The organism is Rummeliibacillus sp. BSL5, assembly GCF_052928305.1.
Genome location: NZ_JAVGCV010000001.1, coordinates 2,013,585 through 2,071,255, shown reverse-complemented (window position 1 = coordinate 2,071,255; position 57,671 = coordinate 2,013,585). Strand labels below are relative to the sequence as shown.

Here is a 57,671-nt window from a genome sequence, read left to right as displayed (position 1 = left end):
TGGAATTGACAGGACCGCTTAAGTTTTCAAAGGATATCGGTAACCTGCACTATGACGTGCCATTCATTTCCCTAAATGAAAAAAGCGGTTTAGGTGTAGATGTAGATGAAAGCATCATCAAAGAGCTCTGCCAATTTTCATGTAGTGTTGATGGAAAGGAAGAGGGCAATGAATAATATTGCAAAAGGAACGATTGGCGGGAATGTGTATCATGCAAGCATTTTAACTGCAGACCATTTGCCAGCAATCATGGTACTGCAAGAAGAAGTAATTGGAGCGTTAACAGATCGTGATTCTCTGCAACCACTAAGCGAAGTAGAGATTATCCACATTTTTAACGGAAATGGCCTCATGATCGGTATTTTTATTGCTGATGAATTAATCGCTTTTCGTGCTGTGCTTTTGCCGGAGGTTGATGAGGAACATTTAGGACTAGACTGTGGTATTCCACAAGAACAGCTTTCACGTGTGCTTTATCAGGAAATTTCTAATGTATCACCTCGTTATCGTGGATTAGGTCTACAAAAGAAAATGGGGTCTATTATTATGGATCAAATTGATTTAAGACTTTACGATTATGTATGTGCAACAGTCAAACCTCTCAATATCCCTAGCTTAAAAGATAAATTCTCGCAGGGATTCCATGTGGCTGGATTGAAGGAAAAGTACGGTGGCAAACTGCGCTACATTTTTTTAAAAAACCTAAAAGAAAATGTTCCCAGCTTTACTCAGGAACAGGAAACGGCGATGACAGATACTTTAGGACAACAGCGGTTAATTAACGCTGGATTTATTGGAACACATATGCTTCAAAGAGACGGTCAGTGGATTGTCGTTTATAGAAAGTAAAAAAAGCAAGCGGAGAAGTATTCTCTGCTTGCTCTTCTATTCTCAGGATGTCCAGGATCCATTGTATTTGTCATCAAGCTCTTCTTCTTTTAACTCAAGTGCTTGTGATTCTGCTGGAATAGGATCAACTGTCTGCATATCTTCATGCAAATCATAGATACTAATGTTCTCGGAATCCAGCATGTCTGGCCGATCTTTATAGGGAAGATCAACAAATATTTTTTTGTTTTCAGGTAACGAATCCTTTTTCATTGCTCACACCTACCTTTTGTAGGTTAGTGTGTGTGCGTTGCATATTATTATGCACCCATGAATGTTTCATAGAGTAGATAAAGGTTTAATAATACGACAATAGCTGCAACGATCCAACCGATAAAAGTAGTGATTTTATGATTTACAAGGCCACCCATTATTTTTTTATCACTAGTGAACTTAATGAGTGGTATTAGTGCGAATGCAATACCAAAGGACAAGATAACCTGGCTCCATACTAAAGCCTTGGTGGCGTTTGCGCCGAACCCAATAATTAATAATGGCGGCAACATCGTAATAAAGCGTCTTAGATAAATTGGTATATGCTTCTTAATAAAGCCTTGCATTACCACGTCTCCAGAGAGTGTACCGACGGAGGAGCTAGCGAGCCCTGCGATTAATAAACCTAAGCCAAATGATATGGCAGCTGTTGGTCCAAGCATGTCATGGAGCGAGTTGAAGGCCACATCCAAGTCTTCAACATTCATTCCTTTAGTATGGAATACGGCCGCTGCAATGATAAGCATGCTCATATTAATTGCCCCGGCAATAATCATAGCGATCACAATATCAATGAATTCAAATTTAAAGATCTTTCGTTTTTGTTCATCATCTTTTCCAACCACGCGATGCTGTGTTAGTGACGAATGCAAATAAATGGCATGCGGCATAACAGTTGCACCTAGTATGCCGGTAGCCAGAAGAATCGAATTAACACCGTCAAACTTAGGAATGAATCCTGCTGCTAACGCTCCTCCACTTGGATGGGCAAGGAATGTTTGAAAGGCAAATGCCAATACAACCATCATGACCATCGCTGAAACACCTGCTTCAAAAGCTCTTACGCCGCGTCGTTGTAATTCAAGGATAGCGAATGAACCTACAGCTGTAATAAGTGCAGCTGGCAACATAGGTATATCAAATAATAAATATAAGCCAAGCGCAGCCCCGATAAATTCTGCTAAGTCAGTAGCCATAATAACAAGCTCAGCTTGAATCCATAACAGTATAGAAGTAGATTTTTTAAATTTTTCCCGTGCGATTTCCGGCAAGTTTTTCCCTGTAGCAATTCCTAATTTAGCTGAGAGAGATTGAATTAAGACAGCCATTAGATTTGAAAAAGCAATGACCCATAAAAGAAGATAGCCATATTCAGATCCTGCGGTAATATTCGTAGCGAAGTTGCCTGGGTCAATATAGGCGACAGCCGCTATAAAAGCAGGCCCTAGAAAAGGCAAAATATTTTTGATGCCATGGGATTTGCCATTTAATACATCATCGGCGGTCGGGAAAGCCATTTTTGTTTTTCTATTTCTCATATTTTTCCCCTTCACTTAAAATTGTTATTGTAGAAATAAAGTTTCCCTAAGGCAAATTTTATAGTGTAAAGTGTACCCTACATTTAATGAAAAGTAAAGCCTGGATTCTTCTCTATTTTAGAAAGATTCCATTTAATGTGTGTAGGCATTTACCTGGATTCATAGAATTTTTTTGAATGGTCACTAAACAATATTCAATTGCCACTTGTGGATTATTATAAACATTGTCATGTTTACCAATAAAAAAGCCCAAAGGAATCATGTTTCCTTTGGGCTTGAGTCTATTACGCTCTTAATTTTGGTTTTTGCTCATGTTTAGCATTTGCGGCCTGTACTAGAATAGTCTCTTTTTTCTTTAATAGCATCGTATAGTAGCTATGCAGTGACATACCAATGATAATGGCGATTATCCCAAACAGCGCAAGCGGGGTGGGGAGCGGAATACCTAAGAGCAAAATTTCTCCAATGATGACGAATATAATCTCTGTTGATTGAGTAGCTTCGACAGCCGCTAGCTTGCCTTGGTCATGATGAACGCGGTCCGTCGCAATAAAAAATAGTACAGTCGCAATGACCCCTGAGCTGATGCCGACAATCAATGACTGAATCAACTGGCTCATAGATGGAAGGCCAACTGTAAATAACGCATAGACGGCCATCACAATCCAAGCGGGCATAGAAGCGATCGTCATTCCCAGCACACGTTGGAACGTATCTAGTCTTCCCTGGCAAAGATCCATCATCTTACGGTTGCCAAGTGGATAAGCAAATGCCGCAACGATAACCGGGAGTATGCTCAACAATAACTGTGATGTAGAGACATTTTGACTACTAGGTATTTGAATTAAAATAATGCCTATCACGATAATGCTTGAGATAAGAAGTGAAGTGACGGGGACCTTTTGACGTATGGGACGCCCGTCAATATAATTCACAAAGAATGGCGCAAGCAGGACCCCTGCTATGATTGTAAACTGCCATGTACCGGACACAAGCCACCCTGGCCCATATGCAGCGGCGAATGTAAGCGGAGCATAAAAAAGAACAAAGCCGACAAAGCTCCAACATAACCATGGTAAGGGCTTTGCTTTCATTTCTTTCGTAAGAACGGGCATGCCTTTGCGAGCAGACACGATGATCAAGAGAAAAGGGAGCATGAAGAAATAGCGCAAAGACGAACTCCACAGAAAACTCCCGCCTTCTAATTCCATCGAATGATTTAATATAAAGGTCACGGCAAAAAATAAAGAAGCCAAAATACCAAGTGCTATTTCTTTCATCTCTCCACCTCTTTTCAATTATGCTTTTTGTTCAAATAATTGGACAATCTCGATAATGACATTTGTTGCTTTGACCATAGTTTCTGCAGATACATATTCAAATTTACCGTGCATATTTTCTCCACCTGCAAAGATATTAGGTGTTGGAAGTCCCATGTATGATAACTGAGAACCATCAGTACCACCACGGACAGGGGAGATTAATGGCTTGATGTCCAAGTTTTTCATTGCTTTCTCTGCGATATCTACAATCTCTTTTACAGGCAAGATTTTTTCTGCCATATTGTAGTATTGATCATTCATTTCTACGGTAATAGCTTCTTCGCCGTATTCTGCTTGGATTTTCTTCTCCGCGTCTTTCATAGAAGCTTTCTTCGTTTCAAATGCTTCGCGGTCATGGTCTCGAATAATATATGAAAGAGTAGTATTTTCTACATCTCCATCAAATCGCATTAAATGAATAAAGCCTTCACGATCCTCTGTTTTTTCAGGAACAGCCTCTTTTGGCATCAATTCTTGGAATTTAATCGCCATAGTAATCGCGTTGACCATTTTATCTTTAGCTGAACCTGGGTGTACACTTGTACCGCGTGTTTTAACTTTGACGCCTGCTGCATTGAAGCTTTCATATTGAAGCTCGCCTAATGGGCCGCCATCCATTGTATAAGCGTAAGTTGCATTGAAGCGTTCTACGTCAAACTTATGCGGGCCACGGCCAATTTCCTCGTCAGGTGTAAAGCCGACACGGATCTTGCCATGTTTGATTTCGGGATGTTGAATGAGGTATTCCATAGCTGTCATGATTTCGACAATACCAGCTTTGTCATCAGCACCAAGTAATGTAGTGCCGTCTGTTGTAATTAATGTTTGGCCAACATAGTTTGATAGCTCAGGTGAATTTTTTGGTGAAAGGACAACCTTTTCATTTAATTGAATATCACCGCCATCATAGTTGTCATGACGTTGCGGATTCACATTCGTACCTGTATAATCTGTCGCTGTGTCCACATGTGCTAAAAATCCAATTGTGGGAATGTCTTTTTCTGTGTTGGCAGGCAATGTAGCAAACAAGTAGCCAAACTCATCCACTGATACTTCTTCCATACCGATTTCCTTTAATTCGCTTTCTAATACACGAAGTAAATCCCACTGTTTTTCAGTAGATGGTGTAGTTGTGCTTTCTTCGTTTGATTGTGTATCAATTTTGGCATAGCGAATCAATCGCTCAATAACTGTTTCTTTCATTGTGTGAATCCTCCTTAAATTTTAAGCATTGCTATAATTCTAACACTTTCTTTAGTTGTGCGAAATATTTTCAGAAAAGAGGAGAGAGAAAATAGTTGAAATAGTTAGCTATACTAACTTTATATAAGCTTAATAGAAGGTTACAATAATTAACAAATAGATTCATGAACATAAGGAGGTGTAAAGTGAAAGATAAGATTATTGCATTATATGGTATACCAGTTGGATTTTTATTATTAGGTTTTTTATTTCTCATAATAGGGGCTAATGGAGAAGGGTTGGCGAGTTTTTTTTCTAGGCCACCTGGTGCGATGGAATGGTCAATTTCTAATAATGCTATCAAAGCTTTTAAATTTGTTCCCACAGTTTTAGGGATTACTTTTTTGACTTTGTTTGTTAGCACCTTTTCAATTTCATTTTATACATGGCAAAAGAATGTGTTGAGGGATATCGATAATGAAACAGAAAAAGGATAGCAAACAGCTATCCCTTGCATTTTTAATTATCAAATTTCGTATGGAGTTAAAACACGTAGTTTTGTGATTTTTTCTTTTAGTAACCTGAATCCTTCGAGGTGAAGTTATCAAAAAATGTATGGTCATCGCGTGACAATGGTTTTTCAGCTGGCCCTTCAATTACTTCGCCGGTATAAGTGAATCTGGAACCATGGCAAGGGCAATCCCATGATCGTTGGCCGTTGTTCCATTCAACCTCGCATCCTAAGTGAGTACAGGTTGTATCTACAATATGCAATTTTCCTTCTGTATCTCTATAAGCGCCTTTTCGTTTGCCGTTGATCGTGATAACGCCGCCTTCATCTTTCTTTATGTCTTCTATCGATTTAGTAGTTATGCCAAATTTCCCTTTCATAAACTGCCCAGCAACATTCACATTTTGAGCTAAGAGGTTTTTTAAGCTTGGATTTGCATAAAACCGTGATGGCGAATATAAGTCCTGATACTTACTTCCTTTATTTACAATGACATCACGGAATAGAAGGGCAGCAGCTGTTCCGTTCGTCATTCCCCACTTTCTAAAACCTGTGGCAATTAATATATTAGGATCATTGCTTGTGAGGTTACCGATATAAGGCAACTTATCTAGTGTTATTAAGTCCTGAGCAGTCCAACGGTAGGCGATACTTTCAAGCCCGAGAGCATGTTCCGTAAAGTCTTCTAATGCTTTGTAGCGCTCTAGTGTGTCTCCGCCTTGACCCGTTTTATGGTCCTCACCAAGAACAAGCACGTATTCCTCGCCGTTAATGGTTGCTGAGCGAAGAGAACGTGATGGCATCTCAGCACTAATATACATACCGCCCGGATACTTGTTCTTTACTTTTGTAGCAAGTACATATGAGCTACTTGCATGCATTCTTGCTGAGTAAAGTCCCATGCCCTCATAAAAAGGGAAGTGGGTGCAAATAAGCACATGTTTAGCTGTAATGCTATGATTCTCGCGGGTTAAAACCTTTGGCTGTTCCTTTGTCTCTATGTTGACAGCTGTTGTATTTTCAAAGATTTTGCCGCCTTTTTCTGTAATGTGTTGTAGAAGATGTGCCAAGTACTTTAATGGATGAAATTGTGCCTGGTCTTTCATTACAATCCCGTTCTGTATATCGATATTAAACGGAATGCTATTCACCAATTCGCCTTTGATGCCAAGCTTTTCATAAGCCTCAGCTTCTTTTTTTACTTTCATTGCATATTCTTCAGTGACCGCATAAACGTAGGCATCCTGTTTAGAGAAATCACAATCAATGTTATGCTCACTTATTGTATTTTCAATGAAATGCAGTGCTTCTGCATTTGCTTCATAATAAAGCTTTGCCTTGTTCTCACCGATATTCCTGATAAATTCATCATAGATTAAACCATGCTGAGCTGAGATTTTTGCAGTTGTATTCCCTGTAGTCCCATTGAGCACATGGTCTGCCTCGATTATAGCAACCTTTAAACCTTCGTTAACTAATAGAAAAGCAGAAGTAAGCCCGGCTATACCACCACCTACAATAACGACATCAACATTAATGTCTTCTTCTAAACGTGGAAATGTGGGCAACTTTACAGAGTCTATCCAATAAGATTGAGGGCTTTCTGGAAGCTTTCCATATTTTTCTGGCATTATTTATCCTCCAATTACTTTTTTTTAAAGAATTCCCGAATTGGAGGGTAATTATACCAATCTAGTTGAACTATTTGATGAAGTTGGAACTCAATCTTCTCAAGCATATAAATTCTTTGAAACTTTCATTCGCTCCAACCGTATTTATAGGATAAGAAAGGATGAGTAATACATGACACTAACTCTTACGATGTCAGCGTTAATCGGTTTGATCGCAATGGTTTTGGTAACGCCGCTTGCAAGCAAGACACCAGAGGGCGATCATAAAACATCGTTTAAATTAAAATTTGGCTTATTTATTTTTATTGTAGGAACATTAATTTCGAGCATTGTCTTCTATGTAACTAAATTAGATCAAAATTGGTCTGTAATATGGCCTGTTATTTTAGTTCTTGCTATCATTGGTCTTTTATTATCCACAGGAATGGAACGTAAAATAAAAGGTTTAATCGCTTTTGCTAGTTTAATTTATTTTGGTTATCTTTTAGCTGCTCCTGTTTTTAACGCCAATCAAAAATTTGAGTCGGCGGATATGGATCACAAAGTGGAAATGAAAGCGTTTGATGACACAAAAACGCCTGCAAGTGTTCCACCAAAATTCGCACGAAATAAGATGAAGAAGGCCTTTAGCCAAGTGCCAAATCCTAGCTATTATGAATTAGGAGAATTGCAGATCCAAAAAGTAGCGGGCGAATATGTTTATATTGCACCCGTTGAGTTTTCTGACTTTTTTAAATGGATGAAGGGGAAGGTTTCGCCAGGGTATCTCATTATGAGTGCAACCGATTCATCTAACAATCCAAAGTTCGTTAAATCTGAAATGGTTTACACAGCTTCTGGCTATTTTAACAATAATGTCGAACGCCACATGAGACTTGCTAATCCAAAAGAAATTTTTTATGGCGATCCACAATTGGAAGTAGACGATGACGGCAAGCCGTATTACATCAGAACGTATGGAAAATTCATTTCTGCGCGTAAGGGCTTTGATCCAAAGGGCATTGTTATGGTAGATGTAAAAACAGGCGCTTCTAAAACGTATACATTAGATAAAATACCTGCCTTTATTGACGGAGCAATCTCTCCAGAAGCGGTAAGTCGACAAAATGAATATTTCGGCAAATATGTGCATGGCTTTTGGAATAGTCTAGTCGGCAAGAAAGATGTGAAATTGCCATCAGATGAAGGGACAGAAGCAAATGTCAGCCCTGTTTTTGATGAGAATGGAACCATGTATTATTTCACTGATTTTAGAAGCCCGAAAAAAGGCGTAGATTCTATGCTTGGCTACTCTTTAACAGACGCTCGCACAGGTCATGCAACGTACTATACAGGCAATAAAGAAGAATCCTATATGGATTCACAGGGTGCTATTCAAATCATTGAGAAAAAATTCATTGAGAAAAAATGGCGTGCTTCTATGCCGATTATCTACAATTTTTACGGTGAAGCTAGCTGGCTTGTACCAGTATTAGATTCCAATGGCTTCCTGCAAAATTACTCGATTGTGTCTGCAGCAAGGCCTGAACTTTCAGTATCTGCAGCAACTCCAAATGAAGCATTAAGGCAATATAAAACAATTATCTCCCGAATTGGCAACAGTTCGTTAAAAGGAACATCTGCAGCAGAAGAAAAAGAAGCTCAAGGAAAAGTAGTCCGCGTTTATAAAGAAAAGAATGGGGATTTCACTACTGTTTCCTTCTTGCTAGATAATAAAGAAAATTATATTGTGAGTTCAGAAGTGGCTCCTCTCGCCGTCTATCTGAAAGAAGGTGACACTGTAAAGCTGAAATATGTGAATTCAAGCGAAGTCTTTTTACCAGTAAAAGAAATGGTTATAGAGGGAATCGAAGAAAAATAATTAAAAAAGCTCTATAAGGTAGACGAAAGCCAAAAACCTTATAGAGCTTTTTTCTATTTCCAAGTAAATCCTTTGGTTGCAAGAAAGTCTTTGATAAATGGACGACGCTGTTCAACTAAGAAATCAGCCATTTGTTTTGTCCAATTCGACATTTTTTGATTCGATGAACGATGTTGGTAGTATTCTTCTAATGTCGCATCATATTCATCAAGTAATGTATCGTATTTTTCTTCATCATAGCTATTTTCATGCAGCACGGCATCCAGTGGAAGTCTTGGTTTTGTTTCATTTCTTTTCGTCGGTTTTCCGATTGTCATGGCGAACATAGGGAAAACGTGTTCAGGCAGATTGAATAATTCGCTGATCTCAGCTGGGTTATTACGCGCACCGCCAATATAACAAATACCGTATCCTTCTGATTCAGCAGCAATAACAAAGTTTTGTGCAAATAGCGCTACGTCGGCTACGCCTGCAAGAAGGTTTTCAGCAGAATCAGCCACAATTTCTACACCTTGCTTTTTGCCGGCAGCCTCCAAACGCTTGAAGTCAACGCAGAATAAGAAAGAAGCACCTGCTGTTTTGAATTGGAACTCATTGTTAGAGAGCTCGCCTAATTTTTTCTTTTTGTCAGCATCAGTTACCCAGATGACACTGTATGCTTGGATGAAATGTGAGGTAGCAGCCATTTGTGCTGTTTCAATTAAATCTCGTACAACCTCTTTTGGTATCTCTTCACCTGTATATTTTCGAACAGATGAATGGCTACGCAATAAATCTTTAACCATCTGTAGAACAACTCCTATTTTGTGGATTTCTTTAATTAACTATAGGAGAAATTGTAGGAAATGACTAGCGAAACGAATCCGCTTGTATGTAATATTTAGAAATATCAAAAAATAGTATTGACTTTTTAAAATGCAATACCTATACTTACAACAACAAGATGGAACAGAATAAATTACCTTTATCAAGAGTGGCGGAGGGAAAGGCCCTGCGATGCCCGGCAACCAGTAAGTTATCTTACATGGTGCTAATTCCTACAGATTCTTTATTGCGGATCTGACAGATAAGGGGAGGAAAATGCTAATGACCCTCTTCTTATGTGAAGAAGGGTTTTTCTTTTGGAAAATCCTTGCCACATGCCTCAGATTTCCATCTCAAACTATATTAGGGGGAATTAGAATGACAGAATTTCGTAAAGAGACTTTAGCAGTACGTGGAGGCCAAACGCCTGATCCTACAACTGGTGCAATTGCAGTGCCGGTATACCGAACTACAGCCTATAGGTTTAATGATACAGAGCATGCAAGGAAATTATTCGCCTTGGAAGAGCCAGGTAACATTTATTCTCGAATCATGAATCCTACTGTTGATGTCTTTGAAAAACGAGTAGCCCTGCTTGAAGGTGGAACAGCAGCGGTTGCTTTATCATCAGGCATGGCGGCCATTTCATTTTCTATTTTAAATATAGCGCGTGCTGGTGATCATATAGTTTCAGCTGCGAGTGTATATGGAGGAACGTACAATTTATTTGCCAATACTTTGCCACGATACGGAATCAATACTACATTTGTAGATGAACGGAAGCTTGAAGATTTTGAAGGTGCAATCCAAAAAAATACAAAAGCGATTTATGTTGAAACGATTGGTAATCCTAGTCTTTCAGTAGCAGATATCGAAAGTATTGCGGATGTTGCCCATCGACACGAAATCCCTCTAATCATCGACAATACATTTGCATCACCGATTGGATGCAATCCTATCGAATATGGTGCTGATATTGTGATTCACTCTGCGACTAAGTGGATTGGCGGGCACGGTACGACAATCGGTGGTGTTGTGGTGGATGCAGGCAAGTTTGATTGGACACGAGGTAAATTCCCTGACTATACAGAAAGAGATGAATCCTATCATGGCATCCGATATGGCATTGATGTGAGTAATGCAGCTTTCACTACACGCCTGCGCGTACAATTGCTGCGCGACTTTGGGCCAACGCTTAGCCCAGATGCTGCCTTCCAGTTATTACAGGGTCTTGAAACACTGCATCTTCGTGTGCCTTATCATAATGAAAATGCTAGAAAGGTAGCTGAATACTTACGTCAGCATCCTCAGGTGGAATGGGTAGGATACAACGGCTTCTCTGATAGCGAATTCGCTCCTCTTGCCAAAAAATATCTAAAGAATGGTTATGGCTCTGTTCTTACATTTGGAATTAAAGGGGGCAGAGATGCTGGACGCGAATTTATCGACAATGTCGAATTGTTCTGCCACGTGGCAAATGTAGGAGATGCCCGCTCATTGATTATTCATCCAGCCTCTACTACTCATCAACAATTAAACAGTGAAGAGTTGAAAAAATCAGGCGTGCCAGAGGAATTAATTCGCTTATCTATTGGGTTAGAAGCAATCGATGATATCATCTCTGCACTAGAAGAAGCATTCACAAAGGTAAGCCCAAAAGTTGCAGCAAAATAATTTGTTAATGAGTTTCACTTCGCCTCAGGGAAATAGCAGCATTTCCTAAGATTTTTAAATAAATAAAGAAAAGAGTGATGGATTGTCTTGTCACTCTTTTCATTTTGAATTGAATGAACACACTGTAAATACATATGTCTTTTATGGGAGGAATTATCTTGTAAACATACTCTGTGTAAGCTAAAATCATCAGTATGTAGATTAATTGATTAAGAGAATGGAGGCGGTTTTTTGAAAAAGGTAAAGGTTGCTATATTAGGTTTCGGTACAGTTGGCCAGGGGGTCTATCGCATATTAACAGAAAAGCGCAGTCAATTGAAACGGATGCTAGGTGTCGACCTAGAAGTAGCAAAAATCCTCGTAAGCAATCCGAATAAGCCACGTCCTCACGCTGCTAAAGAGTTGCTGACAAATCAAATAGAGGAAATCCTGGATATTCCGAATCTTGATGTTGTTTTCGAAGCAATTGTAGGAGAGGAACCTGCATATCAATACCTTGACCGCCTTATTGAAAAGGGATGCAACGTTATCACCGCTAATAAAGTGATGTTTTCTAAGCATGGTAAATCACTTCAGGAAAAAGCAGCGAAACAGGGAGTGCAGGTAGGTTTTGATGCAACAGTTGCAGGCGGCGTTCCTGTTATAAAAACGATGCAAAATCTGCTTCGTGTCAATGAGGTCCAGCGCATTCAAGGTATATTAAATGGAACATCCAATTACATATTGACCCAAATGCGTGCCAGAGGAATGGCATTTGAGGAAGCTTTAGAAGATGCACAGAAATTAGGCTACGCTGAAGCAGATCCTTATAACGATATATCAGGCCAAGATGCTTTTCGAAAACTAATGATCCTCAGTGAACTAGCATTTAAAGAGCAGCCAGATTGGAAGGATGTAAAAGTACAAGGTATTAATGAAATCACATCCCAACAAGTAAAAGAAGCAACTGAAAAAGGCATGCGCTACCGACATATTGCACTAGTCCAAAAAAATTATAAAACAGGCGAGGTGCATGCGACAGTTAGACCTGAGCTCATAGATCAGAGTCACCCTCTCTATTCAATTGAGGAAGTAAACAACGCTGTTGCCATTGAGGCGGATCTGCTAGGCACCGTAACACTTGTAGGGCCAGGAGCGGGAATGCTTCCGACTGCGAGCGTGATGGTGGAAGATTATGGAGATATGCTAACAAAGACTAAAACTGCTATTTCAATTTAACTCAATTAAAAGATATTTATCATAATATTGGTTTAAAAAGAAAGGATAGATGAACAGGAGTGTGGACCTGTATACATCTATCCTTTTACATTATATAACTTCTCTTCTTAGTCTTTTGGGTTGAAGAGTAGAATGCTATTTATAGCTATACACTACATACTTTTATCGTCTACTTAATCGGCATATCTTCCCATGAATAATCTGGTATTGTCGCAATCCATAACGTATCTTTCATGATATCCACATCCCAAACGATGAGATCTCTCGTATCAAAGACTTTTTTAGATTTTTGTTCATCTCTTGTATTGATGGAATAAATAGCTTCATCTCTATGTGTGCTGCCGAACAACTTCTCTCCTTTTTTAATAAATCTAACCAGCACTTCATCAACTTGGACATTTCTCCAATTTCCCTTACCTTTCTGTCGGAGATTTCGAGTCCAAATTCCGCCTTGTGTTGTAACAAATAGCCTATTATTAATCACTTTCATATCCATAGGTTCATCATTACAATGTGGTATGGTTATTAATTTCCATTGATTTTTTGTGTATTGCAAAATACTTCCTTCATCTGATAACATTACCAAATCACCGTTATTTGAGATTTGTAGCACATTAAATGGTTTAGGTACTACAGTTTGTTCCCAAGTCTCTCCTTGATTGATTGTATAGTAAACCTTACCTTTTGAAGTCAAAGCTATCTGGTTGTTAGCAGAAAAATCAATTTTCTCTATAGGGTACTCTAATGAAAGGATTTTAGTACCCCTACTTTTCGATGTAATACCTGCCCATATTTCTTTTTCTGTGGCTACGTATAATCGATCTTTCATATCAAACCAAGCATGTGCTACATAACCATTAAATTGCAGTTCTATCCATGTTTTACCATTGTTATGGCTCAATTCAATAAAGGGTTGCTTGGTTGTGCTAAACTGCGTTGGCTTTTTGTCGCCCCATATCACCAATTGTTTGTTCCCTGCAACAACACCCATAATAGCCATTCCTTTATTTGACAGAACTTCATTCCCAATATGTTTGGATAGTAATCCACCGCCGAAAGGTAATTTATGAATTGCACTGACTATATCTCCAGTTTTGGTATTGAATGAAATTCGAGTAAAACGGTTATCTCGATCATTTCCAACCACTGTTAAAATAGGTTCACCCTCGATACTATCAAGTGTAAAATGATATCCTGTCGCCCAATCCTTCCCTTGTTTTAATCCGTATTTATCCTTAGCCAATTGTAGAGCTTCAAAGCTATCTAACCTAATATCATCAAAAGGAATTGTTGGGCCTTGGGTTTGTTTACTCGGTCTAAAGAAGGTAATTTTCTTTTTTGAGATACCAACTATTACATAATCTTCTGTACCTGGTACCACAAAGGTCGTAAACCAATTAAAGCGTTTTCCTGTATCTCCTCTCGAACCTCCCATTGTTTCATCCACACTGTTTGCTGTTGTAAGTGTTGCATTTACATTCCATTCTTTCGCTCTCTGATATCCAATGTTAATCGCTTCTTTTAATGTAATTTCAAGATCTGAAGCGATTACTTCACGATCTTTCAAATTGACAATAACTAAAAAAACTAACAAACAAGTAACTATTTTTATGAACTTCAAAATTACCACCATCCTAAAATAATGTGCCTTGTTAGGTTGGGGTAAATCGATTGTTATATCCTTAGTATGTTCAATAAAAAAATACCTTTTTATTCAAAGTACCTTCTTGTCACACTCCTACCTGGATTAATATGTAGTTTAAGAGCAATTGTGTTAATACAATCGCGCCAATTAAGTAAACAAGAATTAATTTCTATCCCAAATTCTTTCTACGTTTCTTAAAACTTTTCCGTCAAAAGTCAATTTATATATATCTGGCATATCAAGATTCTGCCAAAAAGAAAAATTATACTGTCTGTCAAAGAAATTCATGATTAGCACCATGATATTTCCATGTGTTCCTATCACTACATTTTTACCTTTATAGTTGTCTAATATTTTAAATGTAGATTCAATACCCCTTTCTTGAGCCACAACGTTAGACTCTCCACCTTCCCATGAAAAGTTGTAGTCTTCCCAGACTTTTGCTATTGCAAAAGCAAAATCATTGAAGGGACTGCAGTTAAAGTCCGTTCTTTAAAACCTTCTATAATTCCTATATCTGTATGTATGTATTCTGCTATGTCCTCTACGGTTTGAACCGCTCTTTTATAAGGACTTGAAAAAACGAAATCAATACCCTCTGTTTTTAATAATCTTGTAACCAGTGGGGCATCAGAAAATCCCTTTTCTGATAATGGTCTATTTAATTCATCAGGTGTATAGGTAGAATGTGTATGCCTAACAAAATATAAATTAGTCATTGTATCAGCTCCTGACAGTAATGATCCTATTGTAGCATTGGAGAATTTAGGAGGAGTGATAAACAAAAAAGTACACCACTAATTTTTAAATGGCGTACTTTTATTATTATCATTAATTTTACAAAGTAGTCCTCATTGTCATTAATCCTCATCCTTAATATCAATATCCTCTGGAATAGGTGTGTTTTTCCATATTTCGATTTCTTCTTTTATTCTATCCAATTGTTCAAAATAACGTTCAAATTGGTCGCTATTAACGAGGAATTGCTGGCCATCATGTACAGCGCGTATCCTTCCTTCTAAGACATAGCGCATCACTTGATGTTCGGGCATAGAGAGATCCTGTGCTGTATCTGCCACACTTTTGTACATCAAAAGAACCCCCTTTTTGCTTCATTATACTAGTAGATGTAGGGTTGCTCAACTGCTGGTTTGTTAGCTACAATATAAGACCGAGAGGCTAATGGTTTCTCTCTAACTTTTTGCTAAGAAAAATTCTAGCAAAGATGAAGCATATTTTATAGAATGAGGTTTATTTTTTGAAGAATAATAAAAGGCTTCTATGGGCAGCTTTAGTGATATTAGCGATGATTGGTGTTTTATTAATTGCATTTTATGAATTAGCTCCAAAAAAAGAGATGAAAGAAGCGCCCCTAAAAAATGAAAAACCAAAGACTTTGAAAATAGTAGAAAGTGGTGGAGACGATTTCTTACAGACGCAAGGGCAAAAAGTGAGGGAAAAAGATAGAGCGACGCTTGAGTTAATTCAACATTACAATATAAGGAAAGAGTATAATGTTGGCGAGGTGCATATCTTTGTTAAGGAAGTTAAGCTGATAAAAATGACAGATATAGTAGATGAAGAGAAACAATATTTAAATAATTATAATAATAAGTCGATAGAGGATTTACTTGAAGAAAAAAACAAATACAAAGATGCAGATTGGAATGAATTAAATGAGGCTGTTCAAAAATCCGGGTGGAAGATTAAAGACCGTGCATATTACATAGAAATTATCTATAAAGTGACTAATCAATATCCTGAGGTAGTGCAGTTCTTTAGCTTCCTAGATGTTCAATTTGATGGAGAAAGTTTTTACGTTCCAAGAAGAAACTTTATCTTTAGTAATGATACCTTTGTTGGCGAAAGTAGCGCATCAAGAGTCGACTATCGTAAAGGTGAAAAAAGAGAGGGAAGAATAGGCTTATTGCTGAAAAAGCGTCCTAAACAAATGGGTGACATTCAGTTCTCTACAGACGATGTACGTAATGGCGTTACGCACGAATTGATAAGATCAGGAAAAAACTTTGATATTCCTTTAAAGTAGTAACTCTATTTCCAGAGATGTATCATACTCCATTTTAGAATCAAGTAGAGTGGGCAAGTTACAAAAACAAACTATTATCACTTAGGAATGAAGTGATAATAGTTTGTTTTTTGGTGTTTATTATTGGTGATGTTAGAAAGTTCTCTTCGATAGGGTTGTGAAATCCTGTAAAATAGGAGTAAATCTTAAGAATTTCTTCATTTTTAGGCTCACTTCTTTTTAAGATTTGGCCTGTAAAATGAACTATATAGAAAACAGTGAAATGAGGTGCATGAAGTGGCATCCTATACAATATTAGTCACAGATGATGACCAAGATATTCGTGATGGCATTGAAATCTACTTAAAAAACGAAGGTTACCATGTATTAAAAGCAGCGAATGGGTTAGAGGCATTAGAGAAATTAATGGAAAATGAAGTCCATTTAATCATATTGGATATTATGATGCCAGAAATGGACGGGATACAGGCAACTTTTAAAATACGAGAAGAACAAAATATCCCGATTATTATGCTTAGCGCTAAAGCTGAGGATGGAGATAAGATTCACGGACTATCAGTTGGCGCGGATGATTATGTGACAAAGCCCTTTCACCCATTAGAATTAATGGCTCGCGTTAAATCGCAATTGCGTCGCTACGTAAAACTTGGGACCTATCAAGAACAGCAAGGGAAAGTAGTATTAGGCGGGTTAGCATTAGATGCAGAAGCAAAGGAATTGTCGCTGGACGGCGAGCCTATAAAACTGACAAAGATTGAATATAACATCGTAGAACTCTTAATCACCAATGCAGGTCGTGTATTTTCAATAGAAGAAATTTACGAGCGTGTTTGGAAAGAAGCGGCTTACAATGCGGATAATATTGTTGCAGTTCATATAAGAAAAATACGTGAAAAAATAGAAGTAGATCCAAAGAATCCAAAGTACTTAAAGGTGGTGTGGGGAATTGGCTACAAAATGGAAAGAGCATAGCGCAATGATTTGGTCAATCATCGCTTTGTTGCTTGCATTCGCTAGTCTTTTATATTGCTTATCATTTATTTTGCACTTTATTGATTTTAGTTTTGCCAAAGCCCTAGCTCAGCTAACACGTACAATTGGAGGAAACGCATGAAACGAAATAAATATATTGCCCAGTTGTCTCTAATTTCTATTGTATTGATTGGGCTATATTCTTTTTTAGAATATGGCCACCAATACTTTCTGAAAAACTTTTTTGAATCTGATACTTTCCAATCAGATTATGACGATTTTACACACCAATTAGGCTCGCTTGTATTAAATCCAGCAGATGGAGATGAGGCGAAGAAAAAAATCAAGGTCTCTTCTAGTGAAATAGAGGATTATCGGAATTATTATGGAAGCTTAGGAGAGCAAATAGCCAATATTAAAGACCAGTATAGAGATAGGATCCAAGAAGCAAAAGATGCCAAGGCTACTACTGTCGAAGAGGCACTAATCAAAGAGCGAGAGAAAAAAATAAAAGATATCACAAAGAACTTTGAAGACGATCAATATGTACGCGACAAGATTATAAAAATTAAAGAAAAAGATATTGATCAGTATATAAGCGACAGAGAGAATAACAAAGAGTACTTTTTCAACTATTTCTCTTATTACTCATATAACCTCACTGATCTAGAGACGGGCCAGTCATTTGTGAAGGGCAATGTGAAGGGAGATACAGCCTATACAAAGCAGTATAATCGTACCGATGATACCCTAGATTTATCATTATCTTCTGATGATATCGTGTATGAAGGAAGTGATGGAATCTCTTATGATGTGTCAAATTTATTGGAGCAGAAGACACACCGATATACAGGAAGTATCTCTATTTCAGAAAAATTATTTACACAATCAAGCTACTATGAGGAATATAAAAACTTTCAATTCCACAAACGACTTCTTTATTTTATTTGGTTAGTTAGTATATTCTCTATAATTGCCTTATTTTTATTACGTCCGTTTCAATTAGAGATACAGAAGGGCCGCGCATTTTACCAGTGGATACGTAAATGGCCTATTGATATAAGAGGGATATTTATTGCATTAAATTTATTTGCTACTCTCTTTGCCGTTATTTTATTATCGGAACACTTAGTATTCACTCGTATATATGGAACTTTCTTTAATAAAGCGATGTTTGTTTTCACTTTTATATTTGAATTTGCTTTATTGTTTGTTTTAGTACATTTTATCATTAGGCAATCGATGATGTTGATGAAAGACTTGGATACAGGGGAGAAGCGTGCGAAAGCTATTAAAGAATCTATCCTTCTTCATGTAATAAAGGATATTCAACATTTATTTTTATCTAGAAGCATTGGTCTACAATCTATCGCATTGCTAATTACTGTTTTTTTAGCAGGCGTAGGCATAGTCATTGTATCGGATGGTAGTGGAGGGGCATTTTTACTTTACATGTTTTTATTTATGTTTGTAGCAACTCCAGCAACATTAGTATTTCTGCGTCGCATGGGTTATTTAAATCGAATGATGAAACAGACAGAGGATATGGCGAAGGGGCGATTAAGCGGTGATATTCCCGTTCGAGGCAAATCACCTTTTGCCCAGCATGCAGCAAATTTGAACGCCTTACGTGAAGGTGTCCGTTCTTCTATTACAGAGCAAGCGAAAAGTGAGCGGTTAAAAACTGAACTTATTACCAATGTCAGCCATGATTTAAGAACACCATTAACATCCATTATTACGTACACTGATTTATTGAAGAATCCTGCATTGACAGAGGATGAGCGTAATAGCTATATAGCGATATTAGATAAAAAATCACAACGCTTAAAAACATTGATTGAAGATCTATTTGAGGTGTCTAAGATGGCGACCGGTAATATTGAACTGCACAAACAGCGAGTTGATTTAAATCAACTAGTCAAGCAAGCAGTGGGCGAACATGAGGAAGAAATTGAAAAAGCAAATATGTCGTTCCGTGTGCAATTGTCAGAGGAGCCATTATTCGCATATGTAGATGGCCAAAAGTGGTGGCGCGTGTTAGATAACCTGTTGATCAATGCATTAAAGTATACAATGGAAGGAACACGTGTCTATATCACATTAGAAAAAGTGAATGATAAAGCGCAGTTTGTTATCAAAAATATTACGAAATATGAGTTTGGCGACCAAAATGTCGAGGAGCTCTATGAACGTTTTAAAAGAGCTGATACCGCTCGCCATACAGAAGGGTCAGGCCTTGGCCTTGCTATTGCTCAATCTATCGTCGATCTCCACCAAGGCAGCATGGAAATCACAATCGATGGCGATTTATTTAAAGTGGTTGTTTCTGTGCCATTAGAGCGATTATATTGAAAAAATATAAATAGGTTCCAGAATTCTATGATGAATTCTGGGCTTTTTTTAATTCCATCAAAAAACTAGTAGCAAAAAACAATATAATATAGGAAAATGATATTAATAATAATCTATTTACTGGTAAATATATAAAAAGATAGAAGTGAGTGATATACATTGATAATAATAGGAATCATCTTTATTTGTTTTTTGCTTTCTATCCAATATGTTCGATATATTGGTTATGAAAAAAGTGAATATAAACAACTGACAGGCACATCATTCGGAAAAACCTTTTTTAACAAGGGACTATATGGGGAATATTTAATTGTAAAAGAGTTGCAAAAGTTGCCGGGCAAGCATAAAACGCTAGTCAATCTTTATATTCCTAAGACAAATGGAGATACAACGGAAATCGACGTTATATTCATACATGAAAGTATGATTTATGTGATTGAATCTAAAAATTATAGCGGATGGATTTATGGTAGAGAACGCGATTATAAATGGACTCAGGTTTTTCAAAATAAAAAGAAGTATAAGTTTTACAATCCTATCAAGCAAAATCGATCACATATACAACATTTGCAGCGTTTACTTTCAAGTGTAGATGAGAAGTTTTTTTATTCTCTGATTGTTTTTAGCAACCGTTGCACTCTGAAATCAATTGATATTGAATCAGAGTGTATAGAAGTTATCAATCGTAATAGGTTGCATGTGGTGAAGAAGATTAACGCTCTTCATAGGCCTGATGCAATACCAGTTAATCTTATCTACAATAAATTGTTGCCTTATACAAATGTAGAAGAACAAGTGAAAGAGAAACATATTAATGATCTTCGCAAGAAGCACTCATCTTAAACGAAAAAATGAAAGAGCTAGAGTACAAATCACACTGAACTCTAGCTCTTTTATACAAGCAACTATTTATCTTGAGATTCTGGACCTACAATAATAGGTGAGGTGTCGGTAGGAACCTCTTCTTCTTCTGTAATAATCTTTTTATCCGCAAACATGTTAGACTGCAATCGAATAAATTGATAAATATGTGTGACGATTACTTTTAGTACTGCATAGCCTGGTACCGCCAAAATAATCCCAGGCAAACCAAATAGATTTCCAGCAGTCAAAATAACGAAAATAACCGTTATAGGATGGACTCGCAGAGATTTGCCCATGATTTGTGGAGAAATTAGTTTTCCTTCAAGCAATTGAACGATGACCCAAACGATGGCTAATTTCAACAGCATAGATGGCGAATGAATCAGCGCAAGAATAATGGCTGGCGTGATAGCAATAATAGGTCCTAGATACGGCACTACATTCGTTACCATCGCAATGATTGCTAGCGTTAAGGCATAATCTAAGCCGATAATAAGGTAGCCAATTAAAAGCAATGTGCCAATACATAAGGATACGAAGATTTGACCACGTATATATGAGCTTAACGCATGGTTCATTTCGCTTAAGATTCGCTTGGTTTCTGAACGTGATTGATCTGGCAAAAACTGTAGAATATATGTTGGCAGATTATCACCGTCTTTCAATAAATAGAAAAGAATAAAAGGAAGCACTGCCACAGCCATGATCACTTCTGTAATGGTTCCTACAACTGAAAATATACCATGTGAAAAATCTGCTGCATTATTGCTGAGATAGCCTGACACACTTTGCGATATTCGATCAATATCAGCATTTAGAGGTTGCATCCATTTTTCGACAAAATCATTATGTGCCAATTGTAAAACTGTATGTTGTACCTCTTTTGTGAGAGTTGGAATATTCATGATGAGACTTTGAATTTGTTCTTTTAAGATGGGCAAAACAGAGGAAATAATGACCGTAAGTATGCCTATAATCAATACGTATAATAATAAAATGGATATAGTCCGCTTCACCCCAGCTCGTTCGGAGAAATCAATCAACGGATTGAATAAATAGAAGCAAATTCCTGCCAGTATGATCGGCAAAAAGATAGTTCTAATAAAGATAGCGAAAGGGATTAGAACAAATCCGATTTTGGATAGCGCTAGAACAGTTAGACTGAAGATGAAGACAATAAGTGTATAGACAACAAACTTGCTGTTTAAAATTTTCCTTTTAAAGATAGTTCCTTTTGAATCTTTAATCTGCATTATACTCACCCACCCCTGGTCATTCTTTAGAATGTATCCAACAAATGCTGCTTATTTTTGAACCTTGCTTAAAAAATAGCGTCTTGCTAGTTAGATAACTATTCTTTACCCTTTATAAGACCGTTTCTAACTAAATTGCTTGCTCATACTGTAATTAAGTAACCCAATTGTAAAGATACTATGGATAAACGCCTCTAATTTGCCGTAATTAACCAAAAATATATATAATTACTGGTAAGGGGGAGGAGAGTTATGATTAGCCGGCTTCTGTTCAACTTGCAATTACACGCGGGTAAGTTTAGATTACTAGGCTATGCGGTCTTGCTAGATGCATTGCTAGGGATAGGGGATATTACTGTTTATTTAGCTTTACCGGAATTATTTATAGGGATCCTGTTGACTAGTATTTTAATGGTTGTTGTTAGGAGATACGCGCCTATTTTCTATAAAGTAATTTTAAAAAGACGGGCTTTGTTAACTACTGTACTAACTGTATATTCTTGCATTATTTTTATGCATTACTTTATTTGGATTGCGCCATATTAAAATAAGTAAAAGCCTGATTTCCTTAGTAAGGTAAGAAATTGGGCTTGTTCTACTTCGTTATTTGATGGAAATATATTTACATACAGTTTAAAAAGGTGAGGAAAGGAGCGTTCTATGGGAGTCAGCAAAATAGTCAAAGGTCTTTTATTGGTTGTCATTTATAATTTGATTGTCTATTACCTTGGATGGAATGTGTACCACTTTTTATCAACCGTCTTTCACTCTCATTTTAGCCTTATATTTTCCATTATTTGGCTTTATATCGCATATAGTATTATCATCAGCAATTTCAATGAAAAGTTTCGTCTAACTAAAGTGGTGAGCGCCTACTGGATGGTGTTGGTCGAATATGGGCTTCTCTTGTTCCCGCTCGCTGATTTAGCCCTATGGCTCATTCCCTCGCTAACAGTTTTATGGGTAGGAGTAGCTGTTATTGGCATATTCGCTTTGATCATAGGAATTGGCTCATATATGGCTTATTCACCGGTCGTTCGGAGAAAAGAGATAAACATTAAAAAAATTCATCCTGAAAGTAAAGATTTTCGTATGGTCATTGCTTCGGATTTTCATCTAGGCATCTTGTCTAACAAAAAGCTTTTACAAAAATTTGTGAATATGTCGAATGAGACAAAGCCTGACGTCGTATTATTAGTGGGGGATATTGTAGACGATCACCCGTATTGGTTTAAGGCATATCACATGGATGAGGTCATGAAAAAGTTAACTTCTACATATGGTGTATACGGAGTTCTAGGCAATCACGAATATTACGGTCGCCAAATTCCTATATTTGTAGAAGAAATGAAAAAATCTTCTGTAACCATCTTACAAGATGAAACAATATGTATAGCCAATGCGTTTTATTTAACAGGAAGGGAAGATAAGACGAATACTAATCGCAAGTCTTTAAAAGAATTAGCTGAGCATGTTGATCAGCAATATCCGTGGATAGTCATGGACCATACGCCATCAGATTTGCGCACACCTACAGAACTTGGTGTCGATATCCATCTCTCAGGCCATACTCATCTCGGGCAAATGTGGCCCAATCAGTGGATAACGAAAAAAACATTTGAGTTGGACTATGGTTATTTATTAAAAAATACAACGCACTATCTCGTATCATCTGGTTTTGGATTTTGGGGGCCACCGATTCGAACTAATAGCCGGAGTGAAATGTGGATTGTAGACGTGAAGTTGACGGATTAATGTAACGGAATTATAAAATAGCTATCATTCCCGATGTGTTATGATTAATTTTGCTGGCAATAGCCAAATGAAGCATCAAATAAAAGATAAGGAGTTATTATGGAAATAATTGAATTATTAAAATCCATCATATTAGGTTTTGTGGAAGGCATGACTGAATTCGCCCCTGTATCTTCTACTGGCCATATGATTATCGTCGATGATATGTGGTTGAAAACGCAAGAGTTTCTTGGCGAGTCATCGGCCAATACATTCAAAATTGTGATTCAGCTGGGTTCTATCCTAGCAGTGGTTGTGGTGATGTGGAAGCGGATGTTAAGCCTTGTTGGTTTATATCATATCAAAGGACAAAGACCTCATCATCATTTCAATTTGTTGCATGTCATCGTGGGTATTATCCCTGCTGGTATACTAGGTGTTCTGTTAGAAGACTTTATTGACAAGCACTTATTTGGGATTAAAACTGTTATTTTCAGTCTGTTTTTCGGAGCGTTATTTATGATTGCGGCGGACAAATGGGGACCAAAAAGACCAAAAGTGCACTCGCTTGATGATTTATCATATGGGCAAGCATTTAAAGTGGGGCTTATTCAATGTTTATCCCTGTGGCCAGGTTTTTCACGGTCAGGCGCAACGATTTCCGGCGGTGTTATGCTAGGGCTAGATCATCGTACGGCATCCGACTTTACGTTTATTATGGCGGTTCCTATTATGGCGGGTGCCAGTCTTGTATCCCTGCTGAAACATTGGGATGAAATTAATTTCGGCGACATGAATTTCTATATCGTTGGATTTATCAGCGCATTTGTGTTCGCTCTTATTTCTATTAAGTTTTTCTTGAAGCTTATTTCGAAAGTGAAATTAGTTCCGTTTGCCATCTATCGTATTATTCTAGCGATTATACTTGCAATTATCGTATATATGTAGAAAAAGAGATGTCGGTTTTCGACATCTTTTTTTAATTGTGTGAAATATATTATTTAAGTGAAAGAGTGCCAAATAAACTTGTCTTGTGCTATAATAAAAAACAGTAAAAACACAATATATCTTTATTGTGTTGGTGATATAACACAATATATAGTATGAAAGCCACATTTTTATCTTTTCTGCAGTTAGACGGTTAAAGCTAGCTGCAATGGGGAAATTGCACATAAACAACAGGTGAATTTTCTTTCTGTAGACACAAGATGTAGCTTTTCAGCACTAATTATACAACCTAGATTATGTCGTTTTGTGTCTCATTTCGTAGGCTTCGGAATCAATAAATTTATTCCCTTATAAGCCTTGCGATTGTTCAGCCATTGGGTTAAAACAATCGCTTTTTTAACGAAAGAGCCAAAACGATTATCTTTTGGGATAGATTTTGTAAAAAGGAGACAAAAATATGCTAATTCGTTTGGATGAAAAAGAAAAAGTAATGCAGCAACTAGAAGATGAGTTTGGAAAAGAGGATTTAGAGCTGCTTAGACGGAAGCATGAACGTTTAGAAGATAAGCATCCTGAATATACGCTTGTTGAGTGGACACGTGCTTTAGCGCTTGAAGCATTAAGCCTGTTAGATGAATTAGAACCTTATTGGACATTTGTCGCAGCACGGTTGTTGCTAGCAGAAATTTACGAAGAATATGCAGCACTTCGCCATGTTCAACCTACAGAGGTCTATCAAGCTTTTCCAAAACAGGTCCAAGAATTAGTAGAAAAAGGGTTATATGACCCGGCACTAGCAGAAGCATATACACCTGAAGAATTACAACAGCTAGCGGCAGCGATGGAACCGGAGCGCGATAAGTTATTTACATATATCGGCCTCAAAACATTGATGGACCGCTATGTGACTCGTGAACACGACAATACGCCAATCGAATTACCACAAGAGCGTTGGATGGTCATTGCGATGACATTGATGCAAAACGAAAGTGATAATCGACTAGATAAAGTAAAAGAAGCTTATTGGGCAATGAGCAATCTTTATATGACAACAGCTACTCCGACCCTTTCGAATGCTGGGAAAACGCATGGCCAGCTTTCTAGCTGCTTTATCGACACAGTAGATGACAGTTTACAAGGCATTTACGATTCCAATACAGATGTTGCAACATTATCTAAATTTGGCGGCGGCATCGGCGTTTATATGGGTAAAGTGCGCAGCCGTGGTTCATCTATTCGTGGATTTAAAGGCGCATCAAGCGGTGTAATCCCATGGATCAAACAACTAAATAATACAGCTGTATCAGTTGATCAATTAGGGCAACGCCAAGGGGCAATCGCTGTTTACTTAGATGTTTGGCATAAAGATATTTTCCCATTCCTTGATTTGAAATTGAACAATGGTGATGAGCGTATGCGCGCACATGATATCTTTACAGGGGTTTGTCTCCCAGATATTTTCATGGAAGCAGTAGAAAATCGTGAAGAATGGCATTTATTTGATCCGCATGAAGTACGTACAGTTATGGGCTTCAACTTAGAGGACTACTATGATGAAACAAGAGGACAAGGCTCTTTCAGAGATAAATATTTAGCTTGCGTAGAAAACCCTGAATTATCTTCTGAAGTCGTACCTGCTATTGATATCATGAAACGGATTATGCGTTCACAGCTTGAAACAGGCGTACCATTCATGTTCTACAGAGATGAAGTAAACCGCATGAATGCAAACAAACATACAGGTATGATTTACTCAAGTAACCTATGTACTGAAATTGCACAAAACATGAGTGCAACTGAGTTTGAAACTATTACAGTTGAAGATGACTTAATTGTCACTCGCCGCAAACCTGGTGATTTTGTTGTGTGTAATTTATCATCTATCAATCTTGGTAGAGCAGTACCGGCGAATGTGCTAGAACGTTTAATCGGTATTCAAGTGCGTATGCTTGATAATGTAATTGAGTTGAATAATATCCCTGTTAAACAAGCTGAAATCACAAATTCACGCTATCGCGGTATTGGCCTTGGTACATTCGGATGGCACCACTTGCTTGCATTAAAAGGCATCACATGGGAATCAGATGAAGCAGTTACTTACGCGGACGAGCTATATGATCAAATCGCTTACTTAACTATTAAAGCATCGTCTGAGCTAGCGAAAGAAAAAGGATCATACCCACTATTTGAAGGCTCAGATTGGCAAACAGGTGAATACTTCACAAACCATGGCTATGACGGCAAAGAAAAATGGGAACTATTGCGTCAACAAGTTGCAGAACAAGGAATGCGCAACGGCTATGTAATGGCAGTAGCTCCTAACTCAACGACTTCTATTATTGCCGGCAGTACAGCAAGTATCGACCCAGTGTTCCAGAAGAGCTATTCTGAAGAGAAAAAAGATTATAAAATCCCAGTTACAGTACCGGATTTGAATGAAAAAACAACTTGGTACTATAAATCTGCTTACTTTATCGATCAAAATTGGACGATTAAACAAAATGCAGCGCGCTCTCGTCATATTGACCAAGGTATATCCTTAAATTTATATGTACAAAATACCGTCAAAGCGAAAGAATTGCTTGCCCTTCATTTAAATGCATGGAATAGCGGCATTAAAACAACTTATTATGTACGTTCTACTTCAGTTGAATTATTAGAATGTGAGTCTTGTGAAAGCTAAAAAGGAGAGGGATTTAATATGACAACAGTCAATAAACGAGTACTTATGGACAAAGAAGCACCCAATCGTTCGACGAAAATTGTCAACGGCCGTTCATCTAACATTTTGAATTGGGATGATGTACGCTTTAGCTGGGCTTATCCTAAATACAAAAAAATGCTCGGTAATTTCTGGACGCCTTTTGAAATTAATATGAGCAATGACATCAAACAATTTTCTCAACTAACAGCAGATGAACAAGAATCATTCAAAAAAATTATCGGTTTGCTAGCATTACTAGATAGTATCCAAACAGATTATGCCGGCAAAGTAGCTGATTATTTAACAGATTCAAGCCTTAATGCCTTGATGATTATTCTGGCACAGCAAGAAGTCATCCATAATCATTCATACTCTTATATTCTTTCCAGTCTTGTATCAAAAGATGAACAAGATCGCATTTTCGACTTTTGGCGCACTGAGCCAATCCTAGAGAAACGTAATGACTTCGTGATTAAAGGCTATCGCCAATTTTCTGAGGAGCCAACTATCGAAAATATGCTTGATTCCGTTGTTTATGATGTGATTTTAGAAGGCCTGTTCTTCTATTCAGGATTCTCGTTCTTCTATCATCTTGCACGCAACCAAAAAATGGTAGCAACAAGTACAATGATCAATTATATTAATCGTGATGAACAGCTTCATGTCGATCTCTTTGTAAAGATTTATAAAGAATTGTTGGAAGAATACCCTGAGTACAACACACCAGAGCGTGAAAAACATGTGCAAGCAATCTTTAAAGAAGCAGCACAGTTAGAAATTGAATGGGCACACGAAATTATCGGTGACAAGATCGAAGGGCTAGAGGTAGAAGATGTGGAAGATTACGTGTACTTCTATACTAATGTCCGCTGCAACCAATTAGGCTATGAACGTCCATTTGAAGGTTACCGCAAAAACCCAATGAAATGGATTAAAGCTTATGAGGATGTAGATCTTGGCAAGACAGATTTCTTTGAACAACGTTCACGTCAATATACAAAAGTTAATGTCCAAGACAATGGCTTTGATGAACTTTAATAAATAACTTTATAAATACCAAACGAGTACATCACTTACAAAAGTGATGTACTTTTTGTTTGCAGTTTTAACTGAAAATTGATAAATATCCTTTGCTTTTTAGTAAACCCTTGCTGGATTGCATGAGCTGAAAGCCTAGTAAGAAAAAAGTGATGAGGGGATTAAAGCTTAATAGGACAGATTAGTTGATTAGTATAAAAGTGAAAACTAAAATTAACTTTGTAATTAATTATCAAAGATTTCACAACAGGGAATAAGGGGAGAATATTCATGATAAAAGGTATTTTTGAAACACATATAAATGTGAGTGATTATAAAAAATCTGCGGAGTTTTACGAAAAACTGTTAAATATTATTCCATTATATGAAGATGCGGAACGAAAACTAAAGTTTTATTGGGTGGGACAACCTGGAGAGGCTATGCTAGGTATACGAGAGAACTATCCAAGTTCCTTAGTTCAAAGACAGCATTTTGCTTTCAGAGTAGATTTAAATGATATTTCTTCAGCAAAAGATTATTTGTCCTCTTTGGACATTGATACAACAAACTTTTTTGGAGAGAGTGCTGATAATTTATTAGTATTTCCTTTTATGCCTGCTGTATCTATCTACTTTGAAGACCCAGATGGTCACTCGATTGAATTTATTGCTATGCTAGATGACCAGCCAAAACCTGAATTAGAGATTATGCCATGGAAAGAATGGGAAACGTTGTGTGGTAGAGAGTGATTAAATAAAATAACTACAGTTGTCCAACCTTTAAGGCAATAAAAGGATAGATGAATCAGCTATAACCATGCTGTTCATCTATCCTCTTTTATATATACGAAAAACATCAAAATTGATCTAAGTAAAAGTTCAGGCAAAAAGTCCATCCTGCCACAATAAAAGACCCAACGGCTAATACAAAAAAGAAAGTTCCAATAAGGCTTGTTTCTGACTCTTTTTTATCATTCATTGCGATCTTCCTCTCTGGCCGATTTTCTCTATTGTCAGAGTGCCCATTTAGGCATTAATGCATTCATAGAGATGAGAAAATATCGAGCGGGAGGACAAGAAAAAAACTCCTTTTATTCCCCCTAAAAAAGATGGAATAAAAAGAGTTATGGTTCGTTTATAACTTAACCGGCGTGAAACAGAGAGCTAGTCATCACTAAACAAGTTAAATACGCCGCCGATGCCGCGTTCACCAACCTGTGAACCCCCAACTGTTTGAGGAGCAGCAGCAAATACACGACTGGCTAAGCGACTAAATGGCAATGATTGGATCCAAACAGTGCCAGGTCCCTGTAGTGTTGCAAAGAATAGACCTTCTCCGCCAAATAGAGCTGTTTTAACGCCGCCTACAGCTTCAATGCTATAATCAACACTGCTTGTCATCGCAACCAAGCATCCTGTATCTACTCGTAGTCTTTCACCAGCTTGAAGATCTTTGCGGATAATCGTTCCGCCGGCATGGACAAATGCCATTCCGTCACCTTCTAGCTTTTGCATGATAAAACCCTCGCCCCCAAAGAAGCCTGTGCCTAGTTTGCGTTGAAATTCAATGCCAATGGACACACCTTTTGCAGCAGCTAAGAATGCATCTTTTTGGCAGATGATTTTGCCATCGTAAATGCTTAAATCCATTGGTATGATTTTGCCGGGATAAGGAGCAGCAAATGAAACATGGCGTTTTCCCATATCTTCATTTGTGAAGGTCGTGATAAATAAGCTTTCTCCAGTAATCAAGCGTTTGCCGGCACCCATCAATTTGCCCATTAAGCCGCCGCCACCTCTACTTGAACCATCACCAAAAACAGTTTCCATCCGAATGCCGTCTTCCATCATCATAAGTGCGCCTGCTTCAGCCACCACTGTTTCATTTGGATCTAATTCCACTTCAACAAATTGCATATCATCGCCATATAATTTGTAATCAATTTCATGATTATTCATAATCAAACCCTCCGAATCGTATAATCTATAACAAGTTACGTATGAGAGAATAAAAAAGTTCCGCAATATAATATTTTGAATAATAAAAATATTATACAAAGGATTTCCTCTTCTTATGTAGAATAGTAGAGCAAGAGGGTTGCAGATCGATCATACAACAAGGGGGAATAATGATGAGTATTCAATTAGAGCACTATATCGGAGGAAGATTTCTAGCAACAGAGGAAGAAAAATGGACAAGTGTGTTAAACCCAGCTAATGGAGAATTACTGGCTGAGGTACCGCTAGCAACAGAAGTAACTGTAAATGAAGCAGTGGCGCAAGCAAAGCAGGCGCAGCAAGAATGGGCATTAGTGCCTGCACCGAAACGAGCGCAATATTTATATGCGATCGGCATGAAAATGCAGGAAAAGAAAGAACACCTCGCGACTGTTCTCACCAAAGAAATGGGAAAAGTGATTGAAGAGGGACGAGGCGAAGTACAAGAAGGCATTGATATGGCTTTCTATATGGCTGGGGAAGGCAGAAGATTATTCGGTGAAACTACCCCATCTGAACTTTCGAATAAATTCGCCATGAGCGTTCGAGCACCAATTGGTGTTGTCGGCTTAATCACACCTTGGAATTTCCCTGTAGCCATTGCGACGTGGAAGAGCTTCCCTGCAATTGTGGCAGGCAATACATTTGTATGGAAGCCAGCAACTGAAACGCCAATGATGGCTTATGAAATGGCCAAAATCTTTGATGAGGTAGGCCTACCAAAAGGTGTCGCCAATATTGTTTTCGGTTCTGGCGGCGAAGTAGGAACAGCGCTGATTGAGCATCCAGATGTCAAAGTCATCTCGTTTACAGGGTCCACCGAAACAGGCAGGAAAGTCGCTAGCCTTGGCGGACAGCATCTAAAAAAAGTATCCCTTGAAATGGGTGGGAAAAATGCGGTCATTGTCATGGATGATGCTGATTTAGATCTAGCAGTAGATGGGATTTTGTGGAGTGCATTTGGAACTGCAGGTCAACGTTGCACCGCATGTAGCCGTGTTATCGTGCATAAAGATGTAAAGGAAGAATTAGAGCAGCGTTTGCTTGAGGCGATGAAACAGCTGTCAATCGGGGATGGATTAGATGAATCGGTCAAAGTTGGCCCTGTCATCAATCAAAAAGCTCTGGAAAAAATCCATTATTATGTGGAAGAAGGACAGAAAGAAGGAGCAAGGTTGCTTGCCGGAGGACGTATTTTAACAGAACAACCTTATAGCCAAGGTCATTTTTATGCTCCGACTCTTTTCACTGATGTTGCACCGGATGCTCGCATTGCACAGGAAGAAATTTTTGGTCCTGTTGTTTCGCTAATTGCCGTAGCTGATTTAGAAGAAGCAATCCAAGTAAATAATAGCGTTCAGTATGGATTGTCTAGCTCGATCTTCACACAAGACATCAACAGTGCATTCAAAGCTCAGCGCGACTTGGATACTGGTATTGTCTATGTCAATGCAGGGACGACAGGAGCTGAAATCCATCTGCCGTTCGGTGGCACGAAAGGAACGGGCAATGGCCATAGAGATTCTGGTGTAGCTGCATTAGATGTGTATACCGAATGGAAGAGTGTCTACATTGATTACAGTGGTAAGCTGCAACGCGCACAAATTGATACAGAATAGATAGGAGGAAACAGGATGAAAATTGCCGTTTTGGGTGCTGGTTTAATGGGGAAAGAAGTAGCTCGTGATTTAGTGAGAAATCCAAATATAGAAAAAGTCTTTTTAGCGGATTTAAACAAAGAACAAGCGAAGCAATTTGCCGATACATTGCAGTCAGAGAAAGTAGAAGTATTACAGCTTGATGCAACAAATGATGAGCAATTGAAGTTGGTTATGTCAAAAGCGAATGTAGTCATTAATGCACTTTTCTACACGTTTAATGAGCGTGTTGCAAAGACTGCCATTGAAGTGGGTGTCCATTGTGTAGATCTTGGCGGCCATATTGGCGGAGCGACAGACCAGATTTTAAAATTAAACAGTGAAGCCCAAGCAAAGGGTGTTACGCTAATTCCTGATTTGGGTGTAGCACCAGGCATGATTAATATCCTGTCCGGTTTTGGTGCCTCTAAACTAGATCACGTGAAATCAATCAAAATCTATGTTGGCGGCATACCTGTAGAGAAAGAACCACCATTAGAGTATAATGTGGTATTTTCACTAGAAGGCGTGTTTGATCACTATACAGATCCATCTCATGTTGTGCGCAATGGCGTTTTGCAAGAGATTCCATCTCTATCCGAAGTGGAGCCTTTCTATTTTAAAGGATTCAATGGCTTAGAGGCATTCCATACATCTGGCGGCTTATCAACATTGCCGGAGTCATATCCGGATATTCAAACATTAGAATATAAGACTGTGCGTTATACAGGCCATGCCGAAAAATTCAAGTTACTCGTTGATTTAGGCCTTACAAATAAAGAAACGGAAGTAACAGTGAACGGGCAGAAGGTCAAGGCAAGGGATGTTTTACGCGAGGTACTGGAAAGTAAGATTGGTCTTGGCGATAAGCAAGATGCTGTATTATTGCGTGTGATTGTTAGCGGTGAAAGCAATGAAGAAGCTGTTTCCTATGAATATGAAATGGTAACATACAGAGACCAGGTGAATAACGAAACGGCTATGGCTCAAGCAACCGCGAATACTATTGCGGTAGTTGCCCAACTAGTTGGCGATGGCACAATTGATAAAAGAGGAGTCTACCCGCCAGAAAAAGTGGTTCCAGGTGAAGCGTATATTAAAGAAATGGAGCATCGAGGAGTAAAGATTACCGAAATCAAACATCGTTCAACAAATATTGTAAAGGGCTAATACGAATGGGTCTAATCCTGAGGGAAGCCTGAAACGAAATACAAATGAATAAGATGAGTAAAATAATAAAGACCGAACAAATGTGAAAGTAAGTTGTAAATTTCACATAGTGTTCGGTTTTTTATTAGCTTCTACACTCTTCATATTTAACTAGTTATCTACCATTCTAAGAATGCAATTCGGGTACCGTCACAAATGTATAGCCTCTTTTCTCAAGGTACGTTAAGACAGCATCTAGTCCCTGTGCAGTGGATAGATGTATATCGTGCATCAACACGATGGCACCAGGGTAGACATCCTTTTTCACTTGAGATAAAAGTTTTTTTGAATTAAGGTATTTCCAATCCAGCGTGTCTACTGTCCATAAAACAATAGGTTGGGATGATTGTGCTTGAATTCGTTTATTATAAGCCCCATAAGGCGGTCTTAAAGCAAAAGGCATACAACCAGTAGCTTTTTTTATCTCTGCATTCGTTTGATTGATTTGACGTTTAACTTTTTTAATCGGCAATGTTCTAAGATCAGGGTGAGAATAAGAATGGCTGCCAATTTCATGGCCATCTGCGTACACTTTTTTGGCTACATTCGGATACTTATGGACTTGTTGTCCTAGCATAAAGAATGTGGCCTTAGCGTGATGCTTTCTTAATATGCGCAATATTTTAGGTGTTACCGTATTGCTAGGCCCGTCATCAAATGTCAACGCAATTTTCTTTGCTGGTTGTTTCTTCTTAAAAGGCGGAGCGAGAATAGCGTTGGTGGTAGATGATAAAGGGATAACATATTTTTTTATGCCCGTTATATTCTTAGAGAGCTCGCCTGGATTATAATAAATAATAAATGCGTTTTTTGTTAGAGCAAATTCTTGATAATTACCCCATATAGGCCGTGTGATATTTGCTACAGAAGCAGCATCGTGATGCTGCTTTATCAGACAATCGGACATGATTTCGCCTTTAACAGTCCTAGATAAAACGCCAAGATTTTGCTTTGTTTGAATAATATCTTGCAATAAGACGACTTTTTTGTTTTTATAATCATACATAAATGTTTTTACACACTTCCTCTTTTTGTTGAGAGTTTGTGTTAAAACAAATGAATAATAGTTCTTTTTATAGATAATCATTTTAGTAGATATCGTTAATTTGCTCTTTTTCCCTTTAGTATCTGTTGTCATCTGGTTTATTAAATAATCGTCTCGCATTTTATCAACAGAGTCGGTAACATTTTGATTAAATGCTTTATTAGGCGTTTTAGGAAACTGAATTGTGTAGGCCACATCTTTATCGGCTGCTTTTGCTTTTTCAGTTACCAAATAAATGCCCTCATGTTTTGTTTGTTTTTGCGTTGTGTTGGATACTATGTTTAGTTTATCTTTAGGATTGCTAGCAGGAGCTCCATGCTTCTGGTTAATCAGTGTTTTAGATACAAAAAATATAAGTGCCAAGATTGCAATACCCATCAAAATAAGTATAGAAAGGTAATACTTTTTTGGGTGATCGTTAGTAGTCACTCCCGTACTTCCTCCTTAGGTGTGATAGTTTTATTCTACCCTATTCGACAGGAAAAGTGAGCAGAAAAATGTTAAATCTAACATTTTTGTTTAAAAAAGATAATTGAAGTATGAGGTGAAAGGTATTGATCGAAATAGCACAGGAAGAATTAGCTATTGATTGTTTTTTGCTAGCTGGACGTTTGTTAATCCAAAGCGGGGCTGAAACGTATCGAGCAGAAGATACGATGCTAAGAATGGCCAGTTCCCAAGGATTCACAGACGCTCAAAGCTTTGTCACACCAACGGGTATCATTTTTTCAGCGGGTCACAAAAGGCCCACTCGAATTGCACAGATTGCAAGCCGTACAACGGACTTAGAGAAAATTGCAGTAGTCAATGCCATCTCAAGGAGATTGACCTCCGGTGCCCTTACTGTTGGGGACGCGTATGAAGAACTTTTACGTTTAGAGAGGACAAATTTATTCTTCCCTGTTTGGGTGCAGCTGATAGCAGCAGCAACATCTAGCGGATGTTTTTTAATTTTATTCAATGGTAAGTGGGTTGATGTGCCATCAGCTATGGCAATCGGTGCATTTGGCTATTTAATTTATTTGGCTATGCATTCTTTAACAAGAGTGAAGTTCTTTGCAGAGTTTACAGCATCCTTGTTTATCGGCGTAGCAGCCATGCTTGTGTTAAAAGCAGGATTAGGAGCACAGCTTGATAAGATTATTATCGGCTCGGTCATGCCGCTAGTTCCAGGGTTAGCTATTACCAATGCGGTGCGTGATCTAATGGCAGGTCATTTTGTTTCTGGCGTAGCAAAAGGGATGGAAGCACTTTTGACCGCCTTTGCCATCGGAGCCGGCATAGCGCTCACATTGTCATTTTAGGAGATGTTTTGAATGGATTGGGTATATCAAGGAGTGCTAAGTTTTATAGGGACAGCTAGCTTTGGCGTTATTTTTAATGCGCCTAAGAAAACGCTGTTTCACTGTGGGCTTGTCGGCATGTGCGGGTGGTTAATTTATTATGCATTTATGCAAAAGGGTGTCGATGCTGTGTTTGCTTCTTTTGCGGGTGCTTTCTTAATCGCGATTGCTGCCCATTTGTTGTCACGTCGATTTAAAACACCTATGATTGTATTTAGTGTTGCGGGAATTATTCCTCTTGTGCCAGGGGGTCTTGCTTATAATGCTATGCGCTCGATTGTTGAAAATGATTACGTCGAGAGCACGCAATATGGAGCGAAAGTGTTTATTATTGCTGGCGCTATTGTTATGGGGCTCGTATTCGCAGAAGTATTAATGCAGCTAGTGTTCAGAGCCATTCGGAAAAGGAAGGCTAGGATGATTAAAGCAGGTTAATTCCGCATATCTGTTTGTTCTTTAGCTATCACTCATATTTCACATATAATAAAACAGCAATTGAGCCCATTTGAAATGGTCCAATTGCTGTTATTTTTTTAAAACAACTTTTCAATGTCATCTGCATCCATTGGATAACCGACCAAGTAGCCTTGAATCGCATCACAACCATATTCTGCAAGAAGCTCTTTTTGTTCTTCTGTCTCAACACCTTCGGCTAAGACACCCATATGAATGGATTTGCCGAATTGTATCATGCCGTTGACAAGCTTTTGCGTTTTTGGCTGATAAGGCATGGATGATATAAAGGTTTGGTCTATCTTAAATTGAGAGAGCGGCAACATCTGCATGTAGCGGAACGAGGCGTAACCTGTGCCAAAGTCATCAAGAACAAAACGAACACCATCATTATGCAGCTGCTTCATTTGTTTAATAATAGATTTTTCTGCTTCCGCTTCCAATGCAAACTTTTCGGTAATCTCTATTTGCAACAATTCTGCAGGGCAATTTGTGCGTTCTAATATGCTACTTATCTGTTTGGCCATATTTTTATCTCGAAATTCGCGCACAGATAAATTAATGCTGGCCTTAATGTTTAGACCAGATTCTTTCCATTGTGCAGCTTGCATACACACTTGCTCCAACATAAAGGTGCCAATATTATTAATCAACCCTGTCTCTTCCGCGATAGGGATTAGAACATCTGGCGCTACTGTGCCTATTTCTTTATCATCCCAGCGCACAAAAGCTTCCACGGCTATGATTTCTCCTGTATTTAAATCCAGTTGCGGTTGATAAGAAACTTTTAAATCTTGTTGGTTAAGCGCAACGAGCAGCCTTTTCTCGATAATGGACTTCGTATATAAAGCCTTATGATCTGCTGTTGAAAGGCTGCCAATCTGTGCGCCCCCTTCCGCTTGTATTTTCTTTAATGCAGTATAGGATGCTTTCATTAAATGAGAAAATGAAATTTGGTCATTTGGATACTTTGAAATACCGCCGCTAATTGAAATAGGGAATGCCCCATGATTGATATAAATCGGATGCTGTTCTAAATAAGACAGGAACCCTTGAATGAACCATTCACCAAGCGGTGTTAGGACGACAAACTCATCCATACTGACACGTGCAATGACACTGTCTTGAAAATATTTTTTTAAACGTTGAGTAAATTCTTGCAGGGCAATACGGTCTGCTTGGTCATTATAAATTTCTTTCAAAGAGTAGAACTTGTCGATGCTAAAATAAACGAGACTAAAATGATTTCTTTCTTCTATCATCGACTCAACTACTTGCTCAAGACGATTGCGGTTCATTAATCCAGTCTCTTGATCAATATAAGCAAATTTCTCTAGACGTTCCTGTAATTGTTTTTTGTCTGAAATATTATTTTCTAACAAAATATAATGTGATGGGCCTTTTGCATTTTTTAGTGGGATTGCGGTTAAGTCGACCCAATAATGCTGTCCATCCTTTGTAATTTTTTCTGCCTCTCCATGCCACTGATTTCCCATTTCTAGTGTCTTCCAGATATTATTGGCGAATTCTGTTGTTTTTGAATCAGAAGGGAAAAGCTGCCAAAATGATTTACCGAGAATTCTTTTTGGTGTCCATTTGCTTTGCTTTAAAAATAAAGGGTTCGCATAAGTAATCAACCCTTCCTGATCAAGTGCTGCCAACATAAAGGTCGAATCTAAATATTCATGAATGTTAGATATTTCATTGAGCACAAAATCAACGGCTTCTTCTTCGACTAATAAGAATTGGCAATGCACAAAGCTTTCGTCGTTAATCGACAATGTATTAAGAATAAGAGAGATTTGGATAGGGTCTCCCTTTTTCTTTTGCAATAATATGTTATTTAGTTGTATAGGGACTTCTGACTGAAGGATATTTAGCCATCTGTCTTTAAATGTATTGGTATAATCTTTTACTATAAATGGAGGTGGATTGCCTTCCAGCTCTATTTCTGTATAGCCAAACGCTATCTCAGCTCCACGATTCCAAGAGACGATATTTCCTTTTGAATTTAAGATCATCATAGGGCAGGGCGTCTGACGAGTAAGTGGATGTACAGTAGGGTTTACATGCTGGGTTTCTCTCATAAATTATATTTCTCCTTGGAATTTCTATATTTTCTATTATAGTAAATTGAAAGGTATAAGTCATTAGTAACAGGGTATTTAGAGATAAGTATTTTTTTTGTGCCTTCGCATAGGAGAATTAAAATATATATCCCGAAATGTAAGACATTTGGTTTTACTTAAAGGTAAGTGGTTGGTTATAAGGGGGTATAAAAAAGAGTTATGAATAGGTATATTTAACTTACTTATTATACATATATTATTAATAAATTGCTTATTGTGTCGCTTTAAAATGTAAAATCAATTTTATTTCGTAAATCGAACAGTTATGTGATAATAAATAAAAACTCTAGAAAAGAAGGGAGGAGATTAATAGTGAAAACTATTATTGGCTTCATTAAAGCTTATAAAGTGCCGGCTAGCATCGCGCTTTTATTGATGCTCATTGAATTAATGGTTGAGTTGGCACAGCCACTGCTTATTCGGAAAATTATTGATGAAGGAATTGTTGAGAGCGATATACATACCATTTGGTTTTGGGGCACCATTATGCTATTGCTTGCGTTACTTGCCTTTTTTGCTGGGATTATTAATTCCTTTTTCTCGGGGTATGCCGCACAGAATCTTGCATTTGATTTGCGTACAGCTTTGTTCCGTAAAGTTCAATCCTTTAGCATGACAACGTTTTTACGGTTCCCGACTGCTAGCCTTATCACTCGGATGACGAATGATGTCACACAAGTACAGCAAGTATTTTTTATGAGCTTGCGTGTTATGTTGCGGACTCCTTTGGTCGTTATTGGTAGTTTAATTATGGCTTTTTATATCAATCCATCGCTTGCTCTGTATCTTGTTGTAGGTGTACCTTTTTTGCTGATATTCATGTATCTTATGGTGAAAAAAAGCATCAAGCAATTCTCAGCGGTACAAAAGCGTGTAGACAGGATTAATACAATGATTCAAGAAAACCTTCAGGCGATTCGTTTAATTAAAGCCTATTTTAGAGGGAAATATGAAGGGTCACGTTTTGAAAAAGCAGCATTTCTTTTAAAACATGATACATCAAAGGCTTTGCGTTTGATGGAGTATATCCAACCCATTTTATTAATCGTTATGAATATCGCATTACTGGCGGTTTTATGGTTTGGAGCAGGGAAAGTGAGTACTGGACATGCAAAGATTGGTGACTTGGCGGCGATTGTCAATTATACCATGCGCCTAACAGGTTCCTTTTCGATGTTTTCGTTCATTATTATGCTCTTTTCAAGAGCAAAGGCTTCTGCTGATCGCATGGAAGAAATCCTCTTGGCTGAAGACATGCCAAAAGAAAAAATACCATATAACGATGTATTAAAAGAAGATAAGGACGACGTTATTGAATTCAAAAATGTATCTTTCCATTACCCAGGCACAACAACATATGCCTTACAAAATATTTCTTTCACATGCAGAAAGGGCGAAAAAATTGCCATCATGGGTGCAACAGGTTCTGGAAAATCGACTATTTTTCAATTGCTTCTAAAATTCTATGATTGTTCAGAAGGTGAAATCTTTGTGAATGGTCGTAATATTACTGATTGGAAGGCAGAAGAGCTACGTCAATACCTAGGATACGTACCACAGCAATCTTTGTTGTTCACAGGAACAATTGCTGAAAATATGAGGTGGGGCGCAACAACGGCTACGCAGGAAGATATAGAGAAAGCTGCTGTTCAAGCCCAAATCCATACGTCCGTCACACGTTTCCCAAACAAATATCAAACAAGAGTGGGACAAAAAGGCGTCAATCTTTCGGGTGGACAGAAACAGCGTTTATCCATCGCTAGAGCCATTTTACGGAAGTCTCCTATTCTTTTATTCGATGATAGTACAAGTGCTCTCGATGTAAAGACGGAAGCAGCATTATGGGAAGAACTCGACACCATGTCTGCTACGATGCTTGTCATTACTCAAAAAATCCAAACAGCGAAAGGTGCGAATCGTATTCTACTGCTAGACAATGGGGCGGTAGCTGCCTTCGGTACACATCAAGAATTGCTGGGCAGCTCAACGCTCTATAGCAAAATCGTCAGGTCTCAAGCAGAGGGGGAGAAATATAATGATTAAAAATTGGTTTCGGTCCTATATGTATGAGCCTGTTTTAACAAAAGAAGAAATTCAATCCTCCAAAAAGAAAAAAGGTTCAAAAGCGGCCAATTGGCGTAGGACACTAGGCGGCATTTGGAAGCTAGTGGATGAACAGCGCGGGTTGCTGATCTTCGTGCTACTCATGGTCATCGTTAGCTCGATTCTATCGTTGCTCGGCCCCTACTTGATTGGAAAAATCATAGATGATTATCTTGTAGAAAAGAGATACGGCGGACTCAAATCCATCATTGGCATTCTTGTCGCTGTATACGTTGGCTTGTCCCTGTCTCTGTTTTTCCAAAATTATTGGATGATTGGCATCGCCCAACAAACAGTGTATCGCATGCGTACAGGTCTTTTTTCAAAGCTCCAAAGACTGCCAATTTCGTTTTTCGACCAACGGCAGCATGGAGATTTAATGAGCCGGATGACCAATGACATAGATAATATTAGTTCAACGCTTAACAGCACCTTTATTCAAGTATTCTCGAGTACATTGATATTGATAGGTACTGTGGTTGTCATGGTTTCGATGAGCCCGCTCTTAACGCTCCTTACAATGGTGATTATTCCTATCATGTTTGTTTCCACCCGTTTCATTACACGGCGCACGGGTAGACTCTTTAAAAGGCAGCAAGAGGCACTCGGTATGCTGAATGGAATGATCGAAGAAACGATTTCAGGTCAACGTATCGTAAAAGCCTTCTCTCAGGAGGAGCGTGTGATTGAAGACTTTGCAGAAAAATCCAGTGAATTGCGGCGTATTGGCTACTGGGCAAATGTGTATTCTGGAGCGATTCCAAAAGTGATGAATTTCCTGAATAACGCAAGCTTTGCGATCGTGGCTGGCGCCGGTGGTATTCTTGCTTATAATGGATATGTTTCGATTGGTACAATTGTCGTTTTTGCGGAATATGCACGCCAATTTACAAGGCCGTTAAATGATTTAGCCAACCAATTTAACAATATTTTATCTGCGATTGCCGGAGCAGAACGAGTTTTCGTCATTTTGGATGAAGAAGATGAGCAAGATGAAGCAAAGCAACAGCCGTATAAAAAGATTAAGGGGGATGTTCGTTTTAAAGATGTCTCTTTTAAATATAATGCAGAAGAAGAAGCGTACACATTATCGCATATCAATTTTCATGTGAAAGAGGGTCAGACAGCGGCGCTTGTTGGTGCTACCGGGGCAGGGAAGACAACGATTATGCAGCTTCTTGCCCGCTTTTATGACGCTCAAGAAGGCAACATTCTGATAGATGGAGCCCCTATCTCTTCCTTTGCAAGAGAAACGATACGAAGCCAGATGGCATTTGTCCTGCAGGAGCCATTCTTGTTCCAAGCAACCATTATGGAAAACATTCGGTATGGCAATTTGGATGCAACAGATGAGGAGGTAATAGAAGCGGCAAAAAGAGCAAATGCCCATCATTTTATCATGTCTTTACCAGATGGATATAACACAGAATTAGCAATGGATGGCGGCGAAATCAGCCAAGGCCAAAAACAATTGCTTTCAATTGCTAGAGCCCTTGTAGCAGGACCTTCTATACTATTGCTAGATGAGGCAACAAGCAGCATTGATACGGTTACAGAATTAGAAATACAAGAAGCGCTCGAACGGTTGATGGAAGGACGCACAAGTTTCGTCATTGCCCATCGATTAAATACGGTGAAGAAAGCAGATGTTATATTTGTAATGGAGCAAGGACAATTAGTAGAGTCAGGCAGCAGGCAAGAATTAATTCAGAAAAAAGGCATATTTTATCAGATGCTGCAAAACAATAATGAATAGGGGACAAGGAAACTTATGGATATATATGTAATGAGGGCAACTTATCCCGTAGATGATGAGACAATTCAAGAGGTCAAAGATTTACTAGAAGCATCTCAGGAATTAAATAAAGATCTGTCGGTATTAATGAAAGAGGATCTTTGGAAAAACGCTGAATGCAAAGGGTTTATGATACTGGCATATAATGAACAGGACCAATTGCTCGGCGTCTTATGCGCAAGCGATATGTTTGGCTTCAACACATATGAATGGTCAATAGCAGTTCATCCGCAATTCCGGCGAATCGGAATTGGAACAGCCATTTTCCAAGCATTCGCTAATGCCCTTCTTGAAAGAGGTGCGATGGGCGATATGGCAGTTGCTTATCATGAAGAAGCGAGTGCTTTATTTTTAGAAAAACTGGGTTATGACTTTAGTTCGGCAGAAGCAACGCTACAGGCATTGCCCCAATATCATCCAGAAAATTGGAATAGAACGATCCGGCCATATAAAGAAGATGACAAGAATAAGGTCATAGCACTTATGCAAGAGGGCTTTTCAGATTTACCTGAAGAGACGGAAGAGCTGATCTACTATAATACAAATACAGAAGGCCGAATGCTATACATGGTAGATGAGTTGGATGAGAGCGTTGCGACTGTGACGCTGGCAGAAGAAAGAGAAAGTCTTTGGATTACTGCATTTGTAGTCGGAGAAGAACATCAAAAAAGAGGGATAGGCTCTGAAGTCTTGCAATGGGTAAGACATATTGCTTCTGAAAAAGGGATGGGATCTGTCCTTTTAGATGTAGAAGTAGAAAATCAAAACGCACTACGCATTTATCAGAACAATGATTTTACTATCATCCAGCAGATTGATTATTTTGTGAAAAACAATAAGTAAGATAAAATATATTATAAATGTTCTGTAAATTTTAGGTTAAAATTAACACTAAAAAGGGTTAAATGGGATATACTTTAGGTAAGAGTCTTCATAAGATGGACTATCACATGCTTTTAGGGGGTTTTTGGTATGAGGCTACCTGCATTGCGTAAAGCGGAAGGCGGACACAAAAATTTATTAAGCCATGTACTTGGCAAAGTATTGCATTTTAGACCAGTTAAAACTCGCTTAAAAAAGAGCTATTATCCTATTCCTAATCGAAAGTAAACCTGCAAAAAGAAAGCTTGTGAATGAATTAAGGCTACATCTGTATACTCAGATGTAGCCTTATTTTTTAACTTAAGGAACGCTCATTTAACTAAATTAGGCAACTTATTAAATGCAATCTATAGATTAGTCTTCTAATAGTAGATCTTTCTTTTTAGGAGCAACCAAATGTAACTCATGCATAGCGCGTGTAAGTGCCACATATAAAAGCTTACGATCAAGTGCTGTATCATAAAAGGCTTCGTCAATCGCAGCAATGATAACGGCATCGAACTCTAGTCCCTTTGATAAATAACTTGGGACAATAAGTAGCGCATCTGGGTCGATGGCTGATGACTCATCTAGTGTCTGAATATGTAGGCCTTCTTTTGAAAGTACCTTCGCTGCTTTCTTGGCATCCTCCGCCGTTTTGCAAATCAATGCAATGGAGCGATGACCATTACCTCTGATTTCTTCATACAATTTTGCTAGTTGTTTAGGCTCCCATTTATCCATTGGATGGAAAGCGGGCTCTTCTCCATGCCGCACAACAGGTTCAACGAGGGGAAGGTCCTCGTCCATTTGCTGAAGCACTTCGTTGGCAACATTCATAATTTCAATAGTTGTTCGATAGCTCTTTTGCAATGTCTTATAGCTTGCGCGAGGGAAAAGTTCGCGTACAGGGTCCCATTCCGTGAGAGATCGGTAACTGTGAATTCCTTGTGCAAGATCACCGACCATTGTAAACATGTCAGTCTCTAAGCCTTCTTTTAAAGCAGCTAGCTGGAACAAGCTATAATCCTGTACTTCGTCAATGAAGACAACTTTCATTTTCCATTCATCTTTAACGCCTTTAATTCTGGCGTGTAAATAGTACAGCGCAGCAAGGTCTTCCAATGTCCAAGCTTCCTTTTCATGTGCTTTTAAGAATTCCTCCTGCATTTCCTTTGTAAAGCTTGAAGCTAATTCCTGCAGAAGTACTGGGTCTGTTAAAAATGTACGGTAAAGTACTTTAATCTTGTATTTATCAAAGCGTTTCATATAACGAGAAACAACAGTCTTTGCTTCTTTCTCGACCTGAGGCAGTCGCTCATCACGCTCATCAATCCATTTGGTGACAACTTCTTTACGCTTCGCATCATCGCGGATGCCAAAGATGGATCGATCTAATATATCATCGTAGCGTTTTTTTAATGTGTAAATCAGCTGTTTTTTCTTTTGGCGTATATGGTTTTGTAAAACAGAACGAATTTTTGCGAGTCTCTTTTCTATGGGCATATATTGATAGTCTTCTAAAAAAAGTCTGCGTAGGTGTGATGCTTTCATCATGCGGAATTTTTCAATATAAATATCCTCAAATTGGTCTGCTATTTGCCATTCAAGTTTCTTAATATAACGATCCATTATTTCAAGATATTGCATCGTGCCTTTCATTCTTGTAATCCAGCTGTATTCCTCTACACTTTGGATGGCATTCTCCAACTGTTCATTAGCGTTTTGAATTTTAACCTTGATGTTTGTGGCCTTTTGAACATACTCTGCAAAGGTCGTTTGACAAATTTGTCCTACACCAAGCTCTGGCAGTACATCCGCTATATAGTCTATAAATAGACGGTTTGGCGCCAAAATCATTAAATTCTGTGGTTTAAAATGTTCGCCCATTGTATATAAGAAATAAGAAATACGGTGAAGGGCTATCGTAGTTTTTCCACTACCCGCTGCGCCTTGGACAAGAATAGGCTGCTTTAAATGTGCCCGTATGATTTCATTCTGCTCCGCTTGGATGGTCGACACGATTTCTGTTAAGCGTACATCTGCTTTTCCAGCAAGCGCATCCTGTAACAGTTCATCGTTTGTTGTCAGATCAATATCGCGGACATCCAGCAGCTTGCCATTTTCAATTTTGTACTGGCGCTTTGAAAAGAGATGGCCTTTCAATTCTTCATCATTTACCATGTAGGTAAGGTCACCTAAACGTCCATCATAATAAACATTGGCAACAGGTGATCGCCAATCTACAATAATCGGTTCTTGTGAATCTCGGTCAAAGAGAGAGGTCTTACCGATATATAGCTTCTCTGCCGGCTCATTTTCCTTTTGAAAATGAATTCGCGCAAAATAGGGTTTTTGTTTTATCGCTTCGAGTCCTTCTTTTTGGTTTTTCGCCATATCAAAGAACCTCGTATTGGTTAATATATTTTGGTAGCTAAGACTGGAATCGAGATATTCCAAATCGGACATTGCAGAGCGAAGATTTGCTTGGGCAGCTTCAAGCTCACTTTCTGATTCATTTAGTAGCTTCTGCATATAATATTTCGTATAAGAAAGATGTTGTTCTTCTTCGTTGAAATCCGGATGTTTTGCCAAAATAAGGACCCCCTTTTTGCTTAAATAGGTACTGATTATTATATAAGAAAATAACTTTGAGAGAAAAATAATGATATACGGAGGTAAAACAATTGGATATTTTTGCGCATCGTGGCGCTTCGCGCTATTTCCCGGAAAATACCCTTCTAGCTTTTAAAGAAGCAGCGAAGATCCCAATATACGGTGTCGAATTAGATGTTCATCGGACAAAAGATGGCGTGCTAGTCGTACATCACGATGAAAAGATTAATCGAACTTCCAATGGGAAGGGATTTATTCATGAAATGGATTTTGCAGAGCTTCGTAGCTATGACTTTGGTTCATGGAAAGGGGAACAGTTCGCAGGCCAACAAATACCCACTCTCCATGAAGTATTAGACATTTTTCGTGTAACTCATCATATGATAAATATTGAGTTGAAAACAGATGTTTATAGCTACCCCGGTTTAGAAGAAGATGTCCTGCAAACCGTGTTAGAACACGACATGGCGGAGAGAATCATTTATTCATCATTTGATCATGAAATTCTTGAAAAATTGCTTGAAAAAGCAATACCTAATGAGGTAGGCCTTCTATTTTCAAAGGTTTTAATCAACTTAAGTGAATATGGGCAGATGGCAGGGAGTAGTACTCTACATGTTTCTTTGATAGCAGCCAAACGCAATGCAGTGAAAAAGGCGATTGAACTAGGCAATCGCGTTAGAGTTTATACAGTCAACCGAATAGCTGATTATGATTTATTAGAGGATCTAGGTGTTGATGCTATTTTTACCGATGAGCCTGAGAAAATGTACCGCCATGCCTACGAAAAAAAATACCAAACGAAAAAAGAGAGTTCTTACGAGTAAGAGCCCACTCTTTCCGATTACCATTTGGCAATATGTTCTTCTACTGTTCCAAGCATTTGCTGGATCTTCATGCAACGACCATTTTCAAGCCGAATTTGACCGTTATAATAACCGACCATGTGGTGAAGTGAAGATGTCACTAACTTCAAGTCTTTGCTATCTTCCCTTTCAAAAAAAGGTGTAAATGAAAGCTGTACGTCATCAGTAAAACGCGTATGAATTTGCCATGGCTCCATGTAATCTGATTTATTGTAATGGAAGATGACATCCTCATGTATTTTATGCAATTTGCCATCAAGGAAAAATGCGTTTTCTGTCATACCTGTGCCATCTGTCCACAAGCCGCCCAGATTTAATCCGATACGATGTCCTCTGCATTTTTGGGAGGCCATTGCACGGTTCCATGCTGTATTTCGAGGCCATACCCCACGCCCGAAATCTAAGACAGCAAAACAATCTTCTTCATTAAACGTATAACTCTTGCTGTCCAACTTTACATAGCCATTGACAGGAAGTGAGAGGTGTTTAGCTGTTAGATGGAATGTTTGGCGATTCCAAGGCACTACGACGTTTAATGATTCATCCTCTACCTGATGTTTTATAACTAAATCTGCATGCAAAAGGTCACCTTCAAAATTGGGAATCGTTACCGTCATATGCGTTTCGCCATTCGAAAACAATAATTGAAGTTTTAATTCTTCATTATTCAAATGTACTGTTTCTAGCACGCGCTCAGGCATTTTCAGTTTTTTTCCAAGCGGAATGGTCACGATCTTTTCGCAAAAACGCTGTGTTTCATATTCTAAAAAACGAACAGAACAAATCACAGCGTAATCTAAGTGAATAATGGAGGTAGCGAATAAGATGTCATCACCAAATATGTACCAATTATTCCACTTCTTCTTACGCATAAAATGACCCTTCAGATTGCCTAGAATAATAGGTTTTTTGGCATAACCAATCGCCGCAGGGTTGAGGTTGCCTTTTTGATCGCATAGGAGTGTTGCATCCACAATTTCTTTTTCTGCATGCTGAGTCAATTCAAACATCCTTTCAAACGTAAAATCAAGAGTAATAGAAAGCTTACGAGAGTTCTCAAGTAGTAAAGGACAATAAAAACAAGTTGTTTCCAGTATACCAAAAAAGTGTGAGTATCGTCGCCTCTCAAGAAATCATAGAGAGTTTGGATTCATAAAGTTAAATAGGAGGTATATTATATGTATAACAGGCAAGCAGCTGTCGATTATGCAAATACTTGGTGGAATCGTCGGAATCCTGCATTCCCACAATTTAATGATGATTGTTCCAATTTTATTTCTCAATGTTTGTTTGCAGGAGGAGCCCCTATGACAGGTGCTCCTAATCGAGCAAAGGGCTGGTGGGTAAAGAAAGGCAATTGGAGCTATAGCTGGAGTACAGCCAATGCGCTACGTTCTTATGTGGCTTCCTCAAAAAAAGGACTTCAAGGTAAGAGGGTAGATAGTGCCAGTGATTTGAAACTAGGGGATCTCATTTTCATCGATTTTGAAGGCGATGGTGTTATCAACCACTCATTGATTGTAACCAGCATTGTTAATGGCGTGCCTTATGTAAATGCTCATTCTTCGGACAGCTATCATCGACTCTGGACTTATGAGGATTCCAGTGCATACACACCAAACATTAAATACTATTTTTATCAAATTTCAGTCGAATAATCTAGTAGTTGAGCCGTTTCAATATATGCTAGTTTGTGGTAAGTTAAAAAGGAATAATATACATACAAGTATATTAAATTAGAAAAATATACTTAATTGCAATAGAGGAGTGATTATGATGACAGAACAGTCTTTATCGGTTAAGGAAGCAATCCGCAATCGTCGTTCCATAAAACTATTCAATGGCCAGCCGGTAGATCAAGAAGATTTAATGAATATTATTGATACAGCTGTTTGGGCCCCTAACCATGGCAATCGCCAACCATGGCGTTTGGTAGTTTCAATTGGTACAGCTATGGATTCCTTGATGAGTGTGATTCGTGACTTTGCAGTGCCGAATTGGAAGGAACTGACGGAAGAAGAAATCAATAAAAAGATGCTTAAGTTTACAACTCCAGGCGCATATGCTTTTGTGATTGTTCCACAAGATGTACGCCAAAAAGAACGCTATGAAGATTTTGCAGCAGCAAGCGGCTTTATTCAAAATATGCAATTGCTTGCTTGGGATTTAGGTATCGGCGCTTGTTGGAAGACGCCTAATTGGTTAGACAATCCTAAATTCCGAGAAGCATTAGGTGTTAAACCGGAAGAACGGATCATCAGCATGCTCCAATTTGGTTATTTTGATGATATTCCAAAAGAAAAGCCGCGTAAATCGGCTGAAGAAATTGTCACATTTTTTAAATAGAAAAAACCAACGTCTCTCTAGAGAGATGTTGGTTTTTATTTTGAATTATTTTTCTATATTCGCTATCTCTTCAAAATAGTCACTTACTACACGAAGCCCTTTATCAAAGTTATCCAAATGGAAATGTTCATTTGGTGCATGGAAGTTTTCCGTAGACAAGCCGAATCCCATCATAATGACGGGTGTATTTAATATTTCGTCGAATGCCGCAACAATCGGAATCGAACCACCTGCACGTATATACGCAGTTTTGGCATCATACTGTGTTTCATATGAACGGCCAGCTGCTTGAATATATGGATGTTCGAGCGGTGTAATAAATGGTTTACCTTTATCAAATTCTGTAATAGTAGTGTCAACACCTGCAGGCTTGTGTTTTTCAATATGCGCACGTAGCTGTTTAACTATTTCATATGGATCTTGGTCTGGTACTAAACGGCATGTAATCTTCGCACCTGCTGTTGCGGGGATGACTGTTTTAATACCTTCGCCAGAGAATCCACCATATACACCGTTTATTTCTAATGTTGGGCGTGCCCATGTCCGTTCTAGGTAAGTAAAGTCCGTTTCACCAAACAATTCTTTCACGCCAGCTTCCTTCTTCGCGCCTTCTGCATCAAAGTCTAATGCAGCGTAAGCGGCTTTTTCTTCATCTGTAATCGGACGCACCTTATCATAAAAGCCATCGACTTGAATAGTCCCATGTTTGTCATGGAATGATGCAAGAAGTTCCACTAATGCATGAATGGAATTTTGTATGCCACCACCGTAGATGCCGGAATGCAGGTCACCACTTGCTGAGCGCACATCAATTTGGACACCTGTCAATCCACGAAGTGCATAGCAAACCGCTGGACGGCCAGGCGCATAAAGAGCAGTATCTGAGATTAAGACTAAATCAGCGGCCAGCTTCTCTTTATTCGATTCTACAAAGTCTGGGAGATGAACACTTCCGATTTCTTCTTCTCCTTCTATCAGGAATTTCACATTTACAGGAAGCTCGCCTTGTTTCTTTAGAAAGGCTTCGATCACTTTTACATGCATGAATACTTGGCCTTTGTCATCGCTTGAACCGCGGGCATATAGTTTATTCTCGCGGACCTCAGCTTTGAATGGATCACTTTCCCATAATTCTAAAGGATCAACTGGCTGTACATCGTAATGGCCATAAACAAGGATCGTTGGTTTTCCTTCCGCATGTAGCCAATCACCAGTTACAACAGGATGGCCGGCTGTTTCATTAATAGTAATATGCTCTAGCCCAGCTTCTTTCATTAAGTTTCCTAGATAACTAGCACAATCTTTCATATCATTTTTGTGCTCTGATAGAGAACTAATGCTAGGGATTGACAAAAATTGCTTTAACTCCTCAAGGTGTTGTTCGCGATGCTCTGCAAAATAACTATCTAGAACATTTTCTTTTTTCACATGGATCACCCTTTTCTGAATATTCAATACCATGACAATTATAGCATATAAGTGCTTTTATCTAATGAATCAGAAAATGATTGCAACTAAATAATGGTATATTGGGTAATATAAATGTACGAGGATATATAATGGGAGGAATTGTATTGGATTTTTTAGGCTTAATTATTTGTTTGCTTATTTCCTTTTTCTTTTCAGGAAGTGAAACGGCTCTAACAGCGATCAATAAAATAAAAGTCCAGTTGCGTGCGAATCAAGGGGATCGCATGTCTCAAAAATTAAACTTTTTAATTTCACAACCTGATCGAATGATTACGACCATTTTAATTATTAATAATACAGTAAATATTTTAATGCCGACATTGCTGACAATCATTGCTCTAAGGCATGGATGGCAAATATCTGTTGCGACGACTGTCCTAACTATCATCATTATCATTTTCGGCGAGGTCTTGCCGAAAACGATTGCAGTCACTTTTGCGGATCGCCTAGCATATGTGGTAGCGCCTTTTATTGCGCTGTGTGTGAAAATCCTTAGACCGATCACTTGGATTGTGCAAGGCTTTACCAATATGTTCATACGTATTCTCTCTAATGGTGCTGTAACAGAGGCTACATTGACGAAGGAAGAATTTCGTGGAATGGTTGATTTTGCCTCTACTGAAGGCGCATTTGACGAGATTGAATCAGTGCGTTTAAAAGAAGTACTGGATTTTCCTGATAAAGCGGTATCAGATGTATTAGGTACACACCGGACTGATGTTATCGGCTTACCAGTTGAAGCGAAGTTTGAAGAAGTAAGGGACATCTTATTAGAGTATTCCTTTACGCGCTATCCCGTTTATGAAGATAGCATGGATCAGATTGTCGGGTTGTTTTATGCTCAGAAATTTGTGGAGTGGTCTTTAGACCCTAAGCGAAAACTCATGGATTTTATCGACTCCGATCCATTATATGTAGTGTCAACTGTAAGTATTGAGAAGGTTTTTACGCTCATGCTTACTAAAAAGAAACATATGGCAATAGTATTGGATGAATATGGAGGCACATTAGGAATTATTACGAATGAGGATTTAATAGAAGAAATGATTGGATTAGAAATAGAGGATGAATCTGACCAGGAAGAAGAATCTCTCGTTTATAAAATGACCGAAGATGTGCTCATATGTAATGGCCGGTTGGAAATTGAAGAAGCTAATCTCCTTTTTGATGTGGATATCCCGCAAGACCATGAGACAGTAGGTGGGTTTGTTTTGGAATTAAGCTTGCATATTCCAGGACCAGGCGAAGCGTTTAACTATCAGGACCTGCATATTGTGGTCAATGAAGTGGAGGATAATCGGATTACAAAACTCACGATTACGAAAAAGCAGGAGGAATAGTAAAAACGAGTCTCAATTGCACACTAGATCCTGTATTACAAAAAATTTGCCCAAACCTTACACGTTTGTAATGTAAGTGAAAGTTAATCCGATAGAGTGAAAGCTTTGTATTTGCGAAAATATAAATAACAAAGCAACACCAACGGAGGAAATAAAAATGAACACTTTAGAAAATGTCTATGAAGAATATAATCGTTATATATATCATTTATGTTTAAAACTAACTCGCAATAAAGCAGAAGCAGAAGACTTGATGCAAGAAGTTTGGGTGAAAGTAGTACGTTATGAATCATATATGGCTGAAGTGGAACATGTAAAAGCTTGGCTTACAACCATCGCCATGAATACATTCCGCGACCGCTATCGCAAGAATGTACGTCGTAGCAAATATATGATGAGTCAACCTGAAACATTAGACGTACCTGTTTTAGATTTGGTTCCCAATAATGAGCCTTCTACTGAAAAAGTTGTGGAGCAAGGTGTTATCTCTCAAATTGTCCAAGAAAAGATTGATCAATTGGATACGATTTACCGCAACACACTTTTATATTTTTATGTTAACCAGTACTCATTGGTTGAAATCGCAGGATTAATGAAAGTATCCATTGGTACAGTGAAATCACGTCTTTTCCGTGCTAAACAACGTCTAAAAGAAATCTTAATGTCAGATGAATCATCAGCTGAAGCCATCTTGCCAGCATAAAGCTTAAAAAACACCCGATCAAACAAAAGTTGATCGGGTGTTTTATTATCCTAATAAGCATTTGGCGAAGATTTTGCGTAAAGAATGAATTTCTTCTTCTGTGAGCATACCAAACATGCGATCAACAATCGCAGTAATATGATTATGGGCTGTTTCTAAAAGCTGGTGTCCTGTTTCAGTAATCTCAAGCTGAGACGCACGGCGGTCTGTAGTATTTTGCGTTTTAATAATATAGCCTGCTTTGATCAGCTTTGTAGTGAGGACAGTCACACCGCCTGAAGTAACGTGAAGTTTTTCAGCAAGGGTAGATGGACGCAGAGGACCCTCTGCGTCCAGCAAGTCTAATATAAAAATATGGCTCTTAGACAAGCCTATTGAATTTTGGCTATTCCATTCATTCGCCCATTTTCTTTCTAAAGAAGATACAATTTCAAAAAGGGAAGTAATGCTCTCTCTTCTTTTTTCATTCATTATTTTCATCTCCGACATATAGCATTAAATTTCATATGATAAGCGTTGCATTTCATATAGCTCGTATGCACGCACTTTACGTGGGATAAAGCGACGGATGTCCATTTCGTTATAGCCGACTTGAAGCCTTTTTTCATCTATCAGTATAGGGCTGCGCAACATTTTGGGATGGTCTTTTACAATATCATATAGCTCTTGAATCGACAATTGTTCTACATCGCATCGCAGATTTTTAAAATCCTTTGAATTTTTTGAGATGATTTCATCAGTTCCATCTTCTGTCATGCTTAAAATCCGTTTGAACTCAGGAAGTGTTAGTGTCTCAGATGTGATACGTTTTTCAGTATAAGGAATTTCATTTTCCTTCAACCATTTGAGTGCCTTTTTCGATGATGTACAGCTAGTTTGCGTATAAATTGTCACAGTCATAGCATTTCCCGCTTTCTCATTTTTATTATATATATATCTTATCAGTAAGATATATATAAGTCAATGAGATTTGGCAAAAGAATAGGAAAAATTGCGAAAAAATGAGCAAATTCATAAAGTGTTCATAAATTGTATAGGTAACCATTGAAAGGGGAGTTAGAGAAGGATAAGCAAGATGAGTACTGGATGGTTTCTGATTTATTCAACATACCTAATGGGTCTTTCAGAAACAAAATAGGATATATTTGTATATTATTTTTGGAATAATTAATGTATGATAATTCTAACAAATTTCTTTGGAGGAGACAAAAAATCATGATTTCATATACAACCACATGTATTATTTGCAAACAGGATTTTGAGTTAATCGAAGGCACAAAGAAATATAAAGAACGTAAGAAAGATCGAGATAAAAAATTTTGGTGCGACGAATGTGAAGGTAAAATCAACACACAGGCTCGAAAAGGGTTTTTAGAAAGATATTGAAGTACCTATTAAAGCACCTCTTTAGTTTGTTGAGAAGGTGCTTTAAATTAGGCTCAACCAATTAAAAAGGCAAGAGTAACAGGAAATTTGTGAGAAATTGGTTTATTCATGACGATGGATACACAGATAGTCGCTATGGAATTGAAAATCATATCAAAGGCAAAACAAAGGAATTTAAAATATTCTTCAAGCGCAAATTTTTTCAAAGTTTCTTTTATTCGCCGAAAGTTTCATGAGGTTTCACGTATATTAAAACCTTCCATTGCACCTTTAAATATATTATTTGTTGTCAATTTCTCGCCTCCTCTTCTCTTTTCTCCTCTTCCTTTGAATAGCCTCTAACTTTTTGACAATATAAAGTACATAAGTAAATAAAATATCACTTAAGGTTATAAATATTGTTATTAATATTATCCCCAATAAGTTAACTTGGATATTATGCGAAACAGTTGTGAAAACTGCCACGTATAATAAATCCAATACAAAAACTACGATATTTTTGGTGGTTTGGTTATATATATTAGCTTTCATTAAAAATTTTTCAGAGATTATTTGAGCTATTCCAAGTACAACTAAGGCTAATAAAATGAATTTCACTACCAATAATATATTAGAATATATGTTATCTTTCAGAATGGTAACACCGGGAGTATATAACAAAATATAATAAAAGCTTACTAGAATTAATAGTGGTACTGTAAGTGCAAATGCAATTATTATTATCATGCAAATAGTGACTACTATCCCTGTTAGTATTTTATTTTCCTTTTTTGTTTTTTTAGACATTTTATGAAAACTCCTGTATTGCTGTAATCATGTAATTATAACAAAAATTAACACTAAAACCCCGTTCTAAATGAACGGGGTTATGTATAATTGGAGCCTAATATTATTTGGTATGTGTGACTTATTTGACAACACTCATAATAAAACCGTCATAACCTTTGCTACCAACCGTTTGTATAGCAGTGGACTCTAAGCTAGGATTATTTTCCAACAAATCAACGAATTCTCGTACTCCCTGAACCCGTTCATCAGTGCTTTCTACATCAACAACTAAGCCATCTCGTACGACATTATCTGCAATAATGAGCGCCCCTGGATTTGCTAATTCCAAAGCCCACTTCAAGTATTGTGGATTGTTTTGTTTATCGGCATCGATAAAAAATAAATCAAACAAGAGGCCATCTGCTTTTAATTTTGGTAATGTATCGAGAGCTTCTCCTACCAACACTTCTACTTTTTGTTCACATTGTGCATTGCGAATATTTTCTTTTGCTACTTTCGAAAAGTCAGGGTCAACTTCAAGGGTATACACTTTACCGTGCTCAGGAAGCGCGCGTGCGAACCAGATACTGCTATAACCACCGAGTGTACCAATCTCTAATACATTTTTAACTGCTTTTATTTTTGTTAATAAATATAGAAATTTCCCCTGTGCAGGTGACACATCAATTTCTGGAATATCTGCTTCTTTATTTTTTAATAACACTTGTTCAAGAGTTGAATCTGATGGCAGTAATTTATTGCCAAAGTATTCATCTACCTTATTCCATACTTCACTTCTTTCCATATGATCATCCCCATTTGCAAATTTTTCGTCCTAAAATAGTATAACGTTATTCATATTATACAGATATTAGTATAACACAAATGATATTTAATATTAAAAAGTATAACTTATATAAATTGCCATACAGTTATTTAATTAATAACAACCAAAAACAAAAAGACCACCCCTATATTAAGAGGTGGTCTTTTTCTTATTTATTCAAATTAGTATGGTCATACTATTGGTGTCCTTGCGCAAACCATTCGGCTACGTTCCACACTTTTGTTACTAAGCCCTCATAGAATTCAGGTTCATGGCTGACAAGCACGATAGTACCTTTGTATTCTTTCATAGCACGTTTCAATTCTTCTTTTGCAACTACATCTAAGTGGTTAGTTGGTTCGTCAAACAGCATCCAGTTACTTTCTTCCATCATCAGTTTACATAAGCGGACTTTCGCTTGTTCTCCACCACTTAGTTGGTTGAGCGGACGAGAGATGTGCTCGCTTTTAAGTCCTGTTTTTGCAAGCAATGCACGTACTGTTGCTTGTTCTAATGAAGGGTAAGTATTCCAAACATCATCAATCGGTGTAAGAGACCCAGCTTTTACTTCTTGTTCGAAATAAGAAGGGAAGATGAAATCGCCAAGTTCCACTTTACCGCCAAGTGCTGGTATTTTGCCTAGCATGGTTTTTAATAATGTAGACTTACCGATACCATTCATACCTACTAACGCAATTTTTTCGCCACGCTCTACCTGGAAAGTAAGAGGTGGAAGTAGGGGCTTGTCCTTATCATAACCGATCAATAAGTTTTCAGCCTCTACTACATAGCGGCTAGAGCTGCGTGATTCCTTGAAGAAGAACTCAGGTTTTGACGCAGTTTCAGGACGATCGATTCTCTCCATGCGATCCAATTGCTTTTGGCGTGATTTCGCACGGCCGGTTGTAGAAAAACGCGCTTTGTTTTTTGCGATAAATGTTTCTTGTTTTTTAATGAATTCCTGCTGTTTTTCATATGCATCAATATGTTGGCGTTTATTGATTTCTGCAAGCTCTAGGAATTTTTCATAAGTGGCAGTATAGCGTGTCAGTTTCGAGAACTCCAAATGGAAGATGACATCCACAATGCCGTTCATAAATTCTGTATCATGCGAAATTAATAAGAATGCATGTGGATAGTTTTTCAGGTAATTGCTTAGCCACGTAATATGTTCTTCATCTAAATAGTTGGTAGGCTCATCTAGAAGCAATACCTTTGGTTTTTCAAGCAACAGCTTTGCAAGCAATAATTTAGTACGTTGACCACCTGAAAGGGCAGTAACGTCACGTTCTAAGCCAATTGCATCAAGACCAAGACCGCGAGCTACTTCTTCAATCTTCATATCTAATGTATAAAAATCGCCTGCATCTAATGCATCTTGAATAGTAGCCATTTGTTCTAAAAGTTCTTCTAGCTCTTCTGGAGTTGCTTCAGCCATTTTAGCGGCAATCTCATTCATTTCTTCTTCCTTTTTGTATAGTGGAAGGAATGCATCGCGTAATGTGTCACGCATTGTTTTGCCTGGTGTTAATACTGCGTGTTGGTCTAAGTATCCGTAATGTGTGTTTGGCAGCCATTCGACACGTCCTGTATCGTGAATTAGCTCACCTGTTAGTATGCTCATTAATGTGGATTTGCCGACACCATTTGCACCGACAAGGCCTACGTGTTCACCTTCTACAAGGCGGAAAGAAACATCCTTGAAAAGGGTGCGGTCGCCAAATGTATGTCCTAGTTTATCTACTGTTAAGATCATGGTTTATAATTTCCTCCGTTTATGTTGTATATCTATTGAAATGTGGAATCAGCACAGCAAAAAACGCCCAATGCAGGCGCTTTATGCTTCATAAGATTCCAATTTTTTGTTTAGTTCTGCAAGCTGCTGCTCCATATCTGCGAGACGTTGTTCAGCTTTTTCAACCATTTGTGGATATCCTGTAGCTTCAAGCTTTTCAATGTCACCTTGTTGGCGGATATAGTCGCTTTTCAGTTCGGCTATTGTATATAATAGTTCTTCTTTTGTCGCCATATGAAAGCCCCTTTTGCATAAAGTAGTTCTTCTTTTTATTGTATCATATCGCTTGTTTTTTTGGCTTGTTCTTCTGATAAAAAGCCAGGGGAATTTGATGGATCATTTCCAAAGCTTTTAATAAAGGATTGGATATATTGGTTGTTGCGACCTACATCATGGCTCAATTGTTTGCGGATAGCATGTTCACGTCTGCCTTCATGTAAAAGAAACTCCATTACTGCATTTTGCAGGAGGGATTGCTTAATTTTCTTTCCGAGCCCCAAGTTAATAAATCCATTGGCTTCTGTCGGGAAAATATGCTGCATCTCTAGCTCGTCATAGCATACCACAATGCAGGGGATGCCCACTGTCGCTACTTTATATGGCGTGTACTTTGCTCCACAAATCACAATGTCCGCCTCACCTAATAATTCGTATAGTGCATGATCCTTGTGGATAACTTTTATGTTTTTACGACTTAAGGCCATTAGTTTTAATTCATCCACAGCATGGCTGTAGTTGGATTGGACAACGACCGATATTCTAATCGGGATTTGTAGTTGGAGCAAATGCCGTAGCACACGATAGCTTGTATTGTCTGGAT

General features: G+C 38.1%; 52 protein-coding genes, 2 pseudogenes and 1 riboswitch (2 of these 55 cut by a window edge). Of the genes and pseudogenes, 31 read left to right on the top strand and 23 right to left on the bottom strand.

Annotated features, from left to right (window positions below; all coding sequences use genetic code 11):
- Positions 1 to 176 (top strand): annotated as a pseudogene (locus RCJ93_RS10255) (mandelate racemase/muconate lactonizing enzyme family protein) (it extends 954 nt beyond the left edge of the window).
- Complete coding sequence (locus tag RCJ93_RS10250; protein ID WP_446738928.1) at positions 169 to 849, top strand: GNAT family N-acetyltransferase; 681 nt, start codon at positions 169 to 171, stop codon at positions 847 to 849. The pseudogene RCJ93_RS10255 and the gene RCJ93_RS10250 overlap by 8 nt, the downstream one beginning before the upstream one ends.
- A 42-nt stretch (positions 850 to 891) precedes the next feature.
- Here RCJ93_RS10250 and RCJ93_RS10245 read toward each other — a convergent pair whose 3' ends face one another.
- The 4 genes from RCJ93_RS10245 to pepT form a co-directional block, all read right to left on the bottom strand.
- The gene (locus tag RCJ93_RS10245; RefSeq protein WP_066791465.1) at positions 892 to 1,101 is read right to left on the bottom strand and encodes a hypothetical protein; all 210 of its coding nucleotides are present in this window, start codon (positions 1,099 to 1,101) and stop codon (positions 892 to 894) included.
- A 47-nt stretch (positions 1,102 to 1,148) separates the two neighbouring features.
- Complete coding sequence (locus RCJ93_RS10240; protein ID WP_244946675.1) at positions 1,149 to 2,399, bottom strand: Nramp family divalent metal transporter; 1,251 nt, start codon at positions 2,397 to 2,399, stop codon at positions 1,149 to 1,151.
- A gap of 305 nt (positions 2,400 to 2,704) precedes the next feature.
- Positions 2,705 to 3,700 carry a DMT family transporter gene (locus RCJ93_RS10235; protein ID WP_446738927.1) on the bottom strand — a complete coding sequence of 332 codons (996 nt, stop codon included), beginning with the start codon at positions 3,698 to 3,700 and terminating at the stop codon, positions 2,705 to 2,707.
- 18 nt (positions 3,701 to 3,718) lie between these two features.
- Entirely contained in the window at positions 3,719 to 4,945 is a 1,227-nt protein-coding gene (pepT, locus tag RCJ93_RS10230; protein ID WP_446738926.1) for a peptidase T, read from the bottom strand.
- 185 nt (positions 4,946 to 5,130) lie between these two features.
- Between pepT and RCJ93_RS10225 the strand changes: the two genes are divergently transcribed.
- On the top strand, positions 5,131 to 5,421 hold the full coding sequence (locus RCJ93_RS10225; RefSeq protein ID WP_150283355.1) for a hypothetical protein: 291 nt from the start codon (positions 5,131 to 5,133) through the stop codon (positions 5,419 to 5,421).
- A gap of 76 nt (positions 5,422 to 5,497) precedes the next feature.
- Here RCJ93_RS10225 and RCJ93_RS10220 read toward each other — a convergent pair whose 3' ends face one another.
- Positions 5,498 to 7,066 (bottom strand): FAD-dependent oxidoreductase, encoded by a 1,569-nt coding sequence (locus RCJ93_RS10220; RefSeq protein ID WP_446738925.1) that lies wholly within the window; start codon positions 7,064 to 7,066, stop codon positions 5,498 to 5,500.
- Between the two features lie 172 nt (positions 7,067 to 7,238).
- On the opposite strand from RCJ93_RS10220, the gene RCJ93_RS10215 reads away from it, so the two are divergent.
- Positions 7,239 to 8,927, top strand: coding sequence for a hypothetical protein (locus RCJ93_RS10215; RefSeq protein WP_446738924.1), 1,689 nt, complete (start codon positions 7,239 to 7,241; stop codon positions 8,925 to 8,927).
- A gap of 53 nt (positions 8,928 to 8,980) precedes the next feature.
- Here RCJ93_RS10215 and nfsA read toward each other — a convergent pair whose 3' ends face one another.
- Positions 8,981 to 9,712, bottom strand: a complete 732-nt coding sequence (gene nfsA / locus RCJ93_RS10210) for an oxygen-insensitive NADPH nitroreductase (protein WP_150283358.1) — start codon at positions 9,710 to 9,712, stop codon at positions 8,981 to 8,983.
- A gap of 176 nt (positions 9,713 to 9,888) precedes the next feature.
- A riboswitch (SAM riboswitch) is annotated at positions 9,889 to 10,000 on the top strand.
- A 109-nt stretch (positions 10,001 to 10,109) separates the two neighbouring features.
- On the opposite strand from nfsA, the gene RCJ93_RS10205 reads away from it, so the two are divergent.
- Positions 10,110 to 11,405 carry an O-acetylhomoserine aminocarboxypropyltransferase/cysteine synthase family protein gene (locus RCJ93_RS10205; protein ID WP_150283359.1) on the top strand — a complete coding sequence of 432 codons (1,296 nt, stop codon included), beginning with the start codon at positions 10,110 to 10,112 and terminating at the stop codon, positions 11,403 to 11,405.
- A gap of 231 nt (positions 11,406 to 11,636) precedes the next feature.
- On the top strand, positions 11,637 to 12,623 hold the full coding sequence (locus RCJ93_RS10200) for a homoserine dehydrogenase (protein WP_150283360.1): 987 nt from the start codon (positions 11,637 to 11,639) through the stop codon (positions 12,621 to 12,623).
- Between the two features lie 169 nt (positions 12,624 to 12,792).
- On the opposite strand, the gene RCJ93_RS10195 is transcribed toward RCJ93_RS10200, so the two are convergent.
- The 3 genes and pseudogenes from RCJ93_RS10195 to RCJ93_RS10185 all read right to left on the bottom strand — a co-directional run bounded on the left by RCJ93_RS10195 (position 12,793) and on the right by RCJ93_RS10185 (position 15,359).
- Positions 12,793 to 14,217 (bottom strand): hypothetical protein, encoded by a 1,425-nt coding sequence (locus RCJ93_RS10195; protein WP_446738923.1) that lies wholly within the window; start codon positions 14,215 to 14,217, stop codon positions 12,793 to 12,795.
- A 213-nt stretch (positions 14,218 to 14,430) separates the two neighbouring features.
- Positions 14,431 to 14,987: pseudogene (locus RCJ93_RS10190) on the bottom strand (histidine phosphatase family protein).
- A gap of 141 nt (positions 14,988 to 15,128) precedes the next feature.
- Positions 15,129 to 15,359: a helix-turn-helix domain-containing protein gene (locus RCJ93_RS10185; protein WP_150283362.1), complete on the bottom strand. Its 231-nt coding sequence runs from the start codon at positions 15,357 to 15,359 to the stop codon at positions 15,129 to 15,131.
- 167 nt (positions 15,360 to 15,526) lie between these two features.
- Between RCJ93_RS10185 and RCJ93_RS10180 the strand changes: the two genes are divergently transcribed.
- The 5 genes from RCJ93_RS10180 (at position 15,527) to RCJ93_RS10160 (ending at position 20,485) form a co-directional block, all read left to right on the top strand.
- On the top strand, positions 15,527 to 16,315 hold the full coding sequence (locus RCJ93_RS10180; protein WP_446738921.1) for a hypothetical protein: 789 nt from the start codon (positions 15,527 to 15,529) through the stop codon (positions 16,313 to 16,315).
- A gap of 276 nt (positions 16,316 to 16,591) precedes the next feature.
- Positions 16,592 to 17,287 carry a response regulator transcription factor gene (locus tag RCJ93_RS10175; RefSeq protein WP_066791496.1) on the top strand — a complete coding sequence of 232 codons (696 nt, stop codon included), beginning with the start codon at positions 16,592 to 16,594 and terminating at the stop codon, positions 17,285 to 17,287.
- Positions 17,262 to 17,429, top strand: coding sequence for a hypothetical protein (locus RCJ93_RS10170; protein WP_158512612.1), 168 nt, complete (start codon positions 17,262 to 17,264; stop codon positions 17,427 to 17,429). Before RCJ93_RS10175 ends, RCJ93_RS10170 begins: the two co-directional genes overlap by 26 nt.
- Positions 17,426 to 19,642, top strand: coding sequence for a sensor histidine kinase (locus RCJ93_RS10165; RefSeq protein WP_150283364.1), 2,217 nt, complete (start codon positions 17,426 to 17,428; stop codon positions 19,640 to 19,642). Before RCJ93_RS10170 ends, RCJ93_RS10165 begins: the two co-directional genes overlap by 4 nt.
- Positions 19,643 to 19,801: 159 nt before the next feature.
- Entirely contained in the window at positions 19,802 to 20,485 is a 684-nt protein-coding gene (locus RCJ93_RS10160) for a nuclease-related domain-containing protein (RefSeq protein WP_223823494.1), read from the top strand.
- A gap of 62 nt (positions 20,486 to 20,547) precedes the next feature.
- Here the strand turns inward: RCJ93_RS10160 and RCJ93_RS10155 are convergent, their stop codons facing one another.
- Positions 20,548 to 21,759 carry an AI-2E family transporter gene (locus RCJ93_RS10155; protein ID WP_150283365.1) on the bottom strand — a complete coding sequence of 404 codons (1,212 nt, stop codon included), beginning with the start codon at positions 21,757 to 21,759 and terminating at the stop codon, positions 20,548 to 20,550.
- Positions 21,760 to 22,011: 252 nt separating this feature from the next.
- Here RCJ93_RS10155 and RCJ93_RS10150 point away from each other — a divergent pair, with 252 nt between their 5' ends.
- The 6 genes from RCJ93_RS10150 to RCJ93_RS10125 all read left to right on the top strand — a co-directional run bounded on the left by RCJ93_RS10150 (position 22,012) and on the right by RCJ93_RS10125 (position 28,912).
- Positions 22,012 to 22,305 (top strand): hypothetical protein, encoded by a 294-nt coding sequence (locus RCJ93_RS10150; protein WP_150283366.1) that lies wholly within the window; start codon positions 22,012 to 22,014, stop codon positions 22,303 to 22,305.
- Positions 22,306 to 22,419: 114 nt separating this feature from the next.
- The gene (locus RCJ93_RS10145; RefSeq protein WP_150283367.1) at positions 22,420 to 23,514 is read left to right on the top strand and encodes a metallophosphoesterase; all 1,095 of its coding nucleotides are present in this window, start codon (positions 22,420 to 22,422) and stop codon (positions 23,512 to 23,514) included.
- 99 nt (positions 23,515 to 23,613) lie between these two features.
- Positions 23,614 to 24,441: an undecaprenyl-diphosphate phosphatase gene (locus RCJ93_RS10140; protein ID WP_150283368.1), complete on the top strand. Its 828-nt coding sequence runs from the start codon at positions 23,614 to 23,616 to the stop codon at positions 24,439 to 24,441.
- 457 nt (positions 24,442 to 24,898) lie between these two features.
- A complete protein-coding gene (locus RCJ93_RS10135) occupies positions 24,899 to 27,124 on the top strand; it encodes a ribonucleoside-diphosphate reductase subunit alpha (protein WP_066791517.1) in 2,226 nt (741 codons plus the stop codon).
- Positions 27,125 to 27,142: 18 nt separating this feature from the next.
- Complete coding sequence (locus RCJ93_RS10130; protein ID WP_066791519.1) at positions 27,143 to 28,183, top strand: ribonucleotide-diphosphate reductase subunit beta; 1,041 nt, start codon at positions 27,143 to 27,145, stop codon at positions 28,181 to 28,183.
- A gap of 270 nt (positions 28,184 to 28,453) precedes the next feature.
- Complete coding sequence (locus RCJ93_RS10125) at positions 28,454 to 28,912, top strand: VOC family protein (protein WP_150283369.1); 459 nt, start codon at positions 28,454 to 28,456, stop codon at positions 28,910 to 28,912.
- A 414-nt stretch (positions 28,913 to 29,326) separates the two neighbouring features.
- Here RCJ93_RS10125 and RCJ93_RS10120 read toward each other — a convergent pair whose 3' ends face one another.
- The gene (locus RCJ93_RS10120) at positions 29,327 to 30,121 is read right to left on the bottom strand and encodes a TIGR00266 family protein (protein ID WP_150283370.1); all 795 of its coding nucleotides are present in this window, start codon (positions 30,119 to 30,121) and stop codon (positions 29,327 to 29,329) included.
- Positions 30,122 to 30,300: 179 nt separating this feature from the next.
- On the opposite strand from RCJ93_RS10120, the gene RCJ93_RS10115 reads away from it, so the two are divergent.
- Together RCJ93_RS10115 and RCJ93_RS10110 are read left to right on the top strand one after the other, a co-directional pair.
- Positions 30,301 to 31,779: an aldehyde dehydrogenase family protein gene (locus RCJ93_RS10115; protein WP_446738975.1), complete on the top strand. Its 1,479-nt coding sequence runs from the start codon at positions 30,301 to 30,303 to the stop codon at positions 31,777 to 31,779.
- A gap of 15 nt (positions 31,780 to 31,794) precedes the next feature.
- Positions 31,795 to 32,967 (top strand): saccharopine dehydrogenase family protein, encoded by a 1,173-nt coding sequence (locus tag RCJ93_RS10110; RefSeq protein ID WP_066791524.1) that lies wholly within the window; start codon positions 31,795 to 31,797, stop codon positions 32,965 to 32,967.
- Positions 32,968 to 33,133: 166 nt separating this feature from the next.
- Here the strand turns inward: RCJ93_RS10110 and RCJ93_RS10105 are convergent, their stop codons facing one another.
- Positions 33,134 to 34,480 carry a polysaccharide deacetylase family protein gene (locus RCJ93_RS10105; protein WP_150283371.1) on the bottom strand — a complete coding sequence of 449 codons (1,347 nt, stop codon included), beginning with the start codon at positions 34,478 to 34,480 and terminating at the stop codon, positions 33,134 to 33,136.
- Between the two features lie 134 nt (positions 34,481 to 34,614).
- Here RCJ93_RS10105 and RCJ93_RS10100 point away from each other — a divergent pair, with 134 nt between their 5' ends.
- Positions 34,615 to 35,355: a threonine/serine exporter family protein gene (locus RCJ93_RS10100; protein ID WP_370454665.1), complete on the top strand. Its 741-nt coding sequence runs from the start codon at positions 34,615 to 34,617 to the stop codon at positions 35,353 to 35,355.
- A gap of 12 nt (positions 35,356 to 35,367) precedes the next feature.
- A complete protein-coding gene (locus RCJ93_RS10095) occupies positions 35,368 to 35,829 on the top strand; it encodes a threonine/serine exporter family protein (protein ID WP_150283372.1) in 462 nt (153 codons plus the stop codon).
- 98 nt (positions 35,830 to 35,927) lie between these two features.
- Here the strand turns inward: RCJ93_RS10095 and RCJ93_RS10090 are convergent, their stop codons facing one another.
- Positions 35,928 to 37,934 carry a sensor domain-containing protein gene (locus RCJ93_RS10090; RefSeq protein WP_150283373.1) on the bottom strand — a complete coding sequence of 669 codons (2,007 nt, stop codon included), beginning with the start codon at positions 37,932 to 37,934 and terminating at the stop codon, positions 35,928 to 35,930.
- A gap of 354 nt (positions 37,935 to 38,288) precedes the next feature.
- On the opposite strand from RCJ93_RS10090, the gene RCJ93_RS10085 reads away from it, so the two are divergent.
- The 4 genes from RCJ93_RS10085 (at position 38,289) to RCJ93_RS10070 (ending at position 42,984) form a co-directional block, all read left to right on the top strand.
- Positions 38,289 to 40,019, top strand: coding sequence for an ABC transporter ATP-binding protein (locus RCJ93_RS10085; protein WP_446738920.1), 1,731 nt, complete (start codon positions 38,289 to 38,291; stop codon positions 40,017 to 40,019).
- On the top strand, positions 40,012 to 41,835 hold the full coding sequence (locus RCJ93_RS10080) for an ABC transporter ATP-binding protein (protein ID WP_446738919.1): 1,824 nt from the start codon (positions 40,012 to 40,014) through the stop codon (positions 41,833 to 41,835). Before RCJ93_RS10085 ends, RCJ93_RS10080 begins: the two co-directional genes overlap by 8 nt.
- A gap of 15 nt (positions 41,836 to 41,850) precedes the next feature.
- A complete protein-coding gene (locus RCJ93_RS10075) occupies positions 41,851 to 42,717 on the top strand; it encodes a GNAT family N-acetyltransferase (protein ID WP_446738918.1) in 867 nt (288 codons plus the stop codon).
- 129 nt (positions 42,718 to 42,846) lie between these two features.
- Positions 42,847 to 42,984, top strand: a complete 138-nt coding sequence (locus RCJ93_RS10070; protein WP_158512613.1) for a hypothetical protein — start codon at positions 42,847 to 42,849, stop codon at positions 42,982 to 42,984.
- A 126-nt stretch (positions 42,985 to 43,110) separates the two neighbouring features.
- Here RCJ93_RS10070 and helD read toward each other — a convergent pair whose 3' ends face one another.
- Positions 43,111 to 45,333 (bottom strand): RNA polymerase recycling motor HelD, encoded by a 2,223-nt coding sequence (helD, locus tag RCJ93_RS10065; RefSeq protein WP_446738974.1) that lies wholly within the window; start codon positions 45,331 to 45,333, stop codon positions 43,111 to 43,113.
- An 89-nt stretch (positions 45,334 to 45,422) separates the two neighbouring features.
- Here helD and RCJ93_RS10060 point away from each other — a divergent pair, with 89 nt between their 5' ends.
- Positions 45,423 to 46,178: a glycerophosphodiester phosphodiesterase family protein gene (locus RCJ93_RS10060; RefSeq protein ID WP_150283377.1), complete on the top strand. Its 756-nt coding sequence runs from the start codon at positions 45,423 to 45,425 to the stop codon at positions 46,176 to 46,178.
- A 17-nt stretch (positions 46,179 to 46,195) separates the two neighbouring features.
- Here RCJ93_RS10060 and RCJ93_RS10055 read toward each other — a convergent pair whose 3' ends face one another.
- Positions 46,196 to 47,218 carry a DUF2804 domain-containing protein gene (locus RCJ93_RS10055; protein ID WP_066791546.1) on the bottom strand — a complete coding sequence of 341 codons (1,023 nt, stop codon included), beginning with the start codon at positions 47,216 to 47,218 and terminating at the stop codon, positions 46,196 to 46,198.
- Positions 47,219 to 47,395: 177 nt separating this feature from the next.
- On the opposite strand from RCJ93_RS10055, the gene RCJ93_RS10050 reads away from it, so the two are divergent.
- On the top strand, positions 47,396 to 47,875 hold the full coding sequence (locus tag RCJ93_RS10050; protein WP_150283378.1) for an amidase domain-containing protein: 480 nt from the start codon (positions 47,396 to 47,398) through the stop codon (positions 47,873 to 47,875).
- Positions 47,876 to 47,993: 118 nt separating this feature from the next.
- Positions 47,994 to 48,563: a nitroreductase family protein gene (locus tag RCJ93_RS10045; RefSeq protein WP_066791550.1), complete on the top strand. Its 570-nt coding sequence runs from the start codon at positions 47,994 to 47,996 to the stop codon at positions 48,561 to 48,563.
- A gap of 45 nt (positions 48,564 to 48,608) precedes the next feature.
- Here the strand turns inward: RCJ93_RS10045 and RCJ93_RS10040 are convergent, their stop codons facing one another.
- Complete coding sequence (locus tag RCJ93_RS10040; protein ID WP_370454617.1) at positions 48,609 to 49,991, bottom strand: dipeptidase; 1,383 nt, start codon at positions 49,989 to 49,991, stop codon at positions 48,609 to 48,611.
- Positions 49,992 to 50,137: 146 nt separating this feature from the next.
- On the opposite strand from RCJ93_RS10040, the gene RCJ93_RS10035 reads away from it, so the two are divergent.
- The gene (locus RCJ93_RS10035) at positions 50,138 to 51,373 is read left to right on the top strand and encodes a hemolysin family protein (RefSeq protein ID WP_150283380.1); all 1,236 of its coding nucleotides are present in this window, start codon (positions 50,138 to 50,140) and stop codon (positions 51,371 to 51,373) included.
- Between the two features lie 157 nt (positions 51,374 to 51,530).
- The gene (locus tag RCJ93_RS10030; RefSeq protein WP_066791557.1) at positions 51,531 to 52,076 is read left to right on the top strand and encodes an RNA polymerase sigma factor; all 546 of its coding nucleotides are present in this window, start codon (positions 51,531 to 51,533) and stop codon (positions 52,074 to 52,076) included.
- Positions 52,077 to 52,121: 45 nt separating this feature from the next.
- Here the strand turns inward: RCJ93_RS10030 and RCJ93_RS10025 are convergent, their stop codons facing one another.
- Together RCJ93_RS10025 and spx are read right to left on the bottom strand one after the other, a co-directional pair.
- Positions 52,122 to 52,547: a MarR family winged helix-turn-helix transcriptional regulator gene (locus RCJ93_RS10025; protein WP_066791559.1), complete on the bottom strand. Its 426-nt coding sequence runs from the start codon at positions 52,545 to 52,547 to the stop codon at positions 52,122 to 52,124.
- Positions 52,548 to 52,571: 24 nt separating this feature from the next.
- Positions 52,572 to 52,976, bottom strand: coding sequence for a transcriptional regulator Spx (gene spx / locus RCJ93_RS10020; RefSeq protein WP_066791561.1), 405 nt, complete (start codon positions 52,974 to 52,976; stop codon positions 52,572 to 52,574).
- A gap of 315 nt (positions 52,977 to 53,291) precedes the next feature.
- Here spx and RCJ93_RS10015 point away from each other — a divergent pair, with 315 nt between their 5' ends.
- A complete protein-coding gene (locus RCJ93_RS10015) occupies positions 53,292 to 53,462 on the top strand; it encodes a hypothetical protein (protein ID WP_184117534.1) in 171 nt (56 codons plus the stop codon).
- 279 nt (positions 53,463 to 53,741) lie between these two features.
- Here the strand turns inward: RCJ93_RS10015 and RCJ93_RS10010 are convergent, their stop codons facing one another.
- The 5 genes from RCJ93_RS10010 to RCJ93_RS09990 all read right to left on the bottom strand — a co-directional run.
- Positions 53,742 to 54,248: a hypothetical protein gene (locus tag RCJ93_RS10010; RefSeq protein ID WP_150283381.1), complete on the bottom strand. Its 507-nt coding sequence runs from the start codon at positions 54,246 to 54,248 to the stop codon at positions 53,742 to 53,744.
- 121 nt (positions 54,249 to 54,369) lie between these two features.
- Positions 54,370 to 55,035, bottom strand: coding sequence for an O-methyltransferase (locus RCJ93_RS10005; protein ID WP_150283382.1), 666 nt, complete (start codon positions 55,033 to 55,035; stop codon positions 54,370 to 54,372).
- A gap of 217 nt (positions 55,036 to 55,252) precedes the next feature.
- A complete protein-coding gene (gene abc-f, locus RCJ93_RS10000; protein ID WP_150283383.1) occupies positions 55,253 to 56,812 on the bottom strand; it encodes a ribosomal protection-like ABC-F family protein in 1,560 nt (519 codons plus the stop codon).
- An 81-nt stretch (positions 56,813 to 56,893) separates the two neighbouring features.
- Positions 56,894 to 57,085: an SE1832 family protein gene (locus RCJ93_RS09995; protein WP_066791567.1), complete on the bottom strand. Its 192-nt coding sequence runs from the start codon at positions 57,083 to 57,085 to the stop codon at positions 56,894 to 56,896.
- A gap of 35 nt (positions 57,086 to 57,120) precedes the next feature.
- Positions 57,121 to 57,671, bottom strand: the 3' portion of a protein-coding gene (locus RCJ93_RS09990; protein WP_066791569.1) for a PseG/SpsG family protein. The gene runs 526 nt beyond the window's last position; only the last 551 of its 1,077 coding nucleotides appear in the window; its start codon lies beyond the right edge, outside the window; the stop codon is at positions 57,121 to 57,123.

Excerpts from the sequence above, each read along its gene's own strand:
- RCJ93_RS10250 (WP_446738928.1), top strand. The coding sequence starts at position 169 with ATGAATAATATTGCAAAAGGAACGATTGGCGGGAATGTGTATCATGCA.
- RCJ93_RS10245 (WP_066791465.1), bottom strand. The coding sequence starts at position 1,101 with ATGAAAAAGGATTCGTTACCTGAAAACAAAAAAATATTTGTTGATCTT.
- RCJ93_RS10240 (WP_244946675.1), bottom strand. The coding sequence starts at position 2,399 with ATGGCTTTCCCGACCGCCGATGATGTATTAAATGGCAAATCCCATGGC.
- RCJ93_RS10235 (WP_446738927.1), bottom strand. The coding sequence starts at position 3,700 with ATGAAAGAAATAGCACTTGGTATTTTGGCTTCTTTATTTTTTGCCGTG.
- pepT (WP_446738926.1), bottom strand. The coding sequence starts at position 4,945 with ATGAAAGAAACAGTTATTGAGCGATTGATTCGCTATGCCAAAATTGAT.
- RCJ93_RS10220 (WP_446738925.1), bottom strand. The coding sequence starts at position 7,066 with ATGCCAGAAAAATATGGAAAGCTTCCAGAAAGCCCTCAATCTTATTGG.
- RCJ93_RS10215 (WP_446738924.1), top strand. The coding sequence starts at position 7,239 with ATGACACTAACTCTTACGATGTCAGCGTTAATCGGTTTGATCGCAATG.
- nfsA (WP_150283358.1), bottom strand. The coding sequence starts at position 9,712 with ATGGTTAAAGATTTATTGCGTAGCCATTCATCTGTTCGAAAATATACA.
- RCJ93_RS10205 (WP_150283359.1), top strand. The coding sequence starts at position 10,110 with ATGACAGAATTTCGTAAAGAGACTTTAGCAGTACGTGGAGGCCAAACG.
- RCJ93_RS10185 (WP_150283362.1), bottom strand. The coding sequence starts at position 15,359 with ATGTACAAAAGTGTGGCAGATACAGCACAGGATCTCTCTATGCCCGAA.
- RCJ93_RS10165 (WP_150283364.1), top strand. The coding sequence starts at position 17,426 with ATGAAACGAAATAAATATATTGCCCAGTTGTCTCTAATTTCTATTGTA.
- RCJ93_RS10155 (WP_150283365.1), bottom strand. The coding sequence starts at position 21,759 with ATGCAGATTAAAGATTCAAAAGGAACTATCTTTAAAAGGAAAATTTTA.
- RCJ93_RS10150 (WP_150283366.1), top strand. The coding sequence starts at position 22,012 with ATGATTAGCCGGCTTCTGTTCAACTTGCAATTACACGCGGGTAAGTTT.
- RCJ93_RS10145 (WP_150283367.1), top strand. The coding sequence starts at position 22,420 with ATGGGAGTCAGCAAAATAGTCAAAGGTCTTTTATTGGTTGTCATTTAT.
- RCJ93_RS10140 (WP_150283368.1), top strand. The coding sequence starts at position 23,614 with ATGGAAATAATTGAATTATTAAAATCCATCATATTAGGTTTTGTGGAA.
- RCJ93_RS10135 (WP_066791517.1), top strand. The coding sequence starts at position 24,899 with ATGCTAATTCGTTTGGATGAAAAAGAAAAAGTAATGCAGCAACTAGAA.
- RCJ93_RS10130 (WP_066791519.1), top strand. The coding sequence starts at position 27,143 with ATGACAACAGTCAATAAACGAGTACTTATGGACAAAGAAGCACCCAAT.
- RCJ93_RS10125 (WP_150283369.1), top strand. The coding sequence starts at position 28,454 with ATGATAAAAGGTATTTTTGAAACACATATAAATGTGAGTGATTATAAA.
- RCJ93_RS10120 (WP_150283370.1), bottom strand. The coding sequence starts at position 30,121 with ATGAATAATCATGAAATTGATTACAAATTATATGGCGATGATATGCAA.
- RCJ93_RS10110 (WP_066791524.1), top strand. The coding sequence starts at position 31,795 with ATGAAAATTGCCGTTTTGGGTGCTGGTTTAATGGGGAAAGAAGTAGCT.
- RCJ93_RS10095 (WP_150283372.1), top strand. The coding sequence starts at position 35,368 with ATGGATTGGGTATATCAAGGAGTGCTAAGTTTTATAGGGACAGCTAGC.
- RCJ93_RS10090 (WP_150283373.1), bottom strand. The coding sequence starts at position 37,934 with ATGAGAGAAACCCAGCATGTAAACCCTACTGTACATCCACTTACTCGT.
- RCJ93_RS10080 (WP_446738919.1), top strand. The coding sequence starts at position 40,012 with ATGATTAAAAATTGGTTTCGGTCCTATATGTATGAGCCTGTTTTAACA.
- RCJ93_RS10075 (WP_446738918.1), top strand. The coding sequence starts at position 41,851 with ATGGATATATATGTAATGAGGGCAACTTATCCCGTAGATGATGAGACA.
- RCJ93_RS10070 (WP_158512613.1), top strand. The coding sequence starts at position 42,847 with ATGAGGCTACCTGCATTGCGTAAAGCGGAAGGCGGACACAAAAATTTA.
- RCJ93_RS10050 (WP_150283378.1), top strand. The coding sequence starts at position 47,396 with ATGTATAACAGGCAAGCAGCTGTCGATTATGCAAATACTTGGTGGAAT.
- RCJ93_RS10045 (WP_066791550.1), top strand. The coding sequence starts at position 47,994 with ATGACAGAACAGTCTTTATCGGTTAAGGAAGCAATCCGCAATCGTCGT.
- RCJ93_RS10030 (WP_066791557.1), top strand. The coding sequence starts at position 51,531 with ATGAACACTTTAGAAAATGTCTATGAAGAATATAATCGTTATATATAT.
- RCJ93_RS10025 (WP_066791559.1), bottom strand. The coding sequence starts at position 52,547 with ATGAATGAAAAAAGAAGAGAGAGCATTACTTCCCTTTTTGAAATTGTA.
- spx (WP_066791561.1), bottom strand. The coding sequence starts at position 52,976 with ATGACTGTGACAATTTATACGCAAACTAGCTGTACATCATCGAAAAAG.
- RCJ93_RS10015 (WP_184117534.1), top strand. The coding sequence starts at position 53,292 with ATGATTTCATATACAACCACATGTATTATTTGCAAACAGGATTTTGAG.
- RCJ93_RS10010 (WP_150283381.1), bottom strand. The coding sequence starts at position 54,248 with ATGTCTAAAAAAACAAAAAAGGAAAATAAAATACTAACAGGGATAGTA.
- RCJ93_RS10005 (WP_150283382.1), bottom strand. The coding sequence starts at position 55,035 with ATGGAAAGAAGTGAAGTATGGAATAAGGTAGATGAATACTTTGGCAAT.
- abc-f (WP_150283383.1), bottom strand. The coding sequence starts at position 56,812 with ATGATCTTAACAGTAGATAAACTAGGACATACATTTGGCGACCGCACC.
- RCJ93_RS09995 (WP_066791567.1), bottom strand. The coding sequence starts at position 57,085 with ATGGCGACAAAAGAAGAACTATTATATACAATAGCCGAACTGAAAAGC.